General features: G+C 32.8%; 58 protein-coding genes, 1 pseudogene and 1 other annotated feature (1 of these 60 running past the window's edge). Of the genes and pseudogenes, 49 read left to right on the top strand and 10 right to left on the bottom strand.

All coding sequences use genetic code 11. The features are described 5' to 3' along the window. The 13 genes from C3E90_RS00410 to rsmI form a co-directional block, all read left to right on the top strand. Window positions 1–128: the 3' end of a 50S ribosomal protein L25 gene (locus tag C3E90_RS00410; RefSeq protein WP_236913569.1), read on the top strand. Its footprint begins 532 nt before the window's first position; only the last 128 of its 660 coding nucleotides appear in the window; its start codon lies beyond the left edge, outside the window; it ends in the stop codon at window positions 126–128. 94 nt (window positions 129–222) lie between these two features. Beyond that, a complete protein-coding gene (locus tag C3E90_RS00405; RefSeq protein WP_236913568.1) occupies window positions 223–699 on the top strand; it encodes a hypothetical protein in 477 nt (158 codons plus the stop codon). A 5-nt stretch (window positions 700–704) separates the two neighbouring features. Continuing rightward, the gene (gene amrA, locus C3E90_RS00400; protein WP_236913567.1) at window positions 705–2,114 is read left to right on the top strand and encodes an AmmeMemoRadiSam system protein A; all 1,410 of its coding nucleotides are present in this window, start codon (window positions 705–707) and stop codon (window positions 2,112–2,114) included. Between the two features lie 12 nt (window positions 2,115–2,126). Continuing rightward, window positions 2,127–3,101, top strand: a complete 975-nt coding sequence (amrS, locus tag C3E90_RS00395; protein ID WP_236913566.1) for an AmmeMemoRadiSam system radical SAM enzyme — start codon at window positions 2,127–2,129, stop codon at window positions 3,099–3,101. Window positions 3,102–3,196: 95 nt separating this feature from the next. Further along, complete coding sequence (locus C3E90_RS00390; RefSeq protein ID WP_236913565.1) at window positions 3,197–3,391, top strand: sigma factor G inhibitor Gin; 195 nt, start codon at window positions 3,197–3,199, stop codon at window positions 3,389–3,391. A 71-nt stretch (window positions 3,392–3,462) separates the two neighbouring features. Next, complete coding sequence (locus C3E90_RS00385; RefSeq protein ID WP_236913564.1) at window positions 3,463–4,875, top strand: aminotransferase class I/II-fold pyridoxal phosphate-dependent enzyme; 1,413 nt, start codon at window positions 3,463–3,465, stop codon at window positions 4,873–4,875. An 18-nt stretch (window positions 4,876–4,893) separates the two neighbouring features. Further along, window positions 4,894–5,523, top strand: coding sequence for a dTMP kinase (gene tmk, locus C3E90_RS00380; protein WP_272879012.1), 630 nt, complete (start codon window positions 4,894–4,896; stop codon window positions 5,521–5,523). 1 nt (window position 5,524) lies between these two features. Beyond that, the gene (locus tag C3E90_RS00375) at window positions 5,525–5,851 is read left to right on the top strand and encodes a cyclic-di-AMP receptor (protein ID WP_236913563.1); all 327 of its coding nucleotides are present in this window, start codon (window positions 5,525–5,527) and stop codon (window positions 5,849–5,851) included. A gap of 15 nt (window positions 5,852–5,866) precedes the next feature. Further along, the gene (locus tag C3E90_RS00370) at window positions 5,867–6,151 is read left to right on the top strand and encodes a cyclic-di-AMP receptor (RefSeq protein WP_236913562.1); all 285 of its coding nucleotides are present in this window, start codon (window positions 5,867–5,869) and stop codon (window positions 6,149–6,151) included. A 15-nt stretch (window positions 6,152–6,166) separates the two neighbouring features. Then, entirely contained in the window at window positions 6,167–7,144 is a 978-nt protein-coding gene (holB, locus tag C3E90_RS00365) for a DNA polymerase III subunit delta' (RefSeq protein WP_236913561.1), read from the top strand. 4 nt (window positions 7,145–7,148) lie between these two features. Next, window positions 7,149–8,033: a PSP1 domain-containing protein gene (locus tag C3E90_RS00360; RefSeq protein ID WP_236913560.1), complete on the top strand. Its 885-nt coding sequence runs from the start codon at window positions 7,149–7,151 to the stop codon at window positions 8,031–8,033. A gap of 97 nt (window positions 8,034–8,130) precedes the next feature. Further along, window positions 8,131–8,298 carry a DUF362 domain-containing protein gene (locus C3E90_RS00355; RefSeq protein ID WP_005582914.1) on the top strand — a complete coding sequence of 56 codons (168 nt, stop codon included), beginning with the start codon at window positions 8,131–8,133 and terminating at the stop codon, window positions 8,296–8,298. A gap of 60 nt (window positions 8,299–8,358) precedes the next feature. Continuing rightward, the gene (gene rsmI, locus C3E90_RS00350) at window positions 8,359–9,192 is read left to right on the top strand and encodes a 16S rRNA (cytidine(1402)-2'-O)-methyltransferase (protein ID WP_236913559.1); all 834 of its coding nucleotides are present in this window, start codon (window positions 8,359–8,361) and stop codon (window positions 9,190–9,192) included. Window positions 9,193–9,223: 31 nt separating this feature from the next. Here the strand turns inward: rsmI and C3E90_RS00345 are convergent, their stop codons facing one another. Beyond that, window positions 9,224–9,463, bottom strand: coding sequence for an AbrB/MazE/SpoVT family DNA-binding domain-containing protein (locus C3E90_RS00345; RefSeq protein ID WP_272879011.1), 240 nt, complete (start codon window positions 9,461–9,463; stop codon window positions 9,224–9,226). 144 nt (window positions 9,464–9,607) lie between these two features. Here C3E90_RS00345 and C3E90_RS00340 point away from each other — a divergent pair, with 144 nt between their 5' ends. The 4 genes from C3E90_RS00340 to C3E90_RS00325 all read left to right on the top strand — a co-directional run bounded on the left by C3E90_RS00340 (window position 9,608) and on the right by C3E90_RS00325 (window position 13,675). After that, on the top strand, window positions 9,608–10,603 hold the full coding sequence (locus C3E90_RS00340) for a DNA double-strand break repair nuclease NurA (protein ID WP_236913557.1): 996 nt from the start codon (window positions 9,608–9,610) through the stop codon (window positions 10,601–10,603). An 11-nt stretch (window positions 10,604–10,614) separates the two neighbouring features. Next, entirely contained in the window at window positions 10,615–12,453 is a 1,839-nt protein-coding gene (locus tag C3E90_RS00335) for an ATP-binding protein (protein ID WP_236913556.1), read from the top strand. A gap of 122 nt (window positions 12,454–12,575) precedes the next feature. Then, window positions 12,576–13,157 (top strand): nucleoside recognition domain-containing protein, encoded by a 582-nt coding sequence (locus tag C3E90_RS00330; RefSeq protein ID WP_236913555.1) that lies wholly within the window; start codon window positions 12,576–12,578, stop codon window positions 13,155–13,157. Continuing rightward, window positions 13,151–13,675 carry a spore maturation protein gene (locus tag C3E90_RS00325; protein ID WP_236913554.1) on the top strand — a complete coding sequence of 175 codons (525 nt, stop codon included), beginning with the start codon at window positions 13,151–13,153 and terminating at the stop codon, window positions 13,673–13,675. The genes C3E90_RS00330 and C3E90_RS00325 overlap by 7 nt, the downstream gene beginning before the upstream one ends. 81 nt (window positions 13,676–13,756) lie before the next feature. Here the strand turns inward: C3E90_RS00325 and C3E90_RS00320 are convergent, their stop codons facing one another. Both C3E90_RS00320 and C3E90_RS00315 read right to left on the bottom strand, forming a co-directional pair. Continuing rightward, complete coding sequence (locus C3E90_RS00320) at window positions 13,757–14,782, bottom strand: 3D domain-containing protein (protein ID WP_236913553.1); 1,026 nt, start codon at window positions 14,780–14,782, stop codon at window positions 13,757–13,759. Window positions 14,783–15,081: 299 nt separating this feature from the next. Next, window positions 15,082–15,408 carry a hypothetical protein gene (locus tag C3E90_RS00315; protein ID WP_236913552.1) on the bottom strand — a complete coding sequence of 109 codons (327 nt, stop codon included), beginning with the start codon at window positions 15,406–15,408 and terminating at the stop codon, window positions 15,082–15,084. Window positions 15,409–15,535: 127 nt separating this feature from the next. Then, window positions 15,536–15,777, top strand: a binding site (T-box leader). Between the two features lie 47 nt (window positions 15,778–15,824). Here C3E90_RS00315 and metG point away from each other — a divergent pair. The 7 genes and pseudogenes from metG to C3E90_RS00280 form a co-directional block, all read left to right on the top strand. Continuing rightward, window positions 15,825–17,780: pseudogene (gene metG, locus C3E90_RS00310) on the top strand (methionine--tRNA ligase); the annotation flags it as partial. 11 nt (window positions 17,781–17,791) lie between these two features. Then, window positions 17,792–18,556, top strand: a complete 765-nt coding sequence (locus C3E90_RS00305) for a TatD family hydrolase (RefSeq protein WP_236913550.1) — start codon at window positions 17,792–17,794, stop codon at window positions 18,554–18,556. A gap of 130 nt (window positions 18,557–18,686) precedes the next feature. Continuing rightward, a complete protein-coding gene (gene rnmV, locus C3E90_RS00300; protein ID WP_236913549.1) occupies window positions 18,687–19,229 on the top strand; it encodes a ribonuclease M5 in 543 nt (180 codons plus the stop codon). Then, window positions 19,222–20,091, top strand: coding sequence for a 16S rRNA (adenine(1518)-N(6)/adenine(1519)-N(6))-dimethyltransferase RsmA (rsmA, locus tag C3E90_RS00295; protein ID WP_236913548.1), 870 nt, complete (start codon window positions 19,222–19,224; stop codon window positions 20,089–20,091). Before rnmV ends, rsmA begins: the two co-directional genes overlap by 8 nt. Before the next feature lie 27 nt (window positions 20,092–20,118). Then, entirely contained in the window at window positions 20,119–21,267 is a 1,149-nt protein-coding gene (locus tag C3E90_RS00290) for a hypothetical protein (protein ID WP_236913547.1), read from the top strand. 119 nt (window positions 21,268–21,386) lie between these two features. Next, window positions 21,387–21,656 carry an ArsR/SmtB family transcription factor gene (locus C3E90_RS00285; RefSeq protein ID WP_236913612.1) on the top strand — a complete coding sequence of 90 codons (270 nt, stop codon included), beginning with the start codon at window positions 21,387–21,389 and terminating at the stop codon, window positions 21,654–21,656. A gap of 226 nt (window positions 21,657–21,882) precedes the next feature. Further along, window positions 21,883–22,113, top strand: a complete 231-nt coding sequence (locus C3E90_RS00280; RefSeq protein ID WP_236913546.1) for a glutaredoxin family protein — start codon at window positions 21,883–21,885, stop codon at window positions 22,111–22,113. Between the two features lie 56 nt (window positions 22,114–22,169). Here the strand turns inward: C3E90_RS00280 and C3E90_RS00275 are convergent, their stop codons facing one another. Continuing rightward, a complete protein-coding gene (locus tag C3E90_RS00275; protein ID WP_236913545.1) occupies window positions 22,170–22,355 on the bottom strand; it encodes a DUF1858 domain-containing protein in 186 nt (61 codons plus the stop codon). 157 nt (window positions 22,356–22,512) lie between these two features. Here C3E90_RS00275 and C3E90_RS00270 point away from each other — a divergent pair, with 157 nt between their 5' ends. The 6 genes from C3E90_RS00270 (at window position 22,513) to C3E90_RS00245 (ending at window position 27,844) form a co-directional block, all read left to right on the top strand. Continuing rightward, complete coding sequence (locus C3E90_RS00270) at window positions 22,513–22,896, top strand: phage holin family protein (protein ID WP_236913544.1); 384 nt, start codon at window positions 22,513–22,515, stop codon at window positions 22,894–22,896. Window positions 22,897–23,017: 121 nt separating this feature from the next. Continuing rightward, window positions 23,018–23,314, top strand: coding sequence for an iron-sulfur cluster biosynthesis family protein (locus C3E90_RS13550; protein ID WP_442870545.1), 297 nt, complete (start codon window positions 23,018–23,020; stop codon window positions 23,312–23,314). 311 nt (window positions 23,315–23,625) lie between these two features. Beyond that, window positions 23,626–24,963 (top strand): magnesium transporter, encoded by a 1,338-nt coding sequence (gene mgtE / locus C3E90_RS00260; protein WP_236913542.1) that lies wholly within the window; start codon window positions 23,626–23,628, stop codon window positions 24,961–24,963. A 77-nt stretch (window positions 24,964–25,040) separates the two neighbouring features. Continuing rightward, the gene (locus C3E90_RS00255) at window positions 25,041–25,976 is read left to right on the top strand and encodes a S66 peptidase family protein (RefSeq protein ID WP_236913541.1); all 936 of its coding nucleotides are present in this window, start codon (window positions 25,041–25,043) and stop codon (window positions 25,974–25,976) included. Between the two features lie 100 nt (window positions 25,977–26,076). Further along, window positions 26,077–27,429, top strand: coding sequence for an N-acetylmuramoyl-L-alanine amidase (locus C3E90_RS00250; RefSeq protein ID WP_236913540.1), 1,353 nt, complete (start codon window positions 26,077–26,079; stop codon window positions 27,427–27,429). Window positions 27,430–27,574: 145 nt separating this feature from the next. Beyond that, window positions 27,575–27,844: a Veg family protein gene (locus C3E90_RS00245; RefSeq protein ID WP_236913539.1), complete on the top strand. Its 270-nt coding sequence runs from the start codon at window positions 27,575–27,577 to the stop codon at window positions 27,842–27,844. 72 nt (window positions 27,845–27,916) lie between these two features. Here the strand turns inward: C3E90_RS00245 and C3E90_RS00240 are convergent, their stop codons facing one another. The 4 genes from C3E90_RS00240 to speD all read right to left on the bottom strand — a co-directional run bounded on the left by C3E90_RS00240 (window position 27,917) and on the right by speD (window position 32,112). Beyond that, window positions 27,917–28,975 (bottom strand): NAD(P)-dependent alcohol dehydrogenase, encoded by a 1,059-nt coding sequence (locus C3E90_RS00240; RefSeq protein WP_236913538.1) that lies wholly within the window; start codon window positions 28,973–28,975, stop codon window positions 27,917–27,919. A gap of 125 nt (window positions 28,976–29,100) precedes the next feature. Next, window positions 29,101–30,510: a helix-turn-helix transcriptional regulator gene (locus C3E90_RS00235; RefSeq protein WP_236913537.1), complete on the bottom strand. Its 1,410-nt coding sequence runs from the start codon at window positions 30,508–30,510 to the stop codon at window positions 29,101–29,103. Window positions 30,511–30,833: 323 nt separating this feature from the next. After that, window positions 30,834–31,682 (bottom strand): polyamine aminopropyltransferase, encoded by an 849-nt coding sequence (speE, locus tag C3E90_RS00230; RefSeq protein ID WP_236913536.1) that lies wholly within the window; start codon window positions 31,680–31,682, stop codon window positions 30,834–30,836. A gap of 1 nt (window position 31,683) precedes the next feature. Continuing rightward, a complete protein-coding gene (speD, locus tag C3E90_RS00225) occupies window positions 31,684–32,112 on the bottom strand; it encodes an adenosylmethionine decarboxylase (protein WP_236913535.1) in 429 nt (142 codons plus the stop codon). A gap of 272 nt (window positions 32,113–32,384) precedes the next feature. Between speD and C3E90_RS00220 the strand changes: the two genes are divergently transcribed. From C3E90_RS00220 to spoIIR, 7 genes are all read left to right on the top strand, one after another. Continuing rightward, entirely contained in the window at window positions 32,385–33,926 is a 1,542-nt protein-coding gene (locus C3E90_RS00220) for a DUF3794 and LysM peptidoglycan-binding domain-containing protein (protein WP_236913534.1), read from the top strand. A gap of 58 nt (window positions 33,927–33,984) precedes the next feature. Beyond that, window positions 33,985–34,836, top strand: coding sequence for a 4-(cytidine 5'-diphospho)-2-C-methyl-D-erythritol kinase (gene ispE, locus C3E90_RS00215; RefSeq protein WP_236913533.1), 852 nt, complete (start codon window positions 33,985–33,987; stop codon window positions 34,834–34,836). Window positions 34,837–34,909: 73 nt separating this feature from the next. Continuing rightward, a complete protein-coding gene (locus C3E90_RS00210) occupies window positions 34,910–35,116 on the top strand; it encodes a CLC_0170 family protein (RefSeq protein WP_236913532.1) in 207 nt (68 codons plus the stop codon). A gap of 9 nt (window positions 35,117–35,125) precedes the next feature. Next, window positions 35,126–36,619 (top strand): spore germination protein, encoded by a 1,494-nt coding sequence (locus C3E90_RS00205; RefSeq protein ID WP_236913531.1) that lies wholly within the window; start codon window positions 35,126–35,128, stop codon window positions 36,617–36,619. 4 nt (window positions 36,620–36,623) lie between these two features. Next, on the top strand, window positions 36,624–37,718 hold the full coding sequence (locus C3E90_RS00200) for a GerAB/ArcD/ProY family transporter (protein WP_236913530.1): 1,095 nt from the start codon (window positions 36,624–36,626) through the stop codon (window positions 37,716–37,718). After that, a complete protein-coding gene (locus tag C3E90_RS00195; protein WP_236913529.1) occupies window positions 37,715–38,833 on the top strand; it encodes a Ger(x)C family spore germination protein in 1,119 nt (372 codons plus the stop codon). Before C3E90_RS00200 ends, C3E90_RS00195 begins: the two co-directional genes overlap by 4 nt. A gap of 71 nt (window positions 38,834–38,904) precedes the next feature. Next, window positions 38,905–39,561, top strand: a complete 657-nt coding sequence (gene spoIIR, locus C3E90_RS00190; RefSeq protein ID WP_236913528.1) for a stage II sporulation protein R — start codon at window positions 38,905–38,907, stop codon at window positions 39,559–39,561. A 48-nt stretch (window positions 39,562–39,609) separates the two neighbouring features. Here the strand turns inward: spoIIR and C3E90_RS00185 are convergent, their stop codons facing one another. Both C3E90_RS00185 and C3E90_RS00180 read right to left on the bottom strand, forming a co-directional pair. Then, the gene (locus C3E90_RS00185) at window positions 39,610–41,256 is read right to left on the bottom strand and encodes a M20/M25/M40 family metallo-hydrolase (RefSeq protein WP_236913527.1); all 1,647 of its coding nucleotides are present in this window, start codon (window positions 41,254–41,256) and stop codon (window positions 39,610–39,612) included. Window positions 41,257–41,297: 41 nt separating this feature from the next. Continuing rightward, entirely contained in the window at window positions 41,298–42,668 is a 1,371-nt protein-coding gene (locus C3E90_RS00180; RefSeq protein ID WP_236913526.1) for an alanine/glycine:cation symporter family protein, read from the bottom strand. Between the two features lie 437 nt (window positions 42,669–43,105). On the opposite strand from C3E90_RS00180, the gene C3E90_RS00175 reads away from it, so the two are divergent. From C3E90_RS00175 to C3E90_RS00120, 12 genes are all read left to right on the top strand, one after another. Further along, on the top strand, window positions 43,106–44,296 hold the full coding sequence (locus C3E90_RS00175) for a M20 family metallopeptidase (RefSeq protein WP_236913525.1): 1,191 nt from the start codon (window positions 43,106–43,108) through the stop codon (window positions 44,294–44,296). A gap of 152 nt (window positions 44,297–44,448) precedes the next feature. Then, entirely contained in the window at window positions 44,449–45,141 is a 693-nt protein-coding gene (sleB, locus tag C3E90_RS00170) for a spore cortex-lytic enzyme (protein ID WP_442870546.1), read from the top strand. An 11-nt stretch (window positions 45,142–45,152) separates the two neighbouring features. Further along, window positions 45,153–46,520 carry a germination protein YpeB gene (gene ypeB, locus C3E90_RS00165; protein ID WP_236913523.1) on the top strand — a complete coding sequence of 456 codons (1,368 nt, stop codon included), beginning with the start codon at window positions 45,153–45,155 and terminating at the stop codon, window positions 46,518–46,520. 58 nt (window positions 46,521–46,578) lie between these two features. Further along, window positions 46,579–47,385 carry a glutamate racemase gene (gene murI, locus C3E90_RS00160; RefSeq protein WP_236913522.1) on the top strand — a complete coding sequence of 269 codons (807 nt, stop codon included), beginning with the start codon at window positions 46,579–46,581 and terminating at the stop codon, window positions 47,383–47,385. Window positions 47,386–47,446: 61 nt separating this feature from the next. After that, on the top strand, window positions 47,447–48,823 hold the full coding sequence (locus tag C3E90_RS00155; protein WP_236913521.1) for a sigma-54 interaction domain-containing protein: 1,377 nt from the start codon (window positions 47,447–47,449) through the stop codon (window positions 48,821–48,823). 194 nt (window positions 48,824–49,017) lie between these two features. Next, window positions 49,018–50,055 carry an L-erythro-3,5-diaminohexanoate dehydrogenase gene (locus C3E90_RS00150; RefSeq protein ID WP_236913520.1) on the top strand — a complete coding sequence of 346 codons (1,038 nt, stop codon included), beginning with the start codon at window positions 49,018–49,020 and terminating at the stop codon, window positions 50,053–50,055. A gap of 28 nt (window positions 50,056–50,083) precedes the next feature. Further along, window positions 50,084–51,334, top strand: a complete 1,251-nt coding sequence (ablA, locus tag C3E90_RS00145) for a lysine 2,3-aminomutase (protein WP_236913519.1) — start codon at window positions 50,084–50,086, stop codon at window positions 51,332–51,334. A 47-nt stretch (window positions 51,335–51,381) separates the two neighbouring features. Beyond that, window positions 51,382–52,413 carry a hypothetical protein gene (locus C3E90_RS00140; RefSeq protein WP_236913518.1) on the top strand — a complete coding sequence of 344 codons (1,032 nt, stop codon included), beginning with the start codon at window positions 51,382–51,384 and terminating at the stop codon, window positions 52,411–52,413. 1 nt (window position 52,414) lies between these two features. After that, window positions 52,415–54,040, top strand: coding sequence for a MutS-related protein (locus tag C3E90_RS00135; protein WP_236913517.1), 1,626 nt, complete (start codon window positions 52,415–52,417; stop codon window positions 54,038–54,040). Beyond that, window positions 54,037–55,608 carry a lysine 5,6-aminomutase subunit alpha gene (locus C3E90_RS00130; protein ID WP_236913516.1) on the top strand — a complete coding sequence of 524 codons (1,572 nt, stop codon included), beginning with the start codon at window positions 54,037–54,039 and terminating at the stop codon, window positions 55,606–55,608. The genes C3E90_RS00135 and C3E90_RS00130 overlap by 4 nt, the downstream gene beginning before the upstream one ends. After that, entirely contained in the window at window positions 55,608–56,348 is a 741-nt protein-coding gene (locus C3E90_RS00125) for an OAM dimerization domain-containing protein (protein WP_236913515.1), read from the top strand. The genes C3E90_RS00130 and C3E90_RS00125 overlap by 1 nt, the downstream gene beginning before the upstream one ends. Before the next feature lie 174 nt (window positions 56,349–56,522). Then, window positions 56,523–57,671 (top strand): OPT family oligopeptide transporter (locus C3E90_RS00120; RefSeq protein WP_236913514.1); only part of this gene is annotated, 1,149 nt, incomplete at its 3' end.

Raw genomic sequence — 57,671 nt, 5'->3', positions numbered from 1 at the left:
TAGCAAGTCTAGTAGAGCCTACATCAGAAGAAGAATTAGAAGAATTAGAAGAAGACGTAGAAGAAATAGATGCAGACGAAGTTCCAGTAATAGGAGAAGAATCAGAAGAAAATTCAGAAGAAGAGTAATGGAAAGATAAAAACAGATAGGCCTAGGCTTATCTGTTTTTTTGATTGCCATTATACCTTTGTTCCTTTAGAATATGATTAAGGAGGATTGTCCATGGAACAGATAGTAGAAGGTAAGAAAAAATCATTTATTAAAATATTTTCGGTAATAATAGGATTTGTTATCTTAATAGATTTTATTATATATATTATGAACAGATATATAGAAGAACTTTCTCCTTATGTTGCTAATATATCAGTTATTTTTTTGGTTGTAATAAGTTGTAGTTTTATATTGATCAAGTATTTTTCCAAATATTCCTATACTTTGGAAAAAGAACATTTGACATTCCATCGAGTTATAGGGAAAAGAAGATTTCAAATCCTTAGAATAGATTATTTTGATTTAATAGGTATTTTTCCCTATAGAGAGGAAGATGAAAAATATACATATAATTTTACCTTCGATAAAGAAGGAGAAGATGTATATATTGGACAATTTATAGACAATAATAGAAGGATAAGCTTTTTATTTACTCCCAACGAAGAGATTTTAAAAAGATTAAAAAGAATGTTAAAAAACAAGGAGTGAAAAAAATGGGTAAAATATTATCTGCATATCTATTTCCTCATCCTCCTATTATAGTTGAGGAAATAGGGAGAGGTGAAGAGAAAAGGGCTAAGGAAACTATAGAAGGTTCTAAAAAGTTAGCCAAGGATATAAAGGATAAAAAACCTAGTACTATTATTACCATAACTCCCCATGGCCCTTTATTTAGAGATGCCATATCCATATCTACAAAGAAAATTTTAAAAGGAGATTTTAAAAATTTCGGAGAGAGAAGCTTGCACTATGAATTTGAAAACGATTTAGAATTGGTAAACAATATTATTGAAAAAAGCAATCAGCAAAATATATCTATTGCAAGAGTAGATGAAAATTTGGCTGAGGATTTTAATATTAGTTTAAAATTAGACCATGGAGCTTTAGTACCTCTATACTTTGTGGGGAAAGAGTATAATGATTATAAGCTTGTCCACATAACCTATGGATTATTGCCACCTAAGGATTTATACAGATTTGGACAGATAATCCAGGATTCAGTATTGGAATCTGAGAAAAATGTAGTATTAATAGCTAGTGGGGATTTATCCCACAAACTATCTGATGAAGGACCCTATTCCTATTCTCCCTATGGGGAAAAATTTGATAAGAAAATAGTGAATATTTTGAAAGAGGGAGATTTTAAATCCATAGTTTCTTTTGACTTAAGTTTAAGCGAGAGGGCAGGGGAATGTGGACTTCGTTCCCTTATGATACTTTCTGGTTTTTTAGATGGATTTAATGTGGAACCAGATGTTTTATCCTATGAAGGACCTTTTGGAATAGGATATTGTAATGCTAAATTTTCCGTATTGGACAAGGAAAATAGAAATAACATATTCGAAGATTTAATCCATATAGAAAAGGAAAGGATTGCTGAAGCTAGAGAAAGTGAAGATGAATATGTAAGGTTAGCTAGAGCTAGCTTAGAACATTATGTTAAACATAATGAAAAGATAAAAATTCCTGAAGGTTTAAGTGAAGAACTATTAAATGATCCACATGGAGCCTTTGTAACCTTGAAGAAGGACGGATTGTTAAGAGGTTGTATCGGTACTATAAAACCTACACAAAAAAATCTTGCAATGGAGATAATAGAAAATGCCATTAGTGCAGGATTAAGGGACCCGAGGTTTGACCCTGTTAGAGAAGAGGAATTACCTGAGTTAGTATATTCAGTGGATGTATTAAAGGAACCAGAGCCTATTTCCTCCATAGAAGAACTAGATGTAGAAAAGTATGGAGTTATAGTTTCTAAGGGATTTACAAAAGGATTATTATTACCTAATTTAGAAGGAGTAGATACACCTGAAGAACAGATTAGAATTGCTTTAAATAAGGCAGGTATAGGAGAGTATGAGGATTACAAATTAGAACGTTTTGAGGTAATAAGGCATTTTTAAGGGGGTTATATTATGGAATGCATGTATTATGAAAAAAAGGAAAATAATATAGTAAAATGTCATCTTTGTCCTCACAATTGTACTATCCAAGATGGAAGCATTGGGATTTGTAAAGCTAGAAAAAATATTGATGGAACACTTATATCATTGAACTATGGAAAGATTACTTCCTATGCCTATGACCCTATAGAGAAAAAACCCTTATATCATTTCTATCCTGGTTCAAATATTCTTTCTGTAGGAAGTTTTGGTTGTAACTTGGCTTGTGATTTTTGTCAGAATTGGGAAATTGCCCATGAAGATTCCCTTACTATGGAAATAGAAGATGAGGATATCATATTATTAGGAAAATCTAGAGGGTCCATTGGCATTGCCTATACTTATAATGAGCCTAGTATATTCTATGAGTATGTATACCATATGGCTAAACTGGCTAAAAGGCAGGGGCTAAAAAATGTATTGGTTACCAATGGATATATTAATGAAGAACCTTTAAAACAACTGTTACCCCATATAGATGCTATGAATATAGATTTAAAGTCCATTACAGATGATTATTATAGGAAAATATGCAAAGGTAGGTTAGAGCCTGTAAAAAGGACTATTGAATTGGCAGCTAAAGCTACCCATGTGGAAATAACCACTTTAGTTGTTGAAGGAGAAAATAGTTCCGATGAGGAGATAAATAGATTAGCTCAATGGATTGCTAGCATAGATAGAAGTATACCTCTCCATCTATCCAAATATTTTCCCGCTTACAAGATGAAATTACCAGAGACTACCTATGATACCCTTGTGAGATTAAAGGAAATTTCTAAAAGATATTTAGACTATGTATATATAGGAAATGTATGGGGTATTGATAATAACACCTATTGCCCTAATTGTTCAAATCAACTTATTAGCAGATATGATAGAGGGGAAGTAAAGGGAATAGAGGATAAAAAATGTACTAAATGTGGGGAGAAGATAAATATTTTATTTTAAATTTTCCATTGCCAAGCACAAAATGGATTTTGCATGAATAGGATATAATAATAAGGCAAAAATCCTAGTAAATAAGTTAGTAAGGGGTTGATTATATGAATTGTGAACTATGTAATGAAAAGGCAAAGGATAATGTAGATTTACTAGGGACAAATCTGTGTAAGGACTGTTATAATGCCATAGCAACTACTTCCATATCCAATAAAAAGTACGATTATTATAAAGAGATAATAAAATCAATCTTAAAAAAATATATATACAATAAGACAATCTTAAACCCCGTAGAATAAATTACGGGGTTAAATTTTTTCACAAATAATATATAATTAATATAAATATTGAATAGGCAGGTGAAGGATTATTGGATACACCTATTATTAATAAACTAAAAAAAATGAAAGATAAAAACCCTATTTCCTTCCATACTCCAGGGCATAAGGGAAAGAGTACTTTATTAAATTGGAAAGAGCTTATACCTGAAATAGATATTACGGAAATACCTGGCATGGACAATCTTCATGATCCTAGGGGGATTATTAAAGAAAGCCAATCTTTAGCAGCTAAAACCTTTGGTGCCAAGGATACCCTATATTCTGTTAATGGTACTACAGGAGGTATCTACATAGCTTTAGGGGCAATAACCAATCCAGGAGACAAGATATTGATACAAAGGAATTCCCATAAATCCATATATAATGGAGCCATCTTAAATAGATTAAATATAGAATATGTCTATCCTAATTACAATGAAAACTATGGAATATTCACAGGAGTAGACCCATATATAATAGAAGAAAAATTAAAGGAAGATTTAGAAATTAAAGCAGTAGTATTAACATATCCAGATTACTATGGAATCTGTTCTAATATAAAAAGAATAGCAGAAATAGTTCATAAATATGATAGAATATTATTAGTAGATGAAGCTCATGGCAGCCATTTTATTTTTTCCGATAAATTGCCAATATCTGCACTGAAGGCAGGAGCAGATATAACAGTTCAAAGCATTCATAAAACTTTACCTAGTTTTACTCAAACCTCAATGATTCATTTAGGAACAAATCGGGTAGATATAAAAAAATTAAAAACCATGTCATCCCTCTATCAGACCACCAGTCCCTCCTATTTGTTCATGGCATCCTTGGAAATGGCAAGGGCATATATGGAAGGGAAAGGAATAATAAGATTAGAAGAAAATATAATGAGGATTCATGAATTGACAAAGGAATTGGAGAAAATCCCTAGGGCTTATCTGTTTACAGGAGATGAAGAAGACAATACCATCTTTGATAAGGATACTACCAAAGTGCTATTTAGAATAGATGGCATAACTGGGACAAAAGTAAGTAATATATTAAGAGAGGACTACAATATCTATCTGGAGATGGAAGATATTAATTATTGTTTAGCCTTAACTAGTCTAATGAATGAAGAAAGAGATTTTAATTTGTTAAGCAGAGCCATAGAAGAAATAGCTAATAAAATACCCTATGAAGAAATAAACACTATAATACCTAATATGTTAAGACCTAATATAGTATTACCAATATATGAAGCCTTTTATAAAAACAGAAAGGTATTAGATTTAAAGGAAGCTTTAGGGAAAATATCTGCCTCCTTCATAACGCCATATCCACCAGGAATACCCCTTCTGTGCCCAGGAGAACGGATTACGGAAGAACTGGTAGAATATATGCGGTTTTTAATGGATAAAGGTATAGAAATAATGGGGTTAATAGGCTATAATAGAGAAAAGATGGAAGCAGTAGATTAAGAAAGGAATGACTTAGTATTGAAGGGAATATTTATTACATTAGAAGGCCCAGATGGATCAGGAAAAAGCACTATTATGGAGAAGATAGTAACCTATTTTATAAATAACAATATGGATTTTATCTCTACTAGGGAACCTGGAGGCACCGAAATAAGTGAAAAGATTAGAAATATTATTTTAGATAAAAACAATAAAAATATGGCTCCTGAGACGGAAGCACTTCTTTACGCCGCCTCAAGAGGGCAGCATGTCCACGAGAAGATTTTACCAGCGTTAAAGGAAGGCAAGATTGTACTCTGTGAAAGGTTTATCCTTTCAAGTTTAGCCTATCAAGGAGTAGGTAGAAAATTAGGTATAGAAGAAGTAAAGATGATTAACGATTTTGCTATTAAAGGCATTAGACCAAATCTTACATTGTTTTTTTATGTAGATCCTGTAACTACTTTAAATAGAAAAACAGAACAAAAAGGAGGGGATAGGTTAGAAAGAGAAGGAATAGATTTTCATAAGGAAGTATATGAGGGATATATGAAGCTTATTAAGATGTATCCTGAAAATATCCAAATAATTGATGCAACAAAATCTATAGAAGAAGTATTCAAGCAAAGTATATATTATATAGAAAATATACTTAAAAGGAGGAGTTAGAATGAAACTGATAATTGCCATAGTTCAAGATCAAGATGCTCCAAGCCTAATAGATGAACTTACAGAAAAGGAATATAGGGTAACAAAATTAGCCTCTACTGGTGGATTTTTAAAATCTGGGAACACCACTTTATTGATGGGGGTTGAGGATGATTCAGTTCATGAGGTAATAAGGATAATAGAAGATAATTGTAAGACTAGAGATATTACCACTTCCTTGTTAACCGTATCTATGCCAGGGGATACCTATATACCTTATCCACTAGAGGTAAAAGTTGGAGGGGCCACCTTATTTATTTTAGATGTGGAAAAGCATATTAAGATATAATTGGGAGGAGTTAGAATGAAACTTATAATTGCCATAGTTCAAGACGATTATTCAACAAAGGTTATAAAAAGTCTTATGACAAAAAAATATAGGACTACTAAGCTATCTTCTACTGGTGGGTTTTTAAAATCTGGAAACACTACCCTTTTAATAGGAGTAGATGATGAAAAGGTTGATGATGTTGTAAAGACAATAGAAGAAGAATGTAAAGATAAAAAAACTAGCAGAGGGAAGGATCATATAGCTATAGGTGGCGTTCATATATTTATATTGAATATGGAAGATTTTAAGAAGATTTAGTTTTGGAGGAATTTCATGGATTTTAACAATATAATCGGACACGAAAGAATAATAGGGAATTTAAAAAAGGCTATTGAGAAAGAACAAATATCTCATTGTTATTTGTTTGAAGGGGAGGAGTCTTTAGGGAAGAAAAAGGTAGCATTAACTTTTGCAAAAACTCTACTCTGTAAGGAACAAGGTCTGGAACCTTGTAATAGATGTAATTCTTGCTTAAAATTCAATAATTGGAATCACCCGGATTTGAAACTAATAGAACCAGAAAAAGGTTTAATTAAGAAGAGGGTAATTGATGATTTGATTAAGGATATTAATATAGCTCCTTTTGAGAGTAAGAGAAGGATAATAATTATAGATGATAGCCATGAAATGAGGATGGAGGGACAAAATGCATTATTAAAAACATTAGAAGAACCTCCATCCTATATTAATATTATTTTAATAACTTCTAATAGTAATAATCTTATACCTACAATATTATCTAGGTGTCAAATAATTAAATTTTGTCCCGTAGAAAACTCCAAAATAGTTCAATTATTAAGAAAAGAGTATGATAAAACCTTAGAAGAAGCTAGTTTTATTGCAGATTTTACAAAGGGAAGTATAGGTAAATCCATAATGCTTTCCCAGTCAGATGATTTTTTCAAAAAAAGAGAAGAAATTATTGAAATAATTCAAAGTATAATAAATGGAGATAAGATTAAAATATTTAATTCCATAGATTTTTTTCTGAAAAACAAGGAGGATTATGAAGAGATATTGGATATTATTCTCTATTGGTTTAGGGATATAATCATTTATCAGCAGGTTGAAGATTCAGACCTTATAATAAATAAGGATAAAATTTCTATATTATCTAATCAATCCTATTTAAATATAGATAGGATTAATGATATAATAGACAATATAGTGGAGACAAAACAAAATATTGATAGAAATGTCAATTACCAACTAGCTATGGAAACAATGCTTTTAGGAATGCAGGAGGTTTAAATATATGATAACAGTAGTAGGTGTAAGATTTAAAAAGGCAGGAAAGATATATTATTTTGATCCTGAAGATTTGGATATAAGTAAAGACGACTATGTGGTAGTAGAGACAGCAAGAGGGATAGAATTTGGCCATGTAATAGTAGGACCAAAAGAGGTTACGGAGGCAGAAATAGTTCCACCCTTGAAAAGGGTACTCCGTGTAGCTGGAGAGGAGGATTTTATAACCCACCAAAGCAATAGAGATAAAGCTCAAGAAGCCTTCGGAATCTGTGAGCAAAAAATAGTTGAACATGGTCTAGAGATGAAATTAGTAGATGTAGAATATACTTTTGATAATAATAAAGTCATTTTTTATTTCACAGCCGATGGTAGAGTGGATTTCAGGGAATTGGTAAAAGATTTAGCAGCTATTTTTAGGACCAGAATAGAATTAAGACAAATAGGTGTGAGAGACGAAGCTAAAATGATAGGAGGATTAGGCCCCTGTGGGAAGCCTGTTTGTTGTACTACATTTTTGGGAGAGTTTGAACCTGTTTCCATTAAGATGGCAAAGGAGCAAAGCTTATCCTTAAATCCTACCAAAATATCTGGATTGTGTGGAAGACTTATGTGTTGTCTAAAATATGAACAGGAGGTATATGAGGAATTATTGGAAAGAATGCCAACGGTAGGTACAATAGTAATAACACCTGAAGGCAGAGGAACCATCATCGAAACCTATACATTATTAGAAATGGTGAAGGTTAAAGTAACACTTGAAGATGATACAGAGGAATTATTTAATTATAAAGTAGATGAAATAATAATGACAAATGAGAAGAATCCTCAATATATTAGTGGAGGAGAAGAAGTAGAAGAAGTGGAAGATGAAATAAATGATTATAAATAAAAATAGTTCTAAATTTTCATATTTACCCTTTTATTATTTAAGATAATCTGATAAAATTATATCGTAGTACCAGACAAGCAATTGGGGGGTGAAACATTTGGCATATAAAATTACCGATGCATGTATTGCATGTGGCGCTTGCGAAGCTGAATGCCCTACTGAAGCTATAAGCGCAGGAGATATTTATGTTATAGATCCAGACAAATGCATAGACTGTGGTTCTTGTGCTAACGTATGCCCAGTAGATGCACCTCAACCAGAATAATAAGCCAATATAGAAAAGACCCTATAGAAGGGTCTTTTTTAGTAAAAGAGGAGAATTGAAATGAGTGAAGGAATACTTTATATATGCCCTACCCCTATAGGAAATTTAGAGGATATTACCTTTAGAACCATTAGGACTTTAAGGGAAGTAGATTTAATTGCAGCAGAGGATACTAGGCATACTATAAAGCTATTAAATCATTATAATATAAAAAAACCTTTAATATCCTATCATGAACATAATAAAAAATCAAAAGGGCATTTATTGATAGAAAAACTAAAATCAGGTATAAATATAGGCCTAGTAACTGATGCAGGTATGCCAGGCATATCAGATCCAGGAGAGGATATAATCCATTTGAGTATAGAAAATGGAATAGAGGTTATAGTTTTACCAGGACCAACTGCTTCTATAACTGCTTTAGTAGCCTCTGGTTTTCCAACTAATAAATTTGCATTTGAAGGCTTTTTACCTTCCAAAAAGAAGGATAGAATAAAGGAATTAGAAAGATTAAAAGACGAAAAAAGGACTATAATCTTCTATGAAGCTCCCCATAGAGTATTAAACCTTTTAAAAGATATGGAAAAGGTCCTAGGCAATAGGCAGATATCCATATCTAGAGAATTGACTAAGATACATGAGGAAACTTTTAGAGGGTATATATCTGATGGAATAAAAAAGTTTGAAATTCAAAATCCTAAAGGAGAGTTTGTTTTAATAGTAAAAGGAGCAGAAATAGAAAAGAAGGATATATTTGAAAATATTAGTATAAAAGAACATTTAGAATTATACATTGAAGAAGGTTTAACCAAAAAAGATGCTGTTAAAAAGGTAGCTGAAGATAGGGGGATATCCAAGAATTTAGTCTATAAGGAGAGCATAAAAATAAAATAAAAATACCCGTCATAAAGGCGGGCATTAGTATTTATTTTCTTAAATCTTCCATACAAGCTGGACAGATATTTTTACCTTTATAGGTAACTACATCTTTGGCTTGTCCACAGAAAATACAAGCAGGAGCATATTTTTTTAATACAATATGTTCTCCATCAACAAATATTTCCAGTGCATCTTTTACTTCAATATCTAGGTTCCTCCTTAGTTCGATAGGTATAACAACTCTACCTAGTTCGTCTACTTTTCTTACTATTCCAGTTGATTTCATAATCATTCCTCCTATTTTGATGGTCGAAAATTCGACTGCTTTCTACAAAAACAATACCATAACTACCAAAATCAGTCAACAGGTTTTGTTAAAAAATCTACAAATAAATTGATAATTTTTATTATATTTGGTGAGGTGGATAAGGTGTATAATATTAATGACCAGTTAAAGGAAAAGATTGTTTATTTAAATAAAATTTTATTAGATAAATACAAAGATGTATTATCCTTGGATAAAAATTTAATCAGACAGTTCATAGAAAAAAATGTAGGCCCAATAGTAAAGCTTGAAAAATTAACCAAAGATCAATTGACCTACTATTCGCAGGAAGGAGGGATATTAGGGGTAGATGGTTCTAACAATCGTATGGGAGGAGCTTATCCTCATTTTGTTGAAATCTATCAAGGTTTAGCTAAATCCACCATCCATAAGGATAAACCCATCTATAAAACCGACTTTTATACCCCCTTATATTCCGAAGGGGAAGAAACTAATCCTTTAGAAAACCCTTTAGAGAAGGATCAATCCATTAGAAGTGAAAAACTTTCTACCATAGAAGTGGAAGTAGCATTAGAAGGAGTTCGCAAATTTAAACCCTATGCAGTAATAATGGATGGTTCCCTTATCCGATACTATATAGAAAGTTTTAATAGATGGATGGAATTAAGGAAGGAATGTGAAGAAAATGATATTATTTTAATAGGGGTAATAAAGGATATAAAAACCTCTATAATAGGCGATTTACTCATGAAGGATAAATCCTTATCCATAAAGGAATCCTTCCACGATAGGGAGCTATTATACGGGCTATTGGAATATGGAGAAATGGTTCCGATCCAAGCAGAAGTTACAAAGAAAGCTCAAGAGGGCTTTTCATCCTTGTTTATGAGGAGTTCAGAAGCTCCAAACGTAATAGGTATGGATATATTAGATAATCAAAGAAATTACTTAGAAGAGATGGCAAAACTTGTATTTACTTTAACTCCTAAGGATGGTAGGGGGGTACCCCTATGGATTGACATAGTAGATAGTGAAGTTAAAATACCTGATAAGATGATAAGGGGATTACTTGAATCCTATTTAGATAGGGAAATATTAGAGAAATTCTTTATTTCTGAAAGGGATAAGAGAACAATGTAGGAGGGATAGAAATGAAAGTAGTTGGTATTACTACTCAACAGGAAGTATATATAGGCTCTAAAGATAGAAATTTTAGGATAAATGAATTTTTAATCATTGTAGACTCCTATCAAGGGGATTTAATGGGGGAAGTAGTAGAAGCTAAGACCTACAATAGATATATACCCTTAAGTATGCATGGGGAACTAGCTGATAGTTCTGTAATAGAGTCCTTAAAGGCTATTGGATACAATATAGAAGAGGATACCATATATATTGGAAAGGTAAGACTATTAAACGAAGCCTTATATCCAGTAGAAACAGGTTCTAGTGTAAGAGTTCCCGTATTTGATGAAGTTAAGGATTTGATGATTAAATCTTCTCCAGAGGAAGGTTTAGTATTAGGAATAATAAAGAATACAGATCAGATGGCTGACAATATGGATGAACAGTACAAGGATTTATTGTATACTTTTGAAGAAGGTGAACTCAAAGAACAAAAAGATATTCCCTATATATTCGATATAAAATCTATGCACCAATATCCTCATATTGGAGTGTTTGGCGGTTCTGGTTCAGGTAAATCCTTTGGACTTAGGGTAGTTTTAGAAGAATTGATGGATTTAAATATTCCTACCATAGTATTAGATCCTCATTTTGAAATGGATTTTAGTGAAATAGGGGACTATATGCCTAAAGAAAAGGTAGATAATTATAAGGACAGATTCAAATGTCTACAAGTAGGATTCCATGTAGGAGTCCGTTTTGAAGATTTATCCCATCAGGATATAAAAAATCTATTAGATGCTTCCAGCCCATTGACAGACGCTATGAACAATGTAGTAGATATACTATTTAAGAGGAATGATTCTTACAACAGTTTTCACAACAGACTTAAAATGTTGGCAGAAGCCCAAGAAGAAGGTTCCTTAGACAGAATAGTAAGAAGGATAGAAGAAAGTAATCCTGGATTAGAAAAGGAAGGTTGGCAAAAGAGGAAGGAAATATATTTAAATTATGATAAAACATGTCCTTATAGTTCTGTAAGAGGAATTATATGGAGATTGAATAGATTGGACAATGAAGGAATATTTAGCAAGGATATTAAGGAGATTGAAGAAGGATTACATATGGGGAAATTAATAGTAATCCAAGGTAGTACTAGGATACTTCAGGTATTTAGCACTTATCTATTAAATAATATATACCATAAGAGAAGGGATTATAAAGACGCCTTATATAAAAAGACTACTGCAGATTATTTTCCACCTTTTTTAATAGTTACAGATGAAGCCCATAATTTTGCGCCAAAAGGATATGATTCTCCATCAAAATCCATACTAAAGGAAATATCCCAAGAAGGAAGAAAATATGGAGCTTTTTTAATATTAGCCACCCAAAGACCAACCTTATTAGATGAGACCATAACTGCCCAATTAAATACCAAATTCATATTTAGGACTGTAAGGGCTTCAGATATACAGACCATAAAAGAGGAGACGGATATAACAGAGGAAGAAGCAAGAAGGTTACCCTATTTGAGAACAGGAGATGTATTTATATCAGAAGCTTCCATGGGGAGGACTATATTTGCTAGGATTAGAGCAGCAAATACTACCAGCCCTCATAGGGAGAACCCCTTTGATGAATTAAAAAACAAAACCGTAGAAGACGATAATAAATTTTTAAATATTATAGAAGGCAAACTACCTATCAATGGCAACGACTTTATAAATGTAATAAAAGAAATAGAATCAGAAACAGGCCTTACCTATCCTTTAAGCCTATTTGAGGAAAAGCTAAACAATCTAGTAGAAAAGGGCCTCTTAAAAAAAGAAAAAACGCCATTCTTCAACATATATAGAAAATAAGTTCTCTTTTCGGTGCCAGGCACCAAAAAGAGAACTTATGGAATATTCTGAAAATTAATGCTTAAAATAAAATAAATATTATTCTAGCCCCTTTCATATATTTCTATGAAAGGAGTTTTTTTATGGTTAATACTATATGGTTTTTAATGATTTTCGTTGGTATATTATATGGAATTTTTACAGGAAATTTAGGGGAGATAAATAATATCATCCTAAGGGAGACTCAAGAAGGAGTTACCTTTGCTATAAGCCTCATTGGTATAATGTCTTTTTGGTTAGGCATAATGAATATTGCAGAAAAGTCTGGCCTTATAAAAAGTATATCTAAAGGATTTAGACCTATAATAAGGATGCTATTTCCTGATATCCCAAAAAACCACCCAGCAGAAAGATGGATACTAATGAATTTCATAGCCAATATGTTTGGAGTAGGGAATGGAGCCACTGCCTTTGGGCTTAAAGCCATAAAAGAATTAGATAGTTTAAATACCAATAAAAAAAGAGCCACCAATGCTATGGCCATGTTTTTGATTATAAACATGTCTTCTTTACAATTAGTGCCATTAACCATAGTAAAACTTCGATACGATTATGGCTCAAAAAATCCTACAGGAATAATAGGAATAACCATATTAGCTACTTTTTTGTCCACCTTTGTGGCTGTAATTGTTGGGAAAATATTAGAGGGGAGAAAAAAATGTTAGAGATTATCTCTTTAGGAATAGTACCCTTTATGATATTGATAATTCTTGGTCATGGATATATAAAGGGAATAGATATTTATACTACTTTTATAGAAGGGGCAGTAGAAGGATTTAAAACTGCCATTAAGATAATGCCCTATTTAATTGCCATATTTATAGCTATAGGTATATTTAGGGGTTCTAGTGCTTTGGATATGATTACTGACCTTTTAAGCCCTATTACCAAATTACTAGGCATTCCAAAAGAACTCTTGCCTCTAATTTTAATAAGACCTATATCTGGTTCTGGAGCATTAGGGGTAGTAAAGGATATTATAAGTCATTATGGACCAGATTCCTTTCCAGGAGTAGTGGCTTCCGTTATGATGGGTTCCTCAGAAACCATATTCTATACCATAGCCTTATATTTTGGCTCCATCGGTGTAAAGGACCACAGACACACCCTAAAAGCAGCCCTAATATCCTACATAATATCCATATTTATAACTATATTCATATGTGGAATCTTTTACAATTGACAATAGACAATTAAGGCGACCATAGGTCGCCCAAGATCCTTCGCTGACGTTTAGGATGACATTTCTTAATTGTCCATTGATTTACTCCAATATATAAACTTTTACTTTTCTTCTACCAAAACGTCTTACTTCCCCAGATGTATTGAAAAATAAGTCTATTTTATTTCCTTTGATAGCTCCACCTGTATCTTCTGCTACACAAAGGCCATAATCTTTACTACCATCAAGGCTTTCCACATACAATCTAGTACCTAAAGGTATTACTCGTGGGTCAACTGCTACAACACCAGGTCTGGCTTTAGTACCGGAGGCTGTAATACCATAATATTTATCTCCAGGTCTTTTACCAGTACTTTGATAGGATAAATCATAAGCAGTTGCTGTCATGGTAATAGCTTTTCTATACCTTATATTACCTCTCGAAGAAGCTATCGTATTTTTTGTTCCCTTTTCCATTATTTTAGGAATAGGTTCCAGAATAGTTTCTTCTCCTATAATGTTTTCTGAAACAAGTTTACCATTTTCGAATACTTTTTTTATCTTTATATTTTTCAATCCATCTTTTCCTTCTTGGATGATTTTCTCTACACCTAAGTCCAGTCTATCAGATTTTCTAACTATATTTTCATAAGGAATGGGCTCTTCAAATTCCTCTATGATTTCTTCAACTTTGATGATTTCAATCTCTGTCTCAGGGTTAATTTCCTCATCAAGATTAGGATAAGTATAATCCTTTTCTCCCAATTCAATATTTAAATCCTTTAATATATCCCGGACTTTAATATGAACGGATTTAATTTCACCCTTTTTATCCCCTAAAGTTAACATATAAGGTTTAGGTGTCTTTATAATTATATTCATGTCGTTTTCCAATTTAGTGTCCAACGGAATATTAATATATGCATCTTTATCTAGAACAATGTCTTCTAGTCTAAGAAGTTCTTCTACTGTATCAGCATAGGTAATAACCTTTTTTTGCTCATCGTCTATAGTGATGGTAACATCCTTTGCTGTATGCATATATACTCCTAAAGATAAACTTGCAGTTATAGCTAAAACAGTCAACATTTTAAAATGGTTAGCCTTTTTTGTTGAAAATTCTTCCATTTTTTTACCTCCCATATTTTGACTAGATAGTATTCTATTCAAAAAGGATTTTGCTGTCAACTTTTTATCCAAATTTTACCATAAAAACGTCCAAAAATAGGTAAAATTCTGATTCAAACTTATTATTTCCCATATTATTCAATATATTCTGAAATTTTTTAAATGCTGATTTAAATCAGCATTATGGAATATTGAAATGGTATAAATTACCTTTTAATAGGTTTAATAATATTAATCCTCAAAGAAATATTAAGTTTTTGTAATAATTAAGAAATGTCCTCAATTTGAGGACATTTCTACTATTTCATTTCTTCTGGGTAATAGATAACCGATTCATCCATATTAATAGGATGAGCAGGTGGATAATTGTAATTAGCAGCTCCATAATCCATGTTCATTGGGTATTCAGGATACATTGGATAATTACCACATTGCATCATACATACCATTATACAATCTCTAAACCTAGGGTCCATCATAGGACAATGCATATATGGCATATTGGGCATATAGGGTTCCATTGGCATAGGCTCTTCATTATAAGGCATTGGCCTTGGTCTACATGGATCCATAGGGTATAAAGGTGGTACTGCAGGATGCCTTTGATTATAATCTTGTGGATACATAAAATCACTCCTTTTATATAGCTAATATCATTATATGTATTAAGAATAGGCTGGTCACAATAATTAAATTATCTTGACAAAACTAAAATTTTCCTGTATATTGATTAAGTAAATAAACCAGTATATAATAAAGGTAATGAAGGGAAGAGTAAGTTTAATCTGATACTTTAGAGAGCTGGGGCAGGTGAAATCCAGCGTTGAAGGTTAATCTGAACATGGCCCCTTAACTTTACAGTCGAAATCAAGTAGATTGTGACGGTTGCACCCGTTACCATGTGCCAGGTTATAATATGTAACCTATGGAGGTTTAAACTGCGAAGTTTAAACGAATTAGAGTGGTAACACGAATTTCAAGCCTTCGTCTCTATATAAAGAGATGGAGGCTTTTTTAATTATTAAAGGTTAAAGAAGGAGGTAAAAATATGAAAAAGTTTTATATTACTACACCTATATATTATCCAAGTGATAATCTTCATATAGGTCATACCTATACAACGGTAGCAGCAGACACATTAAAAAAATTTAAAATAGCCCAAGGTTATGATGCCTATCTTGTAACTGGCTCTGACGAACATGGCCAAAAAATTCAAGAGAAAGCTAAGGAAAACAATATGGAGCCAAAGGAATATGTAGACGGAATAGTAAAGGATATCAAAAAACTTTGGAATATGTTAGAAGTGTCTTATGATGAATTCATAAGGACTACTGACAAGGAACATGAAAAAGCAGTTAAAAAGATATTTAAAAAATTATATGAAAAAGGAGATATTTACAAATCCAATTATGAAGGATTATACTGTACTCCTTGCGAATCCTTTTGGGCTGAAAGTCAATTGGTAGATGGGAAATGTCCAGATTGTGGTAGAGAAGTTCATCTAGCAAAGGAGGAAGCTTACTTTTTCAAACTATCCAAGTATAAGGATAGAATAATTGAACTTTATAAGGAAAATCCACAATTTTTGCAGCCAGAATCCAGAAAAAATGAAATGTTAAACAATTTCTTAAAAGAAGGACTAGAAGACCTATGTGTATCTAGAACTAGTTTTGATTGGGGGATAAAGGTACCTTTTGACCCTAAACATGTGGTATATGTATGGATAGATGCTTTATCATGCTATATAACTGCCTTAGGTTATAGTACAGAAAAGGATGAAAAATTTAGGAAATACTGGCCAGCAGATGTCCATTTAGTAGGAAAAGAAATAGTAAGATTCCATACTATCATATGGCCTGCCTTGTTAATGGCATTAGATTTAGAATTACCTCACAAGGTATTTGGTCATGGTTGGATATTATTTGAAGACGATAAGATGTCAAAATCTAAAGGGAATGTAATCTACCCAGAACCATTAATAGAACTTTATGGGATAGATGCCTTTAGATACTTCCTACTACGAGAATTTTCCTTTGGTCAAGATGGATCTTTCTCAAGAGAAAAGTTTATACAGAGGTTGAACTCGGATTTAGCTAATGATTTAGGAAATTTAGTAAGTAGAACCATCACCATGGTAGAAAAATATAATGGGGGAATAGTTCCCAATCCAACAAAAGAGGAAGATATAGATAATTCCTTAATAGAATTAGCCATAAAGGCCTCAGATAAGGTAGAATATAATATGGATGAATTAAATTACAGTCAAGCTTTAGAAGAAATTTGGAAAGTGGTTAGAAGGACAAATAAATATATAGATGAAACCACTCCATGGATACTAGCAAAAGAAGAGAATAAGGAAAGACTTGACACAGTATTGTATAATTTAACTGAGAGTATAAGGATTATAGGTTTACTTCTCAATCCATTTATGGAAAGGACTTCTAATGAGATATTAAAGCAAATTGGATTTAACCATAATATTAACTGGGAAGATACAAAAGAATGGGGTAAAATAAAACCAGGAACTAAGGTAGAAAAAGGCCAAGTTTTATTCCCAAGATTGGATATTGAAAAAGAATTAGATAGGTTAAATGAAGCCAATCAAAAATTAATTGAGGAGAGGATTAATAAAAAAATGGAAGATAAAAAGATTGAAACTGAATCAAAAGAGGAAGAATTTATAACCATAGAGGATTTTGATAAAATTCAATTAAAAGTAGCAGAAATAATAGAAGCTAAAGACCATCCAAAAGCAGATAAACTATTGATATTAAAATTAAAAGTTGGAGAAGAAGAAAGACAGGTAGTATCAGGTATTAAAAAATTCTATTCACCAGAAGATTTATCAGGGAAAAAAGTAGTAATAGTAGCTAATTTAAAACCAATTAAGCTTAGAGGAGAAGAATCAAAAGGTATGATCTTAGCAGCAGAAAAAGATGGCAAATTAACCCTTGTATCTACTCTAGAAGATATAGAATCGGGTGCTACCATATCATAAGGAGTGAAAAGATGTTAATAGATAGCCATGCACATTTAGATGATGAAAGATTTGATAGGGATAGGGATAGGCTAATTAAATCCTTAAAGGAATTAGGGGTAGATTTAGTGATAAACCCTGGTGCAGACTTGAATTCCAGTATAAAAGCCGTATCCCTATCAGAACAATATGATAATATATATGCTGCAGTGGGGGTACACCCTCACTCAGCTAAAGAAATGGATGATTCTACTATAGAGATATTAAAATCCTTTACCAATAGGGAAAAAGTAGTAGCCATTGGAGAAATTGGATTAGATTATTATTATGATAATTCTCCTAGAGATATTCAGCAAAAAAAGTTTATAGAACAACTCAATTTAGCAAAAGAAGTAGACTTACCCGTTATAATCCATACTAGGGAAGCAGCAAAGGATACCTTCGATATAATAAAAGAAGCCCAAGATGGTAGTTTAGAAGGAGTTATGCATTGTTTTTCAGGCAGTGTAGAAATGGCCATGGAATATATTAAATTAGGGTTCTATATATCCTTGGGAGGTCCTGTAACCTTTAAAAATGCTAGGGTATCAAAGGAAGTGGCAAAAGCTATACCATTAGATAAGCTAATGATAGAAACAGACGCTCCCTATTTAACGCCAGAACCCTACAGAGGTAAAAGAAATGAACCCTTCTACGTAAGATACGTAGCAGGAATGATAGCTGAACTAAGAGGAATAACTTTTGAAGAAGTAGCAACAAAAACATCGGAAAATGCAAGGCAATTATTTAATATTTAGGGAATGAACAATAAACAATTGTCCTTTTAAATATTGGATACATTTAATGTATATAGAATGAAAATTTTGGGACAGCGAGAACCGTCCCTGTTGTCCCACCTGTTGTCCCAAAAAGAGGGGTGTGTTTCTTTTGATAAAGGAAATAATAATAGTAGAAGGAAAAGACGATATTACAGCAGTGAAAAATGCAGTTGAAGCTGAGGTAATCGCCACTGGTGGTTTCGGTTATGATAGAGAATTTATAGAAAATTTAAAAGTAATTGCTAATAAAAGAGGCATAATAATTCTAACGGACCCAGACCATGCAGGAGAGAAAATAAGAAAAAACCTATGTAAGTATATCAAAAACTGTAAACATGCCTTCTTGCCCCAAGGGAAGGCCTTAAAAAAAGGGGATATTGGAATAGAAAATGCTACAAAAGAGGATATTATTGAGGCTATTAATAAAGCTAGACCTATAATCACAGAAAAAAGAGAAGAGTTTACCAAAGAGGATTTAATGGAATTGGGATTAATAGGTGGTTTAAATAGTCAACAGAAAAGGGAGATATTAGGAAACATTTTAGGAATAGGTTATGCAAATTCTAAACAGTTTCTTAATAGGTTAAACAATTTCGGTATAACTAGAGAAGAATTTATTAAAGCTTTGGAGATGATGGAAGAATATGAATAACGAAAGATTATATTCTCCTAAATATATTAGAGAAATATTGGATAAATATGGGTTTAGATTTTCAAAGAGCTTAGGACAAAATTTTCTCATAGATGGAAATATTGTTCGAAAAATTGCCCAAGAAGGGAATATTACAAAAGAGGATTATGTATTGGAAATAGGCCCGGGTATTGGCACTTTAACAGAAGAGTTAGCTTTAAATGCAAAAAAAGTAGTTGGAGTAGAATTGGATAAGAGCTTGCTTCCCATATTAGAGGAAACTCTGAAAGATTATGATAATGTAGAAATAATTCATGGAGATATACTAAAGGTAGATATTAAAGGATTAATAGAAGAGAAATTAGGAGGAGGTCCAATTAAAGTGGTAGCCAATCTGCCTTATTATGTGACCACCCCTATTATTGCAAAACTAATAGAAGAAGATTTAAATATTGAATCCATAATAATAATGATACAAAAAGAAGTAGCTCATAGAATAATAGCTTCTCCTGGAAACAAACAATATGGTTCTCTTTCAGTATTTGTAAATTTTTACACCTATCCAGAAATATTGATTACAGTACCTAAGACCGTATTTATGCCTCAACCTAAAGTGGATTCGGCAGTAATCAAACTGGAGTTGAAAGAAGAATTACCTGAGGTAGATAGGAAAGTATTTTTTCAAGTAGTAAAGACTGCTTTCAGTAAAAGAAGAAAGACCCTATTAAACTCCCTATCTTCTAATCCATGGGGATTGGATAAAGAACAGATTAGGGAAACATTAATCAAGGCCAATATACCTCTAGAAATAAGGGCAGAAAATTTAAAAATTGAAGATTTTGTTAAGATTAGTAAAACATTACCCTCCTTAGACATATATTAGTATAAAGATTAAAAAGGAGGGTTATTTATGTCAATGGAATATACATACTTTAGAAAGTATATTATATTAAAGAACGATTATACAAATATTAGCAATATAAACCCAAAAGGACATGCAAAATTAGAAGTAAGGGGCAACAAAGGGATTATAAGCTTCAATCTAGAGAATTGTGAGAATGAGGAATACTACCGAGCATATCTATTAAAAGAAAGAAATGGTAAAATCTATGAAGAAGATTTAGGCAGAATATTTACAGATGAAAGGGGAAAATTTAGAGCCAATATAAACCTAAATCTAAAAGAATTAGAATCAAAGGGCTTTTCAATAAACAAAATAGATGCTATCCTTATAAGAAAGGGTATAAATGTATTACTAGGTGGATATGTTGAAAAAGACAATGGAACTATAGATAGGTTAATAAAAGAACTTTTATCAGGGGATAAGCAAGAAGTACATTATGAAGAGCCAGAAGCAGTAGATGAAGCCGTAGAGGAAGTCATTGACCTCCATGAAGAAGAATCAGAAGCTATAGAAGAAGCAGTAGAAGAAGTCATTGACCTTCATGAAGAAGAACCAGAGGCCATAGAAGAAGCCGTAGAGGAAGTCTTTGACCTACCGAAAGAAGAGCCAGAAACTATAGAAGAAGTAGTAGAGGAAGTCTCTGACTTCCAGGAAGAAGAATCACATAGGGAAAGCTATGAGTCTATAGAATATGCTAGAAGATTAAACCATAAAAATCAAATGACTAATTATATATTGAGCATATTAAGATTTTTCCCACAGGTACAGCCTTTAAAAATATATCTCCATAATTATAGTTGGTGGAGAATAGAAGATGACGGTACAGAACCTTATAGAGGATTTTTACCCTATTACAATTATTTGATGAGCGCTGATTATAAATATCCTTTCCTGTACAATTCAGCTACCTGTATGAATCAAATAAAAAAATATGGTCATTATCTATTTGGATTATATAAAGAAAAGCAGGAAACTAAATACTATGTTTACGGAGTACCTGGAAAATTTACCCTAGAGGAACATCCCTTTAGAGGTATTACAGGGTTTAATACTTGGTATGATTCAGTGGATGGAGTAGGTTATTGGGTGTTATACATTGATCCTATAACTGGTAAAGTAATCCATCCAATAAATCCAATGGTACCATCTCGTTAAGCCATAAACCCTAAGAAGGGAGGTAAATCACCATAAACCAAAAGAAAATATGCCATGAACCTATTGCAGGTGTGGCAACATTAAAAAAAATAAAGGAAAGCCTATACAAAGAAGATGTTATGAATCAATTAGCTCAAACCTTTAAAGCCTTAGCAGACCCTACCAGACTTAAGATTATCTATGTTTTATCAAAATCTTCTCTTTGTGTATGTGATATTGCAAACTTATTGGACATGACTCAGTCAGCAATATCTCACCACTTAAGGCTCCTTAGAAATTTAAGACTTGTAAAATTTAAAAAGGAAGGGAAAACTGTAATCTATTCTCTAGACGATGACCATGTTCTTCAGTTATTTAAACAAGGGTTGGATCATGTTAAACATAATTAATAAAAAAGATGAGGGCCATAATATTTCCCTCATTTTTTTATATTATAGTACTTTATTAATAACATGTAAATCCACTTAAAAGAGGTTCAAATAATTAATATGATTAATGATTGGATTTAAGGGTAGCATATAAGCATGAAGTACAATAAACAACTTGACACAAGATACCCTGTGGGGGTATAATATGTATTGTAAATATAATTAGTATATTTAAGGAGGAATTCAAATGTCAAATGTAGTAATTTTCACAAGCAATACTTGTCCATATTGTATAGCAGCAAAAGACTATTTAGATGAAAAAGGAGTATCTTATACAGAAAAAAATATTCAAACAGATAAAGATGCAAGAAAAGAGTTAATGAGTATGGGACATATGGGTGTTCCAGTGCTATTAATTGATGGAGAAGAAATAGTTGGTTTTGACAAAGCAAGAATAGATCAAATGCTAGACAAATAGAGTAATTAGGTAAGTAAAAATAATCTCCCCTTTTAATTAAAAGGGGAGATTATTTTTTATTCATTTAAAGCTTTTAACAGTTGAGACAAATCTATACCATGAACCATTGCGGCTTCTTCTATACTTTCCATTTGGCTGGCAGGACATCCAATACATCCTAATCCAAATCTTAATAGGGTATCTACTGATTCTGGTTTATTACGAATTATTTCTCCTACCAACATATCTTTAGTGATTTCCATTTTGTTGCCTCCTTATATATGATTTAATTTATATCTTACCATAAATTATATACCTTTTACATAATAAATATATCATATGTTCAGAATAAATTAAATATTTATTTTAAAATGTATAAAAAACTTTAAAATGGTTATTCTTATATCAGGAGGTGAAGAAATGGATAATAATGACAAAAATAGAGAGAGGACAGACAATAGAACTAGAGATTGGGATATAGGTGAGATTTTAATAAGAATTTTGGTTACTGCAATAGTAGTTGGAATTGCAGCATTCCTAACACCCGGATTTTCAATAAATAATTTATGGAGCTTAATTTTAGCGGCGGTAGTCATAGCATTATTAGACTATCTAATACAGAAATTTACTGGAGTAAATGCAACACCTTTTGGTAGAGGCATTACTGGTTTTATTGTAGCCGCAATTATTCTTTATGCTACCAAATTTATAGTACCAGGATTTAATATATCCGTATGGGGAGCAATAATTGGAGCCTTAGTAATAGGTATAATAGATGTAATAATCCCAGGAAGAGCAATGTAATAAAAAAACCCTCTAACTTTAGTTAGGGGGTTGAAATTTTTTTATTTATGATATACAATGATTAAGGATACCATGGTGGGGTATATAGAATATAGTAAAATAATAGTGGGAGGAAAGTATAATGAAGATTGAATTAACTGAAACAGCTCAAAAAGAGCTTAAAAAAGTATTGGATTCAAGAAAGGATAAAAAACCTTTAAGAATTTATATCGCAGGCTATGGTTGAGGTGGTCCATCATTTGGATTGGCTCTGGATGAGCTTAAAGAAGGAGATGCCTCAATAGATGTAGGCGAATATACATTTTTAATAGAAGATTATTTAACAGAGAGTTTTGGAGCTTTCACTATAGATTATAGTGATAATTGGTTAAGAAAAGGATTTACAATAATACCAGATAGAGGAGTTTCATCCTGTTAACAATATTTCATTTGGGAATAGGCAAAGATTTAATTGCCTGTTCCCAATTTTTTTTATTTGCATAATATTTAATAAAAGATAGATTATGTGCTACAATAATAGAAGATGAAAAATTATTCTTGAAAATCCTATAGAAATTTAATAATCTATAGTTGTATCAAAAAATAAATTTCCCTAGGAGGAATGTGGGGGTGATGATTAGTGGATTCTGGTCCTTTGCCTAGGTTTAGTGTAAATATTATTAGACAAAAATTTAATAGGGAGAACCCTAGTCATTACCATAAACTAGAGTTCTTCCAAGGGGGGTTAATATGGATGAAAGAAGATTAAAACAATTAATTGCAGAAAAGAAATATGTTACATTAAAAAGAGAATTGGAAGAATTGAATGAGGTTGATATAGCTGAACTGTTAGAAGATCTTGATATTCATACTGCCTTATTGATATTTAGGATGTTATCTAAAGATTTAGCTGTAGACGTATTTGCTCATTTTTCCTTAGAACAACAGAGAGACATTATTGGGTTGGTAACGGATAAAGAGCTAAAACATATTGTGGAAGAACTGTTTTTTGATGATATGGTAGATATTATAGAGGAAATGCCTGCCAATGTGGTTAAGAAAATTTTATTACATGCAAAAGAAGAGGAAAGAAATTTAATTAATCAGTTTTTAAGATATCCACCAGATTCAGCAGGCAGTATAATGACCATAGAATATGTAGACCTAAAAAAAGGAATGACAGTAGAAGAAGCCCTAAGCCATATTAAAGAAACAGGTCTTGATAAAGAGACGGTATATACATGTTATGTAACGGATAAGAATAGAAAGTTGGAAGGTATAGTCTCTTTGCGGAAATTGGTCATAAGTAATGGGGAAGAAACCATTGAAGATATTATGGATAGGGATGTTATATTCGTCCATACCCACGATGATCAAGAAACTGTAGCAGGAATATTTAAAAGATATGGATTTTTAGCATTACCTGTAGTAGATAAAGAAAATAGATTAACAGGAATAATAACTGTTGACGATATTATAGATGTAATCGACCAGGAAACGACAGAGGACTTTCAAAGGATGGCAGCTATGTCCCCAACAGAGGAAAAATATCTTGATGCTAGTATTTTTAGTCTTGCTAAGCATAGGATTATATGGCTATTAGTTCTTATGGTTTCTGCTACTTTTACTGGGGGTATAATAAGAAAATTTGAGGATATACTCCAGACTGTAGTAGTATTAACCGCCTTCATACCAATGTTAATGGACACTGGAGGTAATTCAGGTAGCCAATCCTCAACTTTGATAATCAGGGGTCTGGCATTAGAAGAAATAGATTTAAAAGATATAGGAAAGGTTATATGGAAAGAATTTAGAATTAGTATAGTAGTGGGAATAGCCCTAGGTGTAGTTAACTTTTTTAGGATTTATTTATTCGATGATGTAGGTTTATTGGTATCTTTTACAGTGTCTATCACTCTGTTTATTACAGTGGTCATATCCAAAGTAATAGGTGGTATATTGCCTATGGTAGCTAAAAAGCTAAATATAGATCCAGCCATAATGGCAGGTCCTCTTATTACAACAATTGTAGATGCTTTAAGTTTAGTAGTCTATTTTTCAATAGCATCTAGACTATTAAACATATAGACAATAAGTTGGTTTTTACAAAACATGTAGAAACCAACTTATTTATAATATAATAGAAAAGGATTGGGGTGGTTAGAGTGATAAAGCCAATAGCTTTAAAGTTTGGGGATACCATTGGGGTAGTTGCTCCTGCTAGTCCCACTAGTGAAGAAAATGTGGAAAAGTCCTATAATATATTGATGGATATGGGCTTTAGAGTGAAGATGGGGAAAAGTTGTTATGCAAACTATGGATATCTAGCGGGAAATGATAATCTAAGAGCTGAGGATTTAAACCATATGTTTAGAGATAAGGAAGTGGATGGAATAATATGTTTAAGGGGTGGTTATGGAACACCACGAATCTTGGATTTAATAGATTATGAATTGATAAAAGATAATCCAAAGGTATTCATAGGTTATAGCGATATAACCGCTATTCATATTGGAATCAATCAATTATCAAATTTAGTAACTTTCCATGGCCCTATGGTAGCCTCAGATATGATTGAAAATTTTAGCTACTTTTCGAAAAGAAGTTTATATAATTTTATTCTTTACAAAAATGGTGATGGAGTTATTAAAAATCCTTCTGGAGAAGAATTGGAAAGGATTAATGGAGGGGTAGTAGAGGGTACTATTATAGGAGGAAATCTATCTCTAATAGTAGCTACCTTAGGTACTCCTTATGAAATCTGTTTAAAGGATAAGATATTGTTTATTGAAGAAGTAGGAGAAGAACCTTATCGTATAGATCGAATGCTTACCCAATTAAGACTGTCAGGAAAACTAAATGAAGTAGCAGGTATTATATTAGGGGATTTCAATAATTGCATAGCTAAAAATTCAGAATACAATCAATCCCTTACTTTAGAGCAGGTTATAGAGGATATAATAAAACCCATAGGAATACCTACTTTGTCTAATTTAAAAGCAGGCCACTGTGAACCAATGGTAACCCTTCCTTTAGGTATAAAGGTAAAGTTGGATGCTGAATTAAAGGAATTGACTATATTGGATAATCCAGTCTTATAAACAGATTACCCCTTATTCCACATACAATAATTACACCTTATTTATCACTTATTAAACTTTATTTCATAATATGTATTAATAAGGGTTAGGGGGTAATAAAGTGGATAGCTGTTTCAATATTAAGTATTTTAATAAAGAAAAAAACCAAGAAGCGGAAATGCCCCTAGAAAAAATGGTTGGCATATTGTTGAATTTAGAGATGGGTTTTAATTTTCATATAGAAGCTTTAAAAGCACAGGCAATAGTTTTAAGGACTAATCTATTAAAATCTTCTAATCTTATAGAATTGGGAAGTTTTGAAAATATATGGGATAATTACAATGATAATCAAAATACAAAAAAGATAATTAAATCTGTAAACGAGACTAAAGGTATGGTAATTCTATATAACGATAAGCTTATAGATGCAAAATATCATTTAGCTTGTGGAGGAAGTACGGAAAATTCGGAAAATGTAATAGAAAATCAAATCATATATTTGCGTAGGGTTCTATGCCATTATTGTAAGGATTCTATTTTTTGGAGGAATGAAAAAAACTTTAGTATAGAGGAAGTAGAAGAGCTATTGAAAGTTAATTTTCCAAAAGCAGATGTTGATTTAGAATCAGAAATATCAGGTTTTATAGAGGATGTTGAAAGAGATCAACAGGGCAGAGTATTATCCATAAAGGTAGGAAATGAAAGATTTTCTGGTAAAAAATTAATGGAACTTTTAAACCTAAATTCTACAAGGTTTGCCATATTACCAACAGGGGTTAAATTTGTTACCAGAGGTAAGGGGCATGGAATAGGCCTCTGTCAATATGGAGCAGAAAAGATGGCACAAGAAGGTTATTCCTATGTAGATATATTGAAATATTATTATACAGGGGTGGAAATAAAAGAATCTCGGCTTCCTTGTATAAAAAAACCCCTTTATGGGAAAGTAATAGTAATAGACCCAGGACATGGAGGAGATGATGAAGGACATAAAGGGGATTTATTGGGATTAATAGAGAAGAACATAGTTCTTAAATTATCCTTTAAATTGAAATCAAAATTAGAGAGTTTGGGAGTTAGAATCCATTTAACTAGAGAAGGAGACGAAAAAGTTCTTATCACAAAAAGAATAGAACAAGCTAATAATATTCAACCTGATTTTTATATAAGCCTTCATATGGATTATTTTTACAATTCCAAGATGAAAGGTTGTGAAATGTTCCATTTTAGAAAGGATTATAATAGTAAAAAACTGGGTTCATATATATTAAAAAATTTAAATGCCAAACAAATTGTTACGAGAGGGGTAAAGGAAGGCAATTTTTATATTTTTAGAGGAGTAAGTACCAGTTCTTTATTAATAGAAATTGGGTATCTATCAAATCCCCAAGAAGAAATAAAATTTCTAGATGAAAACTATCTAGAAGATTTAACAGAAGGGATAGTTAAAGGAATTTTAGAATATTACCAATAAACAATTGACAAAGAAACCTATTCATAGTATAATATTTGTTTACTTGACATAATAGACGAATTATGATATAATTTTAGCATGAGTGTCCCTTTACACTCCTTCTACCCCCTAGTATTAGGGGAAAAATTGATGGAAGGTGGTTACTTTGTTAGAAAAGAATAACTTAACCAAAATTCGCAAAAACGTAGAAGATTGCGTTGGTAAAAAAGTAATTCTTAAGGCGAACAAGGGAAGAAAGAAAACAACAATTAGAGAAGGCATACTTGAAGAGGCTTATCCTAGCTTGTTTGTAGTAAGGATTTGCAACCAATTCGATTCAGTACGGAGAGTTTCTTACACTTACTCAGATATATTGACAGAGACTGTTGAAGTGACTATTTGCGATGATGAAGAAAGACAAACTAAAATAAGTTAAAAAAAACAAGACCTATAAGTCTTGTTTTTTTTATTTAAATTGCTATTAACTTGTTAGTGAAAGGTAATAGAATTAATCAATATATACTATAGGTTTAATTAAATCATCTTGTTTGTTTTTCATTAAGTATAAAGCTTCTTCTACATGTTCAAAACCGTGGAATTTATGTGTAACTAATTTAGATGGATCAACTCTATTATGTTGTACTAGTTTAATTAATCTTTCCATTCTATCTCTTCCACCTGGAGTTAGACCACCAATTAAGGTCTTGTGAGCCATTCCGCTTCCCCAATCAAGTCTAGGTACTGGAATTATGTCTCCTTCTCCATAGTAGTTTACGTTTGAAACTGTTCCACCAGGTTTAACTATTTTAACTGCTGTTTTCATTATGTCAGAAGTAGCTCCAGCTATTATTACCCTGTCTACTCCTTTTCCATTTGTAAGTTCCATTATTTGATCATCAACAGGTCCATTCTTATAATTTACAATATCAGTAGCGCCATAGAATTTTGCAGCTTCAACTAATGCTTTTCTACTTCCTACTCCAAATATTCTACTTGCACCTAATATTTTTGCACCTGCTACAGACATTAATCCAACTGGGCCTATACCTATTACTGCAACTACGTCACCTAGTTCAATATTTGCTAATTCTGCTCCGTGGAATCCTGTAGTAACCATATCTGTTAGCATAACTGCTGCATCAATTGAAACATCATCTGGAAGAAGAGCTAAGTTCATATCTGCATCATTTACGTGGAAAAATTCTGAAAATACTCCGTCTTTAAAGTTTGAGAATTTCCAGCCTGATAACATACCTACTGAGTGTTGTGGATATCCTTGTTGACTTGGTATGCTTCTCCAGTCTGGTGTTATGGCTGGTACAATAACTTTATCACCTGGTTTGAATTCTTTAACTTCGCTACCTACTTCTACAATCTCTCCAACTGCTTCATGGCCTAAAATCATGTCTTCTCTATCTCCTAGAGCCCCTTCAAATACAGTGTGAATATCTGAAGTACATGGTGAAACAGCTATTGGTTTAACGATTGCATCATAAGGTGCTGCTACAGGCTTATCTTTTTCAATCCAACCAACTTTGTTAATACCTAACATTGCAAAACCTTTCATAAGAATCCCCCCATTAATATATAATAATGATATATCTTTACACTGTTTATTATATAATTAACTAAGATTTAATACTATTGACAGAAATGTGAGATTGTTAAGAAAACAATAAACATATTTGTCGATTATATTTCAAAATAATAGCTAATCTTAGCATTTTTTATTCTTTTATGTATTATTTTCCTAATGGCATTTGTCATATTGAATAATTCGTTACCCTTATAATCTAAATAAAATACCCACTTACTAACAGTCTGGATACCATAACGGAAAATGCAAGAATCCAGAAATTTTTCAATAGTATAAATAAACCATGCCTCTTCCATATAATCAGCCCTCAATCTAATGCTGAGGTTAAAGGAGAGAGAATTAGTTAGTTTGACTATTTGATCAATAATATACCAATTAAATATAACGTGGTTATTTTTTATACAAAAATTACTATGATTTAAAATATCCAATACAATATTTTTAGAAGCATGAGGAATCATTTTTTTATCCATTTTATATAGATATTTTATTTTGGGATAATTTTCAACAAATAGTGAAAATTCAGAATTTTGGCTATTGACATTATAAGGTGTTAAATATTTATCAACATATTCTATAAGGACTTGTCCTATACTATTTAATTCTAAATTATTGTAATCCGTTGCTATTTTTTGATATGTAAAACATTTTTCTTTATATTCTAAAGGCATACAACCAAACCATCGCTTAAAATGGCTATAATAGTATTTAACATCTGAAAATCCACATTTTTCTGAAATTAAAGAGATACTCATATCAGTAGTAAGTAAGAAAAACTGAGATTTTAATACTCTTTCATAACTAATTCGTTCTTGGAAACTGAAGTAACTAATATTCTTCCAGAAATGAGAAAAGTAATTTTTGGTAATAAACTCCCTGGAGGCTACATCTTCTAAAGTTATTTTTCTTGTATAATTTTTTTCGATAAACTTGACAACTCTATGATATCTATCTAATTGGAAAGGACTAATAAAACTATCCTTCTTTTTTAGAAATTGAAGCCAATGAAATTCATATATCATTGAGTATATTAATTGGAATTCAAAATTATCTAGGATCTTCTCCGATAAATGATTGTTATTGACAATTTTATCAAGGAAATTTATCAGCAAATTTTTAAATCGAATTTTATACTCTTTTCTCGTTTTATCATCAAAATTATCCTCTTCTATTTCTACAGGAGTATTAGCAAAACCATTATTCCTAAAGAACATGTATTTTATGTATTCAAATTGTTTTTCAAAATAATCTAAATCAATGTGAAAAACTGCCACTATTGCCCCTGATGAGCTATTAATAGAGTGAATGGCTTTATTGTTGACAAACCAAAAATCACCTTCTTTAACTAAAATATATTCAAAATTGGCAATGACTTCAATGGAGCCCTTTATAGGGAGAAGAATCTCTGTAATATTTTCATGCCAATGAATAGGATATCTATTTATGGATTGTATCCTAATGGAAAAAGGCAGGTTTTTTTTAAACTTAACTTTTTCTACATGCATAGAATACCTCCTGATAATTATAATTCAATTATATCAGATATTAGAGCATTCTACTAGTTAAATACACAACATAAGGGCATAATGACAAAAATCAAAAAAATCGACAAAATGTCAAAAATATCGTATTAAGGTCAGGAATAATTTTATCCCTGACCTTAACATAAATAGGGAAATGAGCAAGTTTCCTTTGCCCATACGGGGAAGAAAGATTTTTTGGAAGTCTTCATTTATAATTATATGTCGAAATTTACCTAAAAGTAAATAGGACTAAGGATGGAGATATTATACAGTTTATGTCTATTTTGGTTAAAATTTAGATTCGTTTAGCTATTATTGATTATATCAAGAATATAATTTGGCAGGTAAAAGGCTCCCCTATGAAGGTTTTCATTATAATATTTAGTTTTTAATCCTAGCTTTTGCCATTCCATAGTTTTCTGGTCTTTAAGGGGATGATATTTTTTGGAGGCAAATCCAAAGAGCCAATTCCCTGATGGATAGGTAGGAATATTAGCTTGATAAGCTGTAGTTATAGGAAAAATACTTTTAAGTTTTTCTATAGCCCTCTGGAATTCTAGCCTGTCTTCTTGAAAATAAGCGGATTCACTTTGATTAACTAGAATCCCGTCATCTTTTAAGGATTTGAAGCAATTATTGTAAAATTCAGTTGTAAAAAGGCCTTCTCCTGGGCCTATAGGGTCTGTAGAATCAATTATAATCAAATCATAAATATTTTCTTTATCTTTAACAAATTCAACTCCATCTTCATAAAAGGTGTTAATCCTGTTATCATTAAATCCACTATTGAGAAAAGGCAAATACTTTTTAGATGCCTTTACTACTTCTTTATCTATTTCCACAAAATCAATTGTGTCCACAGTTTTATATCTTATCAATTCCCTTAAAGTTCCACCGTCACCAGCACCTATGACCAATACATTTTTAATATTGGGATTTATAGCCAAGGGAACATGGACTATCATCTCGTGATATACAAATTCATCCTTTTCTGTTAGCATGATATATCCATCAATAATCAATACTTTGCCATATTCATAGGTATCTAATATATCTATTTTTTGAAAAGCACTTTGGATAGAATATATATGTTCTTTTACTTTTATAGAAAATTTACTATTTTTATTGTGCAATTCACTAAACCAAAGTTCCATTTTATCCCCCCAATCCTTTAGTTTGTGGTTTATACACTATATTATTATATTTACCATTAGAGTAGTAATAGATTTTATTTACTTCCCCTCTATCTATTTCAAAGGTTTCTGTCTTTTCTGCCTTTAATTTGTCATTTAAATATTGGAAAGCAATCCAAGGGTCCACTTCTTCACCGCAGGTAAATAAATCTATGGCAGCATATCCATATTCAGGCCAAGTGTGTATGGTTAAATGGGATTCTTGAATGACTACAACTCCACTTACACCCCAAGGATTAAAGGTGTGGAAAACTGATTTTACTACGGTAGCCTTTGCTTTATTAGCAGCTTCTACCATATATTTTTCTATTAATTGAGCATCATTTAGCAGTTGATTATCGCAATTGTAGAATTCGACTAAAATATGCCTTCCTAGTCTTCTATCCTCCATTTAAGTAACCCCTTTCTTAATAATTTGCGTAGTAATAGTGACTAATAAGTTTAGTATTACTAAACTTAAAGATAAAAAAATAATATTTACTAACAATAAACTTTTAGTTTAGAATAGATAAACAATTTTAGTACTATTATAGTACTAATAATAATGTCCAGTGTCAATATTTTTTTAAAAATTTGCTTTAAAATTTTATTCATTTTTTTGGACATTAACACATATACTTTTTCATAGGATATATAAAGTAGATAAATAGAGGAGGTTGGAACATGGAAATAATCAAGGACATCCTAAAGGTGGAAGAACAGAAAGGTTATGAAGAGATTGAATCTTTAGTTGAAACGGAAATATACTTAGACCAAACGAAGGCTGAGGTAGGAAATATTCTTTGGGCTGATGGGAAAATTGAAATTTTAAGCACAAAGATTATTACGGATAAAATATTGGTAAACGGCTTAATAAAATTTAAGGTAATCTATAAATCCAATGAAGAAGAATTAAATATATACACCGTAGAAACCAATAGGGATTTTAGGGAAGAAATAGAGATTGGTGGAGTAACAGAAGTAATGGCAGGAGAAGTAAAATCAAGCCTAGAATATATAGAGTATGAACAAGAAGATGAAAGAAAGATTTCTCTAAAGGCGTTTATTAAATTGATGGGAAAGGTTGAGGAAACCAATTTGGTTGAGATAATACAAGGGGTTACAAAAGATGAAAGCCTTCAAGTGTTAAAAGAAAAAGTTAAATACAACGATGTATTAGGAAGAGAAGAATCCTACGCTTTAATACAGGAAGCCTTTGAGATAGGAGAAAATCAGCCTACTATAGAAGAAATCCTCAAAGTAGACTTACATCCTTATGAGAAAGAATACAGTATTTCTGCTGACAGAATAATATTATCTGGTATAGTTGAAGCCTCCATAATCTATTTTGGAGGGAACAAACTTAACTCTATAAAAAAGGAAATTCCCTTTACCCATTTCATAGAATTAACCAACCTAGAATATGATTCCAAATGTCAGTTAAATATGGAAGTGGTAAGTGGCGAATATGAAATAAGGGAGAATCTTCAAGGGGATTTAAAAATTGTAGATTTGGAGATAAAAGTTAAGATTGGCTCTAAAATATATAACCAAAAAGAAAAAGAAGTAATAATCGATGCTTATTCTACTAACAGAAAGATTAATCTAGAAACTGAAGAAATAAGGGTAATAGAAAATATTAAGGATATTATCGATAGGGAAAACATTTCAAAGGATTTGACAGGCAAAGGATTTAAAGAAATATATACCATAGAAGCCAATCCTGTTATAATCGATAATCAATATGTAGAAGATAAGATAATGGTAGAAGGCATACTTACATTAAATATCTATTATTTGGATGATATAAAGGATGAAATAATGACTCTAAAAGAAGAGGTGCCCTTTAAATCCTATATTACAACTGAAGGGTTAAACAAAGATATTATTATCAATACGGAAACCAATTTAGAAGATTTAAATTATAATCTTAGGGGTGATACCCTTTCCATAAATGGAACCCTAAAAAATCATATATTTATCAATAGAGAGAGAAAGATTAATATAGTAAGTGAAATAGAAGAAACAGAAGTTTTAATAGACAAGAAGAATAGGCCTAGCATAATCATTTACATGGTTCAAAGAGATGACATCCTCTGGGACATAGCTAAACGTTATAATACTACTGTTGATGAGATAATAGAATCAAACAATATTATTTCACCATCAAATTTAATGCCAGGAGAAAAAATCATCATCGAAAAGAAAGTTGATGTGGAATTCTAGTAGAAAACATGGTTTTATGATATAATGTATCCGTCAGTTTACTAAAAGGAGAATATATATGAATGAAATAGCCTTAAAATCCTTTGGCAAAATAAACTTAGCCTTAGATGTACTATATAAAAGAGATGACGGATATCACGAAATAAACACTTTAATGCAACAAATAGACCTGGGAGACAATATTATTTTAAGGAATAGGGAAAAAGGGATTGAAATTGAGTGTAATGATAAAGATGTTCCTTTAGATAGTACTAATTTAGCTTATAGGGCTTGGGAGAAGATAATAGAAAGAACTGGTATAAACAAAGGGGTTCATATAATTATAGACAAAAAAATTCCCGTAGCAGCAGGATTAGCTGGAGGTAGTTCTAATGGTGCAACAGTACTTAAAGGGTTAAACCAGTTGTGGGAATTAAACCTATCAGAAAAGGAACTGATGGAAATAGGCTTGGAAATTGGAGCTGATATCCCCTTTTGTATAATGGGTGGGACTGCATGGGGAAAAGGTGTTGGAGAAAAGCTAACTAGACTAAAAAGCTTCTCCAATAAGATGATTCTTTTAGCCAATGTAGGAATACCTATATCTACAGCCCATGTATATAATAGATTAAATCTAAATAGTGTTAATACTAGAATTGATATAGAAGGAATAGTCAAACATATGGAAGAAGACAACCTACCTAAACTGGCAGAAAACATGGCAAATATTATGGAAGGGGTAGTTATAGAAAAATACCCTATAGTAGGGAAACTAAAAAGGGAAATGATTAATTGGGGAGCCTTAGGCAGTATAATGAGCGGTAGTGGTCCTACCGTATTTGGATTGTTTGACGATGAAGAAAAATTAATTAGGTGTAAACATGAATTAGAAAAGAAAATTGATAAGGTATATATAACGAGGACCCTTTAAATATAAGGGTCTCAAATGGTGAATAATTAACCCACTTTCTGTTAATTATATATATTAGCAGGAGGTGGGTTTTTTGTATAAAATTGTTGGCCTTCTAAAAGATATATTCGATAATTTAACCATAGTTATGATTATACTAGTAGCATTGTTCTTACTATTTATAGATGGACCTAATTATAAAAACAGAGGTTTTACTAAAGAATATAGAATAGTACAGATTATCTCTTATTCCTATATAGTTCTTGGAATAATTTTATTTATTTTTTTAAGAATTGCCTAGGAGGTAAAAATGGGAGAAATAATTTCTAGGGATTTAAATAAGAACATTGATAAGTTAAAGATTATATTAAAGGATTGTGGCGACATTAGCTATAGATTCATCGATATAGGAAAGGATATGGAAAGGGAAGCTTGTTTGGTTTTTTCCGATGGACTTATAGATAAGGTTTCTATAAGTGAATATGCCATCCAATTTTTAATGACTGGAAATGAGGATTGTAATTCTGAGTTCATATTCAAATCAAATGAATTAGACAAATTAGCCAAGGAATCCATTGCTATCCCAGAAGTAAGGGAAGAAGATGATTTAGATAAAATAGTAGATGCTATATTATCTGGGGAAACAGCTTTTTTTGTCCACAAGGCAAATAAAGCTTTAATACTTTCTTCAAGGGGCTGGCCTACAAGGGGAGTAGGTGAACCTGAAACGGAAACCGTAGTAAGAGGTCCTAGAGATGGATTTAGCGAGACATTAAAGATAAATACAACTTTGGTTCGAAGACGTATAAAAGATCCTAAGTTAAAAATTAAAAATACTAAAGTAGGAAGAAGATCTAAAACAGATATTGCAATAATGTATATTGAAGACATCGCTAGTGAAGAGATATTAAAGGAGGTAAATAGGAGAATAGATGAAATTGACATAGATGGAATATTGGATAGTTCTATGTTGGAATTTCTGATAGAAGACAATTATCTATCCCCTTTTCCTCAAATAGAAAATACGGAAAGGCCAGATACTTTAGCTGCTTCTTTATATGAAGGAAGGATTGGCATTTTAGTGGATAATACTCCTTTTGCATTAGTAGTTCCTGCTACTATTGGCACCTTATCTCAATCAGCAGAGGACTACTACAGTCGATGGACTATTACTACGGTCATTAGATTGGTAAGACTAATAGCTGCTTTTTTATCCCTATTAGCACCTGCTTTATATATAGCAATAACATCTTTTCATCCTGGATTGATACCTACTATATTAACCTATTATTTAGGGGCTAGTAGAGTTAATGTACCTTTTCCAGCAGTGATAGAAGCTTATTTAATGGAGTTAACTATTGAATTATTAAGGGAGTCGGGAACTAGGATAGCAGGGCCTATAGGAACTACCATTGGAATAGTAGGAGGCCTTATAATTGGTCAGGCAGCAGTAGAAGCGGGGATTGTTAGTCCACTAATGATTATCATAGTAGCTATTACTACAATATCCTCCTTTTCCCTTCCTAGCTATGAATGGGCTTCTGGATTTAGATTTTGTAGATTTATATTTATGGCTTTAGCAGGTATATTAGGGTTATATGGCATTATGTTAGGAATAGTAGTGCTAACAACTCATTTTGCAAGATTAGAAAGCTTTGGGATTCCCTTTTCTTCTCCCTACTCTGGACTAGGTATAAAAGAAGGAGATTTGAAGGATACTTTGGTAAAGGCTCCCATACAAAAGTTTCAGTTTAGACCCATATTTACATTTCCGAAAGACAGAAGAAGAATGGGAAAAAGGTGAAAATATGCAAAATAAAAAGACTATATCTAATCAACAGATAAAGGCATTACTGATTACCACCGTCATTGGAGTAGGTATATTGTCCCTACCTAGCGATTTGGCCATGATACTCAATACTAGCGGCTGGATAGCTATAATACTAGGGGGGTTAATCATTCTACCCTTTGTAATTATAATTAATAGATTATTTAGGATATATCCAGGAATGTCTTTTTTTCAAATCGGTAGAAAAGTTATGAATCCAATAATATTCAATATATTTCTAATAATCATGTTATCCTACTCTCTACTATTACTGTCCTATGCCTGTAGAATTTTTGCAGAGGTAATAAAGGCTTATTTACTTGAGACTACCCCTACGGAGATTATTATTTTAACAATGTTAATTGCTATAACCTATGTGGCTAGGTCTAAATTAGAAGTTGTAGCTAGGGTAGCTGTTATGATATACCCTATTATACTAGGGTTTATAATTTTTTTAGTAATAGTTAATTTACCTAATGCTGACTATACTAATATATATCCTTTATTGGATGTGGACTATAAGGCAATTCCCAGAGGAATTATGGCTGTAATATTTTCCTATGCTGGATATGAAATATTGCTTTTAGCCCTTCCCTTCTCGGAGAATAACAAAGACTCACTGAAATATTGCACAAAGGGGATGTTTATCGTCATTGGAGTATATTTGATAGTATTTTTCATAACTTTATCCCAATATGGAATCCATCAGTTGCAAAGGGAGATATGGCCTTCAATTGCAGTTATAAAGGAAATAGATTTACCAGGTTATTTTTTAGAAAATTTAGATGGCATTGTTATGGCCGCTTGGGTTATGGTAGTATATGGCACCATGGGCCCTTTTCTATATGCCTCTGGAGTTATCCTAGGAAGTGTTTTCAATGTAAGGGACAATAAATTTTTTGTACCCCCTTTAGTCCCTATCATATATTCTATATCCTTATTACCTGATAACTTAATAGAGGTAAATAAGGTTATGGGTAGAATTTTAAATTATTTTGCTTTAGCTTCAATAATGGTTATACCGACTATTATATTTATACTTTCCTATATTAAGAGGGGGAAAAATAAAATATGAAGAATAAAATTTTAATCCTGAGTATAATTTCCTTAATATTTATATCCAGCTGTTGGGACAAGGTGGAAATAGAACAAAGAACATTTGTATCCGACTTAGGTGTTGATTTAAATGAAAAAGGAGGAATGAACAGATATATAATCACCTACCAATATCCAAATATAAATGCCATAGGGAAAAACGCCACGGAAGAGAACAAATCCTTTGTAATTTCTACCCCTTGCAGCAGTATATTTCAAGCTGCAAGGGAGTTTAGCACCCGGGAGGCTTTTCCCTTCTACTATAAACATGTAAAGGTTCTAATATTAGGACAAAAGCTATTAGATGAGGAAAATTTGATTCGTGAAGTCATAGATGAGTTAAATAGGGATACAAAGATTAATAAAAAGCTACAGATTCTAGCAGCAGAAGGAATGGCAAAAGACATTTTAGATGCAAATGTGACTAGGAAACAAACAGTAGATGGAGTTATATATACAACAGTAAAGGATAATAAATCTTCTAGTAGATTTACAGCTCAAACTTTAACGGGATTGATTTCTGATTTTGATTATTCTAGAGTAACCCTTATTCCTAGAATTACTATGAAAGAAAATAGATATGTAATATCAGGGGGATGTATTATGAAAGATTACAAGCATTTGGCTTGGGTGGATGAAAAGGAGAATAGAGCAATTAGCCTATTAAATAATAAAATTAAAAATGAAACCATAGATGTTGTATATAAAGGGGATTTAATATCCTATACGGTTACCAATGCCAAATCCAGTAAAAAGGTAAAAATAGATGAAGGGATAAAAGCAGATTTTTCAATAAAAATTGAAGGATATTTACAAGGATATATTATAGCTGAGAACAAAACTGCCTTTGATAATCAAGTTTTAAAGGAGATGGAAGAGGCTATCAAAAGGGATATTAAAAGGGAAACCGAAAGAACCATAAAAAAACTCCAAGAAACATATAGGGCAGATATAATAGGGATTGGAGAACATTTAAGCAAATTTGAACCTAAGGAATGGAAAAAAATAAAAGACAATTGGGATGAAATATTTCCAGATGTAGAAATAAACATTATGTTAGATGTAAAAATTAGAAGAACAGGACTGATAAAATAATATTGGTATAAAAAAACAGATATAGGAAATAATTAAAACTAGAAGTAAAAAAGAACTTAGGAGGAATTAAAATGAAATATAAAAAGACAATCCTTAGTTTGGCATTATTAATTATTTCTATTGCATATATTATTCATCCCTATATTATTGGTAGAGAAGCTTCTGTAGATGGGTTTAAAGATGAAATAATCCGTTTTCATATTAAAGCTAATAGCGATAAACAGGAAGATCAGGCTTTAAAATTAAAGATAAGAGATGCAATATTAAGGGAAACAAGAAATCAATTTGAAAATAGTAAATCTTTAGATGAAACGAGAATATTAGTTGAAGATAATTTAAATAGCATTAAATCTATGGCTGAAGAAGTAATAGAAAGGGAAGGGAAGGATTTTCCCGTAGAAGTATCCTTAGGGATAAAAAGTTTCCCTACAAGGAAATATGGAAATATCATATTTCCAGCAGGAGAATATGAAACATTGGAAGTAGTTTTAGGAGAAGGTAAAGGCAAGAATTGGTGGTGTGTAATGTTTCCTCCATTATGCTTTGTAGATATTAGCCACAGCAATGGGATCAAAGTGGAAGAAGAATTAAAAGAAGTACTTTCAGAAGAAGAAATAGACCTTATCTTAGCAGATAAAGAACCCCCTATAATATTAAAGTCTAAGATAAAGGAAGTATTAGAAAAAACAAAAACATATTTAGCAAATTTATTAGCACAGAAAGAATAAAAGTTGCCACTGGAATTACTCAGTGGCAACTTTTATTCTTTACCCGTATTATTTTAATAAATTTGTTATAGTTTGATAAACTAGCTTTGGTGCAACATTAAAAGAATAATCCTTCTCTAATCTTTCTGTAAACTTATGAGCGTCCTTTCCAAAGGGACCAATGTTTACTACAGGAAGATTTAATTTTTGCATTTCTTCAATAGGTAAGCTATACTTTGTTCCAAATCCAGGCATATTGTTCTTCAAAGAATCTATTGCATTTTCTTCCCTAGGAGCTGCTGCATAGCTTAAATCGGAAATATAAGGATAGAATTTTTTCATTTCGATATCATAATCAGAATCTATTTCTTCTAAAACCTGCTTAACTGCATTTAGTAGCTTTTTCTCCAATGGGGTTTCATCCTTGACATATATATGTGGATAATAAGGTGGTGAGAAATATACTACTACCACTGGATCTTTGTCAGACCACATATTATGAAGGGCTTCCACCATTTTTAATGCAAATACTCTTTCGTCTATATTCTTATCTACTAGTAGTTTTTCATTTAGCTCTTCCATTACTTTATCTACTTCTTGGCCCTTTTCTTCCTTCACCTTTTCATATAGTTCTTCATAGGAAATAACTCTTGAATTCCAAGGAAGTTTTTCATAATGGAATCCATTGAACTCACAATACTTTTTATATTCCACATTTAGACTATCTATAACCTTTTGAAATGCAAGAGTGGCTCCATCTATTACCTTATCCATCATTTGATCTGGAGTACTACTATGGGTTCCAAAATTAAAGTATAAGTAACTGGTTTTGGCTGTTTGAACTGAATATTCAGGTTTTAAATCCTGTTGCCTTAATGAAATAGGGGGAACAGTAACTTCTCCTTCTGCTTCATCACAATATTTAGTGTTAAAATCAATTTCTTCCACAATAGCCGAAGATATATGGTTAGGGTCTAGTCCTTTAAATGGATCTCCACCGTGAGCCTCAGATCCAACTATATAGAAACTGGGCATTAATTTCCCTACAGTTCCTACATATATATATCTTGTATTATCACCATCATATCTAGGAGCACTATAATCCATATCGATGACTGCCAAGTATTCAAAACCTTCGGTTTCTTGAAGATTGATTAGCTCAGGAACTACTGAAAGCATACCCCCTGAATTACCTTCTTCATCACATACAGCAGCGAAAACTATATTGCCTTCAAAGTTTTCCACATTATCTGAAATGGACTCTACTATAGTCATCAAGGTGGCTACTCCGCATTTCATGTCGAATACTCCCCTGCCAAATAGATATTCTCCCGATTCTAAATCCTTTAAAGCCTCTGGCGGAAGGGATACTTCCTTGAACTTTTCTGTTAATTCTAAAGGTTTTGTTGCATAATCTTTTAATACTCCATAATCGGAAACGCCTACTGTATCCGTATGGCCTATTAATACTAAAGATTTTTTACTATTTCCCTTTTCGCCTTTTACCACAGCCATTACAGATTTTCTTCCTAAAAAATCATCTTTTATTGGGACATACTTTACCCTTTCAGGATGTTTTTTAAAATAATCCATCTCTTTAAATTTTTCGTAGACTTTTTCTACTACATTATTTTCTTCTTTTGTTCCTACTACACCACGAATTTCTGCTAATTCCAGTGTAAGGTTTTCAATTTTTTTACCCCAATTTTTGTTCATATCTTTACCTCCCAAGCTGAGCTCAAATTCTCAAGTCCCTATTATTTTGCAGAAGTATAATACTCTGGATTCCTAAAAAATTCCTCTTTCAAATCTTTAACTTCATTGGATAACATTAATAATCCTATCATATTTGGAATTATTATTGTAGCTAATAATATATCTAAGAAATTATATAGAAATTCAATTCCACCATAAACCCCTAAAACTATAGAAATTAAATATACAACAACCATTATATTTGAAAATTTACTACCAAATAAGAATTCTGCTTGTGTTTTCCCGTAATAGGTAATGACTATAATTGTAGATAATACAAATAATAATATACTAATGGTTACAATTCCTCCACCTATACTATCTCCCAATAACTGTTGAAAAGCTACTGCTGGCATACTTGCTGCTTGATCAATAGGAACTATATTGTATACTCCAGAAACTAATACAACTAAAGCAGTTATAGTACAAACTATTAGAGTATCAATTACTATTTCAAATATACCCCACATAGCTTGACGTACAGGATGGTCAGTGACTGCTGCTGCATGAGCTATAGGTGCAGTTCCCATACCAGCTTCATTTGAATAAACCCCTCTTGCAGTACCCCATCTAATAGCTTGAGCTATTCCTGCTCCAGCTATTCCACCTGTAGCAGCAATTGGAGTAAAAGCATGTTTGAATATAAGTCCTAAAGCTCGCGGTAATTCTGTTATATTTGCAATAATAATTATTAGACCACCAATAATATACAGCAAAGCCATAAATGGAACTAATTTTTCAGTAACAGTTGCAATCCTCTTTATACCACCAAATACTACTAAGCCAACTAGTACCACAAGTATTCCACCTGTTACCCAATTAGGGATATTAATAGTACTAGCTGTTTGAACTGCAGAAACAGCTTGAGTTGCAATAGAAGGAATTAATTCAATCATTAAGAAGAAAGAGAATATAATACCCAAAGCTTTACCTAAACCAGACTTAATACCCTTACTCAAGAAATACATTGGGCCTCCTACATAATCGCCTTCTTCATTCTTTTCCCTGTATCTAATACCTAAAACTATTTCTGAAAACTTAGCTGCACTAGCAATTAAAGCTACAACCCACATCCAGAACACAGCTCCTGGACCACCAAAGGCAATGGCTACAGGTACTCCAACTATATTAGAAGCCCCAATAGTTGAAGCTAAAGCTGCTGTTGCAGCTTGGAAAGGAGTAACAGTACCTTCTCCTTCGGGTTTTTTGAACATCTTTCCAAAAGTTTCTCTCATTGCAAAGGTAAAATATTTGAATTGAAAAAATCCTAGTTTAATAGTTAAAATAAGACTCCCACCAACTAATATAAGCAACATAGGTATCCCCCAAAGCCAGTTGGAAAAATTAATAATAGCATTTACAAAACCTTCCATAAGAACCCTCCTTTTTTTAAAATTAAAGCATTAAACTTAGTAAAATAATCCTTGAATTCACCTCCTACTATAATATTTGTAATATTAAATATTATCTGAATATTTAATAGTTAAATAGTGATTTATAAACAAAAAACAGGATAAAGCAAATATGGTTTGCATTTCCTGTTTCGAGTTGGAATATTAGGCTTCTTAAATTTGAATGCCATGAATATCCACTTAATACTTTGAAATTTGTTTTAATACTTATTTGTTTATTTTTATTTATTATTTAAATATGCTGAAAAATTGTTTTTGATTTTCAATAAAATATATAGAAATATACTTATTCTTATAATATCATTACTTATAGAATATATCAAGAATAATTAAAATATTATGAAAATACTAAATATTTGTGATATAATTTGTACTAACTTATTACTGGGGGGATAATTTTGAAAAATGTTCGGGAAAACATCATAAAATTATTATCGGATTTAATTAAAATCTACAGTCCTTATTTTGAAGAAGATGAAATAATGAGATTCACTTACAATTGGCTAAAAGAAAGAAACATTCCAGTTAAGTATCATAAGTATAGTGAAGATAAGGTTACAAAATTTCATGGAACAAATGTGGTTGGTAATATTAAAGGTCAGGAAGGAGGATTGAAAATATTATTAAATGGACATTTGGATACGGTTAGTATTAGCCAAGGTTGGACTAAAGATCCTTTAAAACCAACTATAGAAGGTGACAGGATATACGGGCTAGGGGCATTAGACATGAAGGGTGGTTCAGCAGCAATAATGGTTGCTTTAGAAGCTTTCTTGCGGAATGTTAAGGACTTTAAAGGCGAAATAATCTATACTCTAGTCTCCGATGAAGAAGGTCCCTATGGACTAGGCACTGATGCTACTATCTTAGATGGGATAACAGAGGATATTGACTTTTCAATAGTAACTGAACCCAGTAGTGGATTTGCAGATATTGAATTCCCCTGTCTATGTTTAGGGGCTAGAGGTGGTTACAATTATAATGTAAAGCTTTATGGTAAAGCTAGCCATGCTGCCTCTCCGGAATTAGGGATAGATGCTATTTGGGATGGGGCTAAACTAATATGCCAATTAAATGAATTGGAATTAAAAGAGGATCCACAACTAGGCAAAGGTTCTTTAGTAGTCATTGAAACTTCGGGTGGGGGAGCAGCTTGTAGTGTGGCGGAGGAATCTAGTTTTATGGTATTTAGACATGTAGTCAGAGGAGAAGATAAAGATTATTTAATTAAGGAAGTGGATGAAGCAGCGAAAAGGGCTAATATTAAAAGTAAATATGAAATAGAATTTAGAGAAGCACCCCATAAAGGGATAGATGGGTTTAAACCCTATACGGTAGATGAGGACAACCAATTTACAAAATTACTTCAAGAAATCATCAAAGAAGTAACGGGTACCTATGGAACCATAGCCTATTTTTCTAGTATGGGAGATTTTAATTATCTAGGGACTAGGACTGGAGCTCCTACATTCATATTTGGTCCCTATGGACAAAACTATCACTCTCCCGACGAATGGGTTTCAATTGATAGTTTAGTTAAAACCGCTCAGGTAATATATAGCTTATTGGTAAAACTATTAAAAATTTAATCTTTAAAAAACAAAAAAGCCATTATTGGTAAATGAAGCCAATAATGGCTTTTTTGTTTTCGCTGCATAAATTTTATATTATTACAAAAAATATATAAACCTGGCAAATATGAAAGGAGGTAAATTATTTGAGAAAATTTACTATAACAACAATGATTCTAGTGTTAGTATTCTTATCCATACTCATGTTTTACGAACCAGGCAGTTTTTTTCAAGAAGCAACAACTAAAAACAATATGTTTTTTGCCCCTAGAATACTCTATTGGGGGACTCAAGGGCAGGATGTAAAAAATGTTCAATGGCAATTGGTGAAATGGAAATATCTAATTGGGAAAGTAGATGGTATATATGGAGCAGAAACCTATAGGGCAGTACGAAGGTTTCAGGCTAAAAATGGCCTCAGAGTAGATGGAGTAGTAGGACCTCAAACAGCAGTAGCTTTAGGATTAACCTTAACAGGTGCAGCTCCTGCTTCTGCTCAAGGTATAAATAGACGGGGAGATGAATATCTGTTGGCTAGAACAATCCATGGGGAAGCTAGAGGGGAACCATATATAGGGAAGGTGGCAGTTGCAGCAGTAGTATTAAATAGGGTTAGAAGTCCCAAATTCCCCAATACCGTAGCAGGAGTAGTATATCAACCTCTAGCCTTTACTGCAGTAGCTGATGGGCAGATTAATTTAACTCCAAATAAGGATTCTATTAAAGCTGCAAGGGATGCTCTAAATGGTTGGGACCCGACCTATGGTTGTCTTTATTATTGGAACCCAGCCACTGCTACTAGTAGATGGATTTGGTCTAGGAAGGTTACACTGAAAATTGGCAAACACTGGTTTGGACTATAGGAGGTGAAAAAATGGAGAGAAGAAGATGGTGGATAGCTCCAAGCTTATTAGGTCTAGCTTTTATAATTGCACTAGTTTGGGGTTATAATGAATATACTACCAAAAACCAGCTAGGTGTGGCGTTGGAAAATCACTATCAAAGGTTATTCTTTGACGTAAAGAAACATGTGGAAAATGTTCAGGTAAATCTGTCTAAAGCTATGTTATCTAAATCCAGGGATCAAAACGTATTATTATTGTCCCAGATAATGAATGAAGCCTATTTTGCTCAAGATAAACTAGGACAAATGCCCATAACCCATGCGGAGACAGCTAAAACTGAAAAATTTTTGAACCAGGTTGCTGACTATAGTTATTATTTAATACAGACCCATTTACAAGGGCAACCTATAACTAATGAACAAAAAGCTTCTTTAGCAAATCTTCAACAGAATTCTGCCACATTCAACCAGGAATTGGCTAAGCTCCAATCTGAATTGGCAGATAAAAACTTTTTATTCGGTTCCCTTAATGCTAGACAAAATAAAAAAGTTCGAGAGGGGAATGAGAAGATATTTCAAACTTCTTTAACCAATATAGAGAAAAACGTGGCTAAAACCCCTGAATTAATTTATGATGGTCCCTTTGCTGATCAGATGATAAATAGGAAACCCTTAGGGTTGGAAAATAGGGATGTATCTAAAAATGAGGCAGAAAAGATTGCCATAGATTTCTTCGGTGCTAATAGGGTTCAGGATATTAAGTCTTATGAAGAAGGAAAGGATTCATCAGAAGTAAGAATACCCTCCTATACGTTTAATCTATATCCCAAAAATACCTCTAAGGAATTAGCAGTATATATGGGAGTATCCAAAAAAGGTGGGCATGTACTATGGATGGCCAATCCAAGGCCAGTAACTAAAGGAAGTTTATCTATAAAAGAAGCCCAGAATAAGGCTCTTGAGTATTTAAAAGGCAAAGGTTTTGAAGGTATGGAGCCTAATTATTATTTAAAATATGATGGAACTGTGTTATTCAACTTTGTATATAAAGAACAGGATATTACCATCTATCCAGATTTAATAAAACTAAAGATAGCCTTAGACAATGGAGAAATAGTAGGTTTTGATGCTTCAACCTATTATTTAAATCATAATGATAGAAATTTTGAAGAACCAAAGATAACCTTAGAAGAAGCAAGAGAAGAGGTGAGAGGAGATTTTGAAGTAAACTCCTCCAGATTAGCATTAATACCAAAAGGGAAGAACGAAGTACTGTGCTATGAGTTCAAAGGCAATTATAGAGGAGGAGAATATATAGTCTATATAAATGCCCAAACTGGAAATGAAGAACAGATACTTCAATTAATTAAAAGTGAAAATGGTACATTAACTTTTTAAAAAAAGATTGTAAAATCCCCCTAATATTAATAAAATAGAATAGAAGGGGGGTTTTTTTATGGATAATAGGCCAATTGGAGTATTTGATTCAGGAATTGGTGGTCTAACAGTATTAAAAGAAATAATGGAACAACTGCCAGGAGAAGATATAGTATATTTTGGAGATACAGCTAGAATTCCCTATGGAACCAGATCCAAAGAAACGGTAATAAAATATTTTTTTCAATCCGTAAGATTTTTACTTACCAAGGACATTAAAGCTATAATAATAGCTTGTAATACAGCCTCTGCCTTAGCTATGGAAGAAGCCAAAAAGGTTTTTGATATACCCATATTAGGAGTTATTGAACCAGGAGCTAATGCTGCAGCTTCTGCCACTAAGAATTCAGTAATTGGAGTAATAGGCACAGAAGGGACAATAAACAGTGAATCCTATCAAAGGAAAATAAGAAAGATACTACCTTCAGCAGAGATAATAGGTATATCCTGTCCTCTATTCGTGCCAATAGTAGAAGAGGGCTGGGAAAGTACAGATGTAGCTTTTATTACAGCAAAAAAATATCTTCTAGAATTAAAGGAACATAATATAGATTCCTTAGTATTGGGTTGTACCCATTATCCAGCTCTTCGTTATACTATCACTAAGGTATTAGGAGACAAGGTGAAAATGGTAAACCCAGCCTATGAAACAGCTAAAGCTGGAAAGATAATGCTAAAGGAGAAAGGATTATTGTCCAATAGATTAGATGGAGGTAAATGTGACTACTATGTAAGTGATGACCCAGAGAAGTTTAAAAGAATTGGGGGAAATATAATGAGAAGGGAAATCGCCTCCGTTCAAAAAGTAAATATAGAGAATTTATAGGCACCTAAAGTGCCTATAAATTGGCCTTGGATGCCTAAAATTCAGCGGGAAAGGAGTTCTTATGAAAGATTTATTTTTTAGGGAAAATATACTGGAGATATTAGACTATATGGAGGAAGGTATTCACATAATAGATAGTAATGGTAGAATAGCTTATTATAACCTATTTGCCCAAAAGATAGATGGCATAGATAGGGAAAAAGCTGTAGGACGCCATCTTTTGGAAGTATATCCATCTTTAAGCTATGAAACCTCAACTCTTTTAACCGTAATTAAAACTGGAAAGCCTATACTGAAAAAAGAGCAAACCTTCATAAACTATAAAGGTGAAAAGATAACCACTGTCAATTCTTCCATACCCATTAAAAGCAATGGTAAAATATTAGGAGCTTTGGAAATATCCAAAGATATAACTCAAGTAAGGAAGATGTCTGAAAAGATTGTAGACCTTCAAAGCAAACTATACAATAACACAAGGAGAAAAATCAAAGAAGAAGAAACAGCAAAATATACCTTCCTAGACATAATAGGACAAAATAAGAAGATGCTAAAACTTAAACAGATGGCTCTAAAAGCGGCAGACACTTATGCACCTGTTTTAATATATGGAGATACAGGTACAGGAAAGGAGCTTTTTGTCCATGCCATACATAATGCAAGCAAAAGGAAAAACAAACCCTTCATTACTCAAAACTGTGCAGCCTTACCAGCCAACCTTTTAGAAGGAATTTTATTTGGAACAGCAAAAGGAGGCTTCACTGGTGCAGAAGATAGACAGGGCCTATTTGAATTAGCCCATGGAGGCACTTTATTCCTAGATGAAATAAACTCCATGCCTTTAGAATTACAATCTAAACTATTAAGAGTCCTCCAAGATGGAAGCTTTAGACCAGTAGGCCAAACTAATACTATAAATGTAGATGTAAGGATAATTACAGCCACCAATATACCGCCAGAAGAAGCGGTAAAACACAAATTATTAAGAAAAGACCTATACTATAGACTAAATGTGATAAGCTTAAGCATCCCTCCTCTAAAGGAAAGAAAAGACGATATCCCTATACTAACCCAGTACTTCATAGATAAATTAAATAAAAAATTGGATAAATCCGTTAAGGGAGTATCCAAAGAGGTAATGGATATACTCATATCCAATCCCTGGGAAGGGAATGTTAGAGAGTTGGAAAATTTAATTGAAGGGATTATGAGTATTTACGACATAGAAATAATAGACGTAGAACATTTACCAACAAAATTCAAAAAAATCAAACAAAAAGAAGAAAGCTTATCATTAAAAGACACCCTAGAAGAAATGGAAAAACAATTGATACAAGATGCCTTAGAAGAAGCAGAATACAATATTAGCTATACTGCAGAACTACTAAACATCCCTCGACAAACTCTCCAATACAAAATATCCAAATATAATCTAAAATAACAATAATAAGTTCCCTTTTTGGTGCCAGGCACCAATAAGAGAACTTATTTGCCTAAATTTGGGCAAATAAGTTTTAGATTTATCCACTTAATGGGCTATAACCTTTGTGTCTAGCCCTTTTAATACTTGAAAAAATTGGCATATAAATTGCATTATATATTAGATGGTAATAAAAATTTTAAGGAGGGATTTGTATGAGAAAAGGATGTCCATATGGAACTCATAGAGTAATAGAACCAAAGGGAGTATTGCCACAACCAGCGCTAAAAATAGACAATGATATGGAAATATATGATAATGAAATATTAATCGATGTGCAAACTTTAAATGTAGATTCTGCTAGCTTTACTCAAATCAAAGAGCAGGCTAAGGGAGACCAGGAAGAAATAAAAAAGATTATGAAGGGCATAGTTGCTGAAAGAGGCAAACACCAAAATCCCGTAACTGGTTCTGGTGGTATGTTAATCGGAACTGTGGAAAAGATTGGTCCTGCACTAGAAGGAAAAACCGAATTAAAAGTAGGAGATAAAATAGCCACTTTAGTATCCTTATCTTTAACCCCACTTAGAATAGATGAATTTTTAGAAATAAGACCTGAAGTAGACCAGGTAGATATTAAGGGGAAAGCTATATTATTTGAATCTGGCATATATGCAGTACTACCTGATGACCTACCAGAAAACTTAGCATTATCCGTATTAGATGTGGCAGGGGCACCAGCTCAAACAGCCAAATTGGTTAAACCAGGGGACACAGTAGTAGTAATAGGTGGAACGGGTAAATCTGGTATGCTCTGCTTATACGAAGCAAAGAAGAGGGCTGGAGTAACAGGAAAGGTCATATGTATAGGATCTAGAGATAAAACTATAGCTAGAGTAAAAAATGCAAACTTGGCAGATGTCTACATAAAGGCAAACGCTACCAACGCAGTAGAATTATTGGAAAAGGTTAGTGAAGCAACCAATGGAGAAATGGCAGATATAGTTATAAATACAGTCAATATTCCAAATACAGAAATGTCTAGCATACTGCTTACAAAGGATAAAGGTATTGTATATTTCTTTAGTATGGCAACTAGCTTCACAAAAGCAGCTTTAGGAGCTGAAGGGGTAGGAAAAGACATAACCATGATAGTAGGAAACGGATACACCAAAGATCACGCAGCTATATCCCTAGAACTGATGAGAGAATCTAAAGAATTAAGAAAGATTTTTGAGGAGTTGTACGCTTAGTCCATTGAAAAAAAGGGAGGTTTTCATTGTGAGATCTTATAAGGATATTGAATTATGGAAAGATGTGACTGAGGAAGAGTGGCATGACTGGCGATGGCAGGTTAGAAATAGAATTACAGAGGTAGAAGTACTAAAGAAGATAATCAATATTACTGAAAAAGAGGAGAAGGAAATAGGAGAGGTATTGAATAAGTTTAGAATGGGAATTACTCCATATTATGCTTCTCTGATGGACCCAAATGACCCAAATTGTCCTATTCGAAAACAGGCAGTCCCAACAATAATGGAAACTCATGAAAGCATTGCAGATATGGAAGACCCATTAGCAGAAGATGAAGACTCTCCAGTACCAGGACTTACCCATAGGTATCCTGATAGGGTATTGTTCCTAATAACAGACCAATGTTCAATGTATTGTAGACATTGTACTAGAAGAAGATTCGCAGGGCAACAAGACTCGGGGGCTCCTAAGGATAGAATCGATAAATGTATTGAATACATCAGAAATACTCCCCAAGTAAGAGATGTTCTATTATCCGGTGGAGATGCATTATTGGTATCTGACGAAAGATTAGAGTACATTATAAAAGAATTAAGGGCAATTCCCCATGTGGAAATAATCCGAATTGGTACCAGAACCCCTGTAGTTATGCCTATGAGAATCACCGATAATCTAGTCAATATGCTTAAAAAATATCATCCAATCTGGTTAAATACTCATTTTAATCATCCAAAAGAAATTACAGAAACCTCAATTGCAGCAGCCAATAAAATGGCAGATGCAGGTATCCCATTGGGGAATCAATCAGTTTTATTAAGAGGAGTTAATGACTGCCCTCATATAATGAAGGAATTAGTTCACAAATTGGTAATGATGAGAATTAGACCTTACTATATTTACCAATGTGATTTGTCCATGGGAATTGAACACTTTAGAACAAAAGTATCTAAGGGTATCGAGATAATAGAAGCACTAAGAGGCCATACTTCTGGTTTTGCAGTTCCAACCTTTGTAGTAGATGCACCAGGAGGTGGAGGCAAGACTCCTGTTATGCCTCAATACGTTATAAGCCAGTCCCCAACTAAAATAGTCCTTAGAAATTACGAGGGGGTTATTACCACTTATACGGAACCACAAATTCTTGAAGAACCATGTAATTGTCCCATATGTAAGGGAGAAAGGGAAGGCCATGCAACAGGGGTAGCAGAACTACTCCAAGGCCCAGAAGTAAAATCCATGGCACCAAGTAATTTAGAAAGAAAACAGCGGGGACAGTAGGGACGGTTCTCCCTGTCCCAAAACCGATGAATAAAGGGGGTTTTCTATTGTTACTAAAACACATATACAACAAATACAAAATAATATCCATAGTGGGCATGGCTAAAAATAGTGGTAAGACGGTAGCCTTAAACCATTTAATCCATGAATCCATAGACCAAGACATAAAATTAGGCATTATTTCTACTGGAAGGGATGGAGAAGCTTTAGATTTAGTTACAGAAACGGAAAAGCCTAAAATATATGCAGAAGAAGGCACCATAATTGCCACCACTACAGAATTATTGTCTTTAGGAGATGCTACAATAGAAATAATGAATATAACAGAATATAGAACCCCTTTAGGAGAAATATTAATAGGTAGAGTAAAGGATGGCGGATATATTCAAATTTCAGGACCTCAAACTGCAGCAGAAATAAAGGATTTAGCAAATCTAATGTTAAAATTAGGGGCGGAAATGGTCATTATAGATGGAGCCATAGACCGAAGGTCTTCTGCCGCCCCTTCTATAACAGATGCTACAATTTTATCTACTGGAGCAGTTTTAAGCAGGGATATAAACAAGGTTGTGGAAGAAACAATCCATATAGTGAACCTTTTCAATCTCCCCCAAATTGAAGATTCTATGGAAAAGGAAATATTGGAAAAGGTTCTAAATAGTGGAGGAATAGCCACAATAGATGAGAATTTGAACATCCATCCCATTGAGATAAAAACTGCTTTAAATTGTGGCCATATTATTGGAAATCACATAGGGAAAAATTCTAAATACATATTAATCCCCGGGTCCTTGGTAAAAAATACCATAGAAGATATTATTAGAACCACAAATAGATATAAAAAAGTGGATATAGTAGTAGCTGATGGAACTAAAATATTTATACCGCCAAAGGATTGGTTAAAATTTATGAGGTATGGGGTTAAGGTAAAGGTATTGAATCCAATAAATCTAGTGGCCATAACCGTGAACCCTTATGCACCTCAAGGATATTATTTTGAAGCTAGAGAATTATTAGACAAGATGAAATACTATATAAAGGATATTCCAGTAGTAGATTTAGTCTTAGGGGGTGAATGAGATGGAATTAATGGATGATTTTACAAAAGAATCCTTAGATTTTCAATATATTTTAAACAGGATAAATATTAAAACCCCTTATGGCAAAATCTATAAGGACAAGATGAGGCCTTTTCTAAGAGGAGAAGAAGAAGAACTAATAGAAGAATTGGGAAAGGTAGAAAACTATATTGCTCTTGTTAAGGATCAAAGGTTCATAGGAGAGATAAACAATATATTTCACCATATAAAGGATTTAAGGTCATCTATTGATAGAGGTAGAGATGGAGGAATTCTTTCAGAAGTAGAACTGTTCGAAATTAAGAACTTCCTCTTTTTAATTAGAGATTTAAAAGAGTTATTGACTACGAATCAGGCACCCCTGTGGGAAGATACGACAATAGAACCTATAGAGAGTTTAGAAAAACTATTGGACCCAGAAGCTACGGGTATTTCCACCTTCTATATATATGAAGCCTATTCGAAAGAATTAAAGTCCATTAGAGAAGATAAAAGGGAAATAGAAAGAAAAATTAAAAAAGAGAAAAAAAGTTTAAAAGAAAAAGTACGAGAGGAATTAAGGCTAAACTTAAATCCAGATGGGTCCATAATCATACCCAAAGAAAGAACAGAACTAATTGAAAAGCTGGAGAATTATCCCTATTTAAACTATGTATCTGAAACCTATATGAATATTAAATATACTTTAAAATCAACGGATTCAATAAATCTATTGGAAAGAAAAGTTTTAATCCTTAAGGATAAAGAAGAAAAAGAAGAAATGAGAATAAGGAAAAATCTTTCTAAGGAGATAGGTAAAAAAAGTAAAATTCTATATAAAAATATATCCAGCATTGGAAAGATGGATTTTATATTAGGAAAAGCCAGTTTTGGAGTAGAAATAAATGGAGTTAAACCAAATATTATTGAAGACCATTCTATAACCATAATAGGAGGAAGACATCCAAAAGTAGAAGACACCCTAAAGGAAATGGGGCTAGAATATACTCCTATAACCTTAGAACTTAAGGAAGGGGTTACCTGTATTACAGGAGCTAATATGGGAGGTAAGACCGTTAGTTTAAAATTAGTAGGTCTCTTAACAGCCATGGCCCAATATGGATTACTGGTTCCTGCTAAGGAGATGATTTTAGGATTAAATAATTTCATCAAAGCCTCTATAGGAGACCTTCAATCTGTGGACAAAGGCTTAAGTACCTTTGGAGGGGAAATCAAACTAATCCAAGAAGCCATAGAAATTGCAGATAATAAAGGATTGATACTAATAGACGAATTAGCCAGTGGTACCAACCCGGAAGAAGGCTATGCCATATCAAAGGCAGTAGTAGAATATCTATTGGACAAAGACTCCATAACCTTACTTACAACCCATTATGATAATATTGGGAATATAGATAAGGTAGTCCATTTACAGGTAATAGGATTATCCCATATGAAATTGGAGGAGTTAAAATCCCAATTAAAGAATCTTCAACAGGAAAAGATGGACTTAATAAATAAATTCATGGATTATCGACTAAGAACAGTAGATAAAACCAAACCAGTCCCTAAAGATGCCTTAAATATTGCACGGATAATGGGACTAGACGAAAGGATAATTGGAAAAGCAGAAAAAGAGCTGAAATGAAAGGAGTGAAATATTTGAGTAAATTAAATCTTGATCAAAAATTAATAGACAGTTCAAGAAATGCTGCAAAACAAATAGCTGATGATGTGCAAAAGTTTATAGATGAACATACTACTACTTCCACAGAAAGAACCATTGCTAGATTATTGGGAGTAGATGGAGTGGATGAAATAGATAGACCTCTACCCAATGTGTTAATAGACAATATTAAAGAAGGTGGTGGGCTAGAAAGAGGAATAGCCTATTGGTTAGGCAATGCTATGATTCAAACAGGAGATAGCCCTCAACAAATAGCAGAAAAAATATCCAGGGGAGAATTGGATATTACCCGCCTACCAGCAGCTGATGAAGAAAAAATTAAGGATATCATATATGAAATAGCAAGGGAAAGAGTAGAAAAAATCAAATCCAATAGAAATAAAAGGGAAGAACTGATAAATACCTTAGGAGAAGGGAAAAAGCCCTATCTATATGTAATAGTGGCTACTGGTAATATATATGAAGACATAGAACAAGCTAAATCAGCAGCTCGCCAAGGGGCAGATGTAATTGCAGTTATAAGAACTACAGGGCAAAGTCTATTGGATTATGTACCCTATGGCCCTACTACTGAAGGATTTGGTGGAACTTATGCCACTCAAGAAAACTTTAAACTAATGAGAAGGGCCTTAGATGAAGTAGGAGAAGAGGTAGGCCGCTATATTAGACTTTGTAACTATTGTTCTGGATTATGTATGCCAGAAATAGCAGCTATGGGTGCCTTGGAAAGGTTGGATATGATGTTAAACGATGCCCTTTATGGAATACTGTTTAGGGATATAAATATGCAAAGAACTTTAATAGACCAATATTTCTCCAGAGTAATCAATGGATATGCGGGTATAATAATAAATACGGGAGAAGACAACTACCTTACAACAGATGATGCAGTAGAAGCTGCCCATACCGTATTGGCCTCTCAATTTATAAACGAACAATTTGCATTAAAGGCTGGTATCCCAGAAGAACAAATGGGATTAGGCCATGCCTTTGAAATGGACCCAGAATTGGAAAATGGGTTCTTATATGAATTAGCGCAAGCTCAAATGGCCAGAGAAATATTCCTTAATGCACCATTGAAATATATGCCCCCAACCAAATATATGACAGGGAATATTTTCAAAGGCCATATTCAAGATGCTCTATTCAATTTAGTATCCATAATGACCAACCAAGGAATCCAATTACTAGGAATGTTAACAGAAGCTATCCATACTCCCCATCTCCAGGACAGATATCTATCCATTGAAAATGCTAAGTATATCTTCAACAATGCTAAGGATTTAGGCAATGAGATTAGTTTCGTCCATGGAGGCATTATCCAAACTAGAGCAGCTAAAGTTTTAAAAGATGCTGAGGAATTGTTGAATGAAATAGCCCAAAATAGTCTATTCTCAACTATAGAACAGGGGAAATTTGGAGGAGTTAAAAGACAAAGAACTGGTGGCAAAGGATTAGACGGAGTAGCTAAAAAGGATTCGGGATACTTTAATCCATTTATTCAACTAATGGTTGGAGGTGGAAAATAATGTTAGACTTAACAAGAGTAAAACCCTATGGGGATACATTGAACGATGGAATGGTTCAACTTAGTTTCACTTTACCAGTGCCCTATGGAGATGAAGGCAAGGAAGCAGCTCGCCAATTAGCTAAAAAGATGGGATTAGAAGAACCTTCCGTTGTATATTCAAAGGATTTAGTAGGATATAGCTATTTTATACTATATGGAAAATCAATTCATACAGTAGACTTTACTAAAATAGAAGTTCCAAAGGTGGATTTGGATGTAATGAGTAAAGAGGAAGTAGAGCAATATATAAAGGATAATATTAAAAGGAATATAGTCGTTGTAGGAGCTTGTACGGGTACCGATGCCCATACAGTAGGAATAGACGCCATTATGAATATGAAAGGCTATGCAGGCCATTTTGGACTAGAAAGGTATGAAGGTATTGAAGCTTATAATCTAGGCAGTCAAGTTCCCAACGAAGAATTAGTAGCCAAAGCCATAGAATTAAATGCAGATGCCATATTAGTATCCCAGGTAGTAACCCAAAAGGATGTCCATATTCCAAATATGACTCAACTGGTAGAACTACTAGAAGCAGAAGGAATAAGGGATAAGGTAATTCTAACCTGCGGAGGTCCAAGGCTTTCTCACGAATTAGCCAAAGAACTAGGCTACGATGCAGGCTTTGGAACAGGAACCTTTGCTGAAGATGTAGCTAGCTTTATCGTTACAGAGATGGTAAATAGGAAGATGATATAATACCCCAAGTAAATAGAAGGATTCTAAATAAGTTCCTTTTTTGGTGCCAGGCACCAGAAAAGGAACTTATTATACTTTTATTGTCAAAAATTGACGAATATGTTGACTTATAGGAGAAAATTATTTATAATGGAATAGTATAAAAATTTTTACTAAATAGAAAGGAGTACTAGAATGGAAAAACAAATGAAACAGGAATTTAAGCCCTATATTCCAGCCGATAAGGTAATGCCAGAATTTACTCCCACAGCAATTATTATAGGTATTATTATGGCTATAGTGTTCGGTGCTGCTAATGCTTATATTGGCCTTAGAGTTGGTATGACCATTAGTGCATCAATACCAGCAGCGGTAATTTCAATGGGTATTATCCGTGGAATTATGAAAAGAGACTCCATATTGGAAAACAATATGGTTCAAACCATAGGTTCAGCTGGTGAATCCTTAGCAGCAGGAGCCATATTTACTTTGCCAGCTTTATTCATCTGGTCTCAAGAGCTTGGTATGGCAGAGCCTAGTTTAATAAGGATAGTAATTATAGGCTTAGCAGGAGGTATACTAGGAGCCTTGTTAATGCTTCCTCTTAGGAAAGCATTAATCGTAAATGAACATGGGGTTCTTCCTTATCCAGAAGGAACTGCCTGTGCTGAAGTATTAATAGCAGGAGAAACTGGTGGAGTTAAGGCTAAAACCGTATTCACAGGCCTTGGAATTGGTTCAGCATTTAAATTTATTACCGACGGGATTAAATTGTTCCCTTCAGAAATAGAATGGGCTTTACCAGGATATAAAGGTGCAGCCATAGGTATGGACACTTTACCAGCTCTATTAGGAGTTGGATTTATAGTAGGTCCACAAATATCTGCCTATATGTTATCAGGAGCTGTACTAGGTTGGTTAGTCCTTATACCACTTATAACCCATCTAGGCCAATATATACCAGATATAATCTATCCAGCCTCAGACCCATTAATGGGATTAAGCTATTGGGAGATTTGGGACAATTATATTAGGTATATTGGTGCAGGGGCAGTTGCCTTTGGTGGTATCCTAAGCTTGGTCAAATCCTTACCTTTAATCGTTAGAACCTTCAAAGAAGCTATGGGAGGATTAAAGAGTACTGCAGGTACATCTTCAACTTTAAGAACAGATGAAGATATATCCATTAAATTAGCCCTAATAGGAGTAGCAGTTATAGTAATATTTATAGGAGCTACAGATTTCATACCGGTAGGTATTCCTGGAGCATTGATAATCGCAGTATTTGGATTCTTCTTTGCAACAGTATCTGCAAGACTTGTAGGTTTAGTAGGTAGTAGTAAT

Origin of the sequence: Clostridium sp. Cult2, from assembly GCF_021655075.1 — a bacterium.
Lineage (GTDB): Bacteria > Bacillota > Clostridia > Tissierellales > Tepidimicrobiaceae > Schnuerera.
This window is presented reverse-complemented; position numbering and strand designations above follow the sequence as displayed.

Coding starts and splice junctions, on each gene's coding strand:
- C3E90_RS00180 (WP_236913526.1), bottom strand. CDS start 42,668: ATGGAAGGTTTTGTAAATGCTATTATTAATTTTTCCAACTGGCTTTGG.
- C3E90_RS00290 (WP_236913547.1), top strand. CDS start 20,119: ATGTCAATGGAATATACATACTTTAGAAAGTATATTATATTAAAGAAC.
- C3E90_RS00130 (WP_236913516.1), top strand. CDS start 54,037: ATGAAAGGAGTGAAATATTTGAGTAAATTAAATCTTGATCAAAAATTA.
- C3E90_RS00360 (WP_236913560.1), top strand. CDS start 7,149: ATGATAACAGTAGTAGGTGTAAGATTTAAAAAGGCAGGAAAGATATAT.
- C3E90_RS00280 (WP_236913546.1), top strand. CDS start 21,883: ATGTCAAATGTAGTAATTTTCACAAGCAATACTTGTCCATATTGTATA.
- C3E90_RS00375 (WP_236913563.1), top strand. CDS start 5,525: ATGAAACTGATAATTGCCATAGTTCAAGATCAAGATGCTCCAAGCCTA.
- C3E90_RS00370 (WP_236913562.1), top strand. CDS start 5,867: ATGAAACTTATAATTGCCATAGTTCAAGACGATTATTCAACAAAGGTT.
- C3E90_RS00275 (WP_236913545.1), bottom strand. CDS start 22,355: ATGGAAATCACTAAAGATATGTTGGTAGGAGAAATAATTCGTAATAAA.
- sleB (WP_442870546.1), top strand. CDS start 44,449: ATGATTCTAGTGTTAGTATTCTTATCCATACTCATGTTTTACGAACCA.
- spoIIR (WP_236913528.1), top strand. CDS start 38,905: ATGAAATATAAAAAGACAATCCTTAGTTTGGCATTATTAATTATTTCT.
- C3E90_RS00185 (WP_236913527.1), bottom strand. CDS start 41,256: ATGAACAAAAATTGGGGTAAAAAAATTGAAAACCTTACACTGGAATTA.
- ypeB (WP_236913523.1), top strand. CDS start 45,153: ATGGAGAGAAGAAGATGGTGGATAGCTCCAAGCTTATTAGGTCTAGCT.
- C3E90_RS00150 (WP_236913520.1), top strand. CDS start 49,018: ATGAGAAAAGGATGTCCATATGGAACTCATAGAGTAATAGAACCAAAG.
- C3E90_RS00285 (WP_236913612.1), top strand. CDS start 21,387: ATGAATCAATTAGCTCAAACCTTTAAAGCCTTAGCAGACCCTACCAGA.
- rsmA (WP_236913548.1), top strand. CDS start 19,222: ATGAATAACGAAAGATTATATTCTCCTAAATATATTAGAGAAATATTG.
- C3E90_RS00125 (WP_236913515.1), top strand. CDS start 55,608: ATGTTAGACTTAACAAGAGTAAAACCCTATGGGGATACATTGAACGAT.
- C3E90_RS00220 (WP_236913534.1), top strand. CDS start 32,385: ATGGAAATAATCAAGGACATCCTAAAGGTGGAAGAACAGAAAGGTTAT.
- C3E90_RS00335 (WP_236913556.1), top strand. CDS start 10,615: ATGAAAGTAGTTGGTATTACTACTCAACAGGAAGTATATATAGGCTCT.
- C3E90_RS00240 (WP_236913538.1), bottom strand. CDS start 28,975: ATGAAAGGTTTTGCAATGTTAGGTATTAACAAAGTTGGTTGGATTGAA.
- holB (WP_236913561.1), top strand. CDS start 6,167: ATGGATTTTAACAATATAATCGGACACGAAAGAATAATAGGGAATTTA.
- C3E90_RS00330 (WP_236913555.1), top strand. CDS start 12,576: ATGGTTAATACTATATGGTTTTTAATGATTTTCGTTGGTATATTATAT.
- mgtE (WP_236913542.1), top strand. CDS start 23,626: ATGGATGAAAGAAGATTAAAACAATTAATTGCAGAAAAGAAATATGTT.
- C3E90_RS00320 (WP_236913553.1), bottom strand. CDS start 14,782: ATGGAAGAATTTTCAACAAAAAAGGCTAACCATTTTAAAATGTTGACT.
- C3E90_RS00200 (WP_236913530.1), top strand. CDS start 36,624: ATGCAAAATAAAAAGACTATATCTAATCAACAGATAAAGGCATTACTG.
- C3E90_RS00135 (WP_236913517.1), top strand. CDS start 52,415: ATGGAATTAATGGATGATTTTACAAAAGAATCCTTAGATTTTCAATAT.
- C3E90_RS00345 (WP_272879011.1), bottom strand. CDS start 9,463: ATGAAATCAACTGGAATAGTAAGAAAAGTAGACGAACTAGGTAGAGTT.
- C3E90_RS00155 (WP_236913521.1), top strand. CDS start 47,447: ATGAAAGATTTATTTTTTAGGGAAAATATACTGGAGATATTAGACTAT.
- speD (WP_236913535.1), bottom strand. CDS start 32,112: ATGGAGGATAGAAGACTAGGAAGGCATATTTTAGTCGAATTCTACAAT.
- rsmI (WP_236913559.1), top strand. CDS start 8,359: ATGAGTGAAGGAATACTTTATATATGCCCTACCCCTATAGGAAATTTA.
- C3E90_RS00195 (WP_236913529.1), top strand. CDS start 37,715: ATGAAGAATAAAATTTTAATCCTGAGTATAATTTCCTTAATATTTATA.
- C3E90_RS00325 (WP_236913554.1), top strand. CDS start 13,151: ATGTTAGAGATTATCTCTTTAGGAATAGTACCCTTTATGATATTGATA.
- C3E90_RS00315 (WP_236913552.1), bottom strand. CDS start 15,408: ATGTATCCACAAGATTATAATCAAAGGCATCCTGCAGTACCACCTTTA.
- C3E90_RS00270 (WP_236913544.1), top strand. CDS start 22,513: ATGGATAATAATGACAAAAATAGAGAGAGGACAGACAATAGAACTAGA.
- C3E90_RS00405 (WP_236913568.1), top strand. CDS start 223: ATGGAACAGATAGTAGAAGGTAAGAAAAAATCATTTATTAAAATATTT.
- amrA (WP_236913567.1), top strand. CDS start 705: ATGGGTAAAATATTATCTGCATATCTATTTCCTCATCCTCCTATTATA.
- ispE (WP_236913533.1), top strand. CDS start 33,985: ATGAATGAAATAGCCTTAAAATCCTTTGGCAAAATAAACTTAGCCTTA.
- murI (WP_236913522.1), top strand. CDS start 46,579: ATGGATAATAGGCCAATTGGAGTATTTGATTCAGGAATTGGTGGTCTA.
- C3E90_RS00205 (WP_236913531.1), top strand. CDS start 35,126: ATGGGAGAAATAATTTCTAGGGATTTAAATAAGAACATTGATAAGTTA.
- C3E90_RS00390 (WP_236913565.1), top strand. CDS start 3,197: ATGAATTGTGAACTATGTAATGAAAAGGCAAAGGATAATGTAGATTTA.
- speE (WP_236913536.1), bottom strand. CDS start 31,682: ATGGAACTTTGGTTTAGTGAATTGCACAATAAAAATAGTAAATTTTCT.
- C3E90_RS00305 (WP_236913550.1), top strand. CDS start 17,792: ATGTTAATAGATAGCCATGCACATTTAGATGATGAAAGATTTGATAGG.
- amrS (WP_236913566.1), top strand. CDS start 2,127: ATGGAATGCATGTATTATGAAAAAAAGGAAAATAATATAGTAAAATGT.
- C3E90_RS00235 (WP_236913537.1), bottom strand. CDS start 30,510: ATGCATGTAGAAAAAGTTAAGTTTAAAAAAAACCTGCCTTTTTCCATT.